We start from the raw sequence: 57,195 nt of genomic DNA, 5'->3' as shown, positions 1-57,195 counted from the left end.
TGAACGGGCGCGAGGTGGCCCGGACCGCGTCGACGATGATGGACGGCCCGGCGATGTAGCCGCCGACGGTGCCGAAGCCCTTGGCCAGCGTCCCCATCACGACGGTGAACTCGCCGGCCAGCCCGAGGCTCGCCGCGATGCCGGCGCCCTGCGGACCGTACATGCCCACGGCGTGCACCTCGTCGAGGAAGGTGACCGCGCCGTACCGTTTGGCGATGTCGGCGATCTCCGCGATCGGCGCGACGTCGCCCGACATCGAGTAGACGGACTCCAGGACGATCATCTTCGGCCGGTTCGGGTCGGCCGCGGCGATCAGCTCCTCGAGGTGCCCGACGTCGTTGTGCCGGAAGACGCGCTTCTCGGCGCCGCTGTGCCGCAGCCCGTCGATGATGGAGGCGTGGTTGAGCTCGTCGGAGAAGACCAGGCAGCCCTCGACGAGCCCGGCCATGACGGTCAGCGCGCCGTCGTTGGCGGTGTAGCCGGAGGTGAACAGCAGCGCCTCCTCCTTGCCGTGCAGCTCGGCCAGCTCCCGCTCCAGCAGCACGTGGTGATGGTTCGTCCCGCCGATGTTGCGCGAGCCACCGGAGCCGGCGCCGAACCGCTCGACCGCGTCCCGCATCGCCTTGAGCACGGCCGGGTGCTGGCCCATGCCCAGGTAGTCGTTGCTGCACCACACCTTGATCTCGGCGTCGCGCCCGCCCTTGTTGCTCAGCGCCGCCGGGAAGTGCCCGGCGCGCCGGCCGATCTCCAGGAAGTCGCGGGCGGCCGGCCGGGAGCTGTTCAGATGGTGGGAAAGCAGATCCAGATACCGGTTCAATTCCTGCTCACTTCCCGTCGGTCGGGTGCGTCCACAGCCACATGTTCGGCTCACCATAAGCACGCGCCACCCACTGCCCGGTCATCGTCGATCCCGGCCGTCGATGACCGCCGGATGACCGGTGAATGGGTGCCGCGATGCCATGCTCTGGTGACGTGGCCGCCATATCGGGAGCGGAGTTTGTCGATGGCCGAACACAGCAACTACGTCCGCCGGATGCTCGAGGTCATGGCCGCGAATCCGGAGCGGCCGGTGATGTGGTGGCGAGGTGAGCCGGTCACCGCCGAGGGGGTCACGGACGCGGTTACGACGGCGGCGCGAAGCCTCTTCCGGCTCGGGGACCAGGCCCGGATCGTCGGCGTGCTGACCGTCACCAACAGCCCCGACACGTTGATCCTGCGTTACGCGGTGAATCTGGCCGGCGCCACGGTCGTGCACCTGCAGACCACGAACGCCGTCGACCCGGGCAACCGGATGGCCGTGGACGACGTGCTCGACCTGCTCGTCAAGGCCGGCGTGAGCGTGCTCGCCGTCGACGAGGACAACGCCGAGGTGGGCCGGCAGCTGCGCGACCGGCTGGCCGGGCCGCTGCGACTGGTCGCGCTGCGCCCTCTCGGCGACGACGTGCTCGACCTGAGTACCGGCGGATCCGCGCAACTGCCGGTGGACGTCGACCCGGACGCGGTCGCGGCGGTCACCCACACCAGCGGTACCACCGGCCGGCCGAAGGGGATCGCGGTCACGTTCCGTTCGCGCAGCGAGATCGTCGACGCGGCGGCGGCGGCCGGCGCGACGGACACCGTGTATCTCTCCGCGCTGCCGATCAGTCACTCCAGCGGCGGACTGCTCGACGGCACCCTCGCGTCCGGCGGCGCCGTCGTGCTGCACGAGACGTTCGATCCGGGCGAGGTGCTGCGCACGATCGCGCTGCGCCGGGTCAACCACCTCTTCGTCTCCCCGCCGCAGCTGTACCGCCTGCTGGACCACGAGGACCTGGCCGGCACCGACCGGTCGAGCCTCGGCATGCTCGTCTACGCGGGCTGCGCGGCGGCGCCGGCGCGGCTGGCCGAGGCGGTGACGAAGCTCGGCCCCGTGCTGTACCAGATCTACGGCACCGCCGAGGCCGGCATGATCAGCATGCTGGCGGCGGTGGACCACGTGGACCCCGAGCTGCGCACCACGGTCGGGCGCCCGGTCGGCGAGGTCCGCATCCGCGACGAGCACGACGGCCACGACCTGCCGGTCGGCGAGATCGGCGAGATCTGCGCGCGGACGTCCTTCACGATGCAGGGATACTGGCGGGACCCCGAGCTCACCGCCAGGGTGGTGCGCGACGGCTGGGTGCACACCGGCGATCTCGGCCGGCTCGACGAGCGCGGTTACCTGCGCATCCACGGCCGGATGGGGGAGATGATCAAGACCAAGGGCATCAAGGTCTACCCCGCGACCGTCGAGCACGCGCTGCTGGGGCACCCGCAGGTCGCCCAGGCGGCCGTGTTCGGCGTGTCGGACGCCGATCGGGTCGAGCACATCCACGCCGCGGTCGTGCTGCGCCGCGACGCCACCGCCACCGCCGGCGACCTGCGCGCACACGTCACGGCGGAGCTGTCCGTCGAGCACGCGCCGGTCGTGGTCGACCTGCTCGCCGCGCTGCCGCTCAGCGCCAACGGCAAACCGGACAAACTGCGACTGGTGGCCGCCGCGACAGCGGGCGTGTAGCCGTGCCGGCATCGATGTCCGTGGCGGCGATCCTCGCCGACGCCGCCGCGCGCCGCCCCGAGCACCCGGCGATCCGGCTCGGCGACGAGACCGTCCACTATGGTCAGTTGTGGCACCACGCCCGGCAGTACGCGGCGGTGTTGCGCGCCCACGGGGTCGGCCCCGGCGACCGGGTCGCGCTGCTGCTGCCCAACACGCCGCAGTTCCCGATGGCGTACTTCGGGGCGCTTGCGCTGGGCGCGGTGGTGGTGCCGGTGCACACGCTGCTACGCACCGACGAGATCGCCCACATGCTCGCCGACTCCGGGGCGGCGGTGCTCGTCTGCGCCGGCTCCCTGCTGCCCGAGGCCGCCCCCGCCGCGCAGCGCACCGGCACGCGGGTGCTGACCGTGTTCTCCGGGGAGCCGGCATGTTCAGGGGGGCCGGCGCGGCTCGACGTGCTCGCCGCGGCCGCGACGCCGATCCCCTCCTACGTGCCGCGCGAGCCCGGCGACCTCGCCGTCGTCCTCTACACCTCGGGAACCACGGGCCGGCCCAAGGGCGCGATGCTGACCCAGCTGAACATCCTCATGAACGTGCAGACCACGATGCTGTCCCCGTTCGACTTCCGTGACGACGACGTGCTGCTCGGCTGCCTGCCGCTGTCGCACACCTTCGGCCAGATCTGCGGGATGAGCACCTGCTTCCGGGCCGCCGCGACGATGGTGCTGATGCCCCGGTTCGACGGCCCGGCCGCGCTGGAGCTCATGCTCGCCGAGGGCTGCACGGTGTTCATGGGAGTCCCCACGATGTACCACGCGCTGCTCGCCGCGGCGGCCAAGGACCCGCGCCGCCCGCCGCTCGACCGGGCCTTCTCCGGCGGATCCGCGCTGCCGGTGCGCACCCTGGAGGCGTTCCAGGCCACCTACGGCTGCCAGATCTACGAGGGGTACGGGCTGACCGAGACCTCGCCTGTCGTGGCCTACAACCAGAAGGCGTGGCCCTGCCGCCCGGGCACGGTCGGCCGGCCCATCTGGGGCGTCGACGTCGAGATCGCCCGGGCCGACCTGGAGGGCCGCGTCGAACTGCTGCCCGCGGGCGAGGTCGGCGAGGTCGTCATCCGCGGCCACAACGTGATGGCCGGCTACCTCAACCGGCCCGACGCCACCGCCGAGGTCCTCGTCGACGGCTGGTTCCGCTCGGGTGATCTCGGTGTCAAGGACGCCGACGGCTATCTCTGCATTGTGGACCGCAAGAAGGACGTGGTGCTGCGTGGCGGGTACAACGTCTATCCGCGCGAGGTCGAGGAGATCCTGATCGGGCACCCGGCCGTGGCCCAGGTCGCCGTCATCGGCGTCCCGCACGATGTGCACGGCGAGGAGGTCTGCGCGGTCGTGATCCCGAGCTCGCCGGCCGCCGACGCGGACCTGGCGGGTGAGATCGTGGCGTGGGCCAAGGCGCGGATGGCCGCGTACAAGTACCCGCGGATCGTCAGGTTCGTCGAGGCGTTCCCGCTCGGCGCGAGCGGCAAGGTCCTCAAGCGCGAGCTGGCCGCCCGGTACGCGCGGCCGCTGCCCTCTCGACGCTGAGCCGCATCGGCGCAAAAGAGTTCGGTATCCGTCTCGGTGCCCGGCGGTGTATGGCCAGGCGACGATGGAGGCATGGACAAGCCGGGAGTATGGCTGCAGGTGCTCGGCCCGCTGCACCTGTTCGACGATGGACGCCCAGTGCGGCTCGGCGGCGTGAAACCGCGGGCCGCGCTCGGTTACCTGCTGCTGCGGGCCAACCAGGTCGTGGCGACCAGCGACCTGTTGCACGCCCTGTGGCCGCACGACGCCCCGCCGAGCGCGCGCAAGGTCCTGCAGAACGCGATCTCTGGACTGCGCGGCCTGTTGCGTGCCGGTGACGACGGGATCGCGCTGGTGACGCATCCATCGGGGTACTCGCTGCGGGTGCCGCCGGACCGGCTCGACCTGTCCCGCTTCGAGCGCCTGGCCGAGCAGGGCCGTGCCGAACTGGCCGCCGGCGCGTGGGAGCCCGCCGCCCGGTCGCTGCGCGCGGCGCTGGCGCTGTGGCAGGGCCCGGCCCTGGCCGATCTGGCCGAGTCGGGCGTGGCCTGGCCGGAGCTGGCCGGTCTGCGCCGCGCCCGGGCCGCCGCGCTGGAGGACCTCTTCGAGGCCGAGCTCGCGTGTGGGCGCCACCACGAGGTGAGCGTCGAGCTGGAGGCGATCGTGGAGCACGAGCCCGACCGTGAGCGGCTGTGTGCCCAGCTGATGCTGGCCCTGTATCGCTGCGGCCGTCAGGTCGACGCCCTCGCCCTGTACCGGCGGGTCCGTAACCGCCTGCTCGACGGCTACGGGCTGGAGCCCGGGCCGCGGCTGCAGGCCCTGGAGCGGGCCATCCTCAACCACGACACAGCACTGGACCTCGCCGCGGCGGCACCGCCAGTGCCGGCCGTGCCATCCGGGTCGTCGCGGGGCGCCGGCCGGCGGCCCCGGTTCTACGCCGCGTGCGGCAACACGGGCGCCTGGACGTAGCCGGTAGCGCCCGGTCAGCGCGGCTCGTGCTGAAGGTCTAGGAGCTGCTCGTAGAAGCCACCGAACCCACGCTCCCGGTCCACGAGATGCAACTCGAGGATCCAGTGGCAGGCGCGGCCGGTGGAGTCGGTCCGGCGCAGCGGCTGGTCGCTGCCCGCGGTGATGTAGTAGGTCACCTTGTCGCCGTCGATGCGCTCGTGCGGGAACTCGCCGAGCAGGTGCCCGGTGTGCGTGATGCCGAGCTCCCAGCCGGCGTCGGCGATGAGGCCCAGCATGTGCGTGAACAGCTCGTCGCCGGTGATGTCCGGCCGGTCCAGGAAATACGTCTGCCCGGCGGCGAAGATCGTTGCCAGGTCGGCGTTGAGGCGGTGCTTGACAGGGTCGTCGCCGAGGACGAACGTGCGGCCGAAGTCGGCCTCCCAGCCGTCGAAGATCGGCCCGAAGTCGGCGAACACGATGTCGTCGGCGTCGATGACCCGGTCCGGCGGGTTCCCCCGATACGGCTGCAGCGTGTTCGGGCCGGACCTGACGATACGTTTGTGCCAGTAGTTGCGCACCCCGAACATGTCGTGCGCCAGGTCGCGGATCGCGTCGCTGACCTCCCGGTCACGGCGGCCCGCCGCGATCAGCCCGCGCCGCTCGACCTCGGCGAACAGCTCCATCGCGTTGACCTCGGCGGCCAGCAGCCGCGCCGCCCGCTGCGACTCCGATCCGGTGACGACCTCAACCCCGCTCATCCCACGACCGTACCGCTCGAAGCCCGGTGCACCGGCTACGGTTGTCAGTGATGCGGATCTCTTGGAGGTAAACGGTGGGAGAGATCGTCTGGATAGGCCGCTATCCGGTCAAGTCGATGCTCGGCGAAGATCTGCGCGCCGCCGTCCTCGACGAGACGGGTATTGACGGTGACCGGCGCTACGCGCTGATCGACGAGCAGACCGGCCTCGTCGCCAGCGCGAAGAACCCGCGCAAATGGCGCACGTTGCTGACCATGACCGCCCGGCACGACGCCGACGGGCAGGTCACGATCACCCTCGCCGACGGCACGGTCGTCCGCCACGACGACCCGTCGGCCGGCAGGCTGCTGTCCCGGGCCGTCGGACGTCCGGTGCGGCTGGGACCCGTCCCGAGGGTGCGACCCTCGAACGGTTGACACCCCCCACGGAACCCTCGCCGGGGGCAATGACCCGTGGCTCGCTGTCGGCCGGCACGCCGGGCGACACCTTCGTGGACTTCGCCGCGGTGCACGTGCTGACCACCGCGACGCTCGACGCGCTGGCCCGCGAACATCCCCGGCACGCGATCGACGCCAGGCGCTTCCGGCCGAACATCGTGGTGCGCATGGACGACGACGTGCCGTTCGCCGAGAACACCTGGCCCGGCCGGACCTTGACCCTCGGCGCCCGGGCGGCCGTCCACGTCGTGGCACCCACCCCGCGATGCGCGGTGCCGACCCTCGCCCAGGGCAACGGCCTGCCCGACGACCCGGACGTGCTGCGCACCGCCGCCCGGGTCAACCGCGTCCCCGTCCTGGACCTGGGCACGCTCACCTGCGTCGGTGCCTACGGCGCGGTCCGCGAAGGCGGGCACCTGCGCGTCGGCGACCTCGTGACGGTGACGGCTTGACCGCTCCTTTGATCTGATGACCTCACGCATCGTGTCGCGTCGATCCTAGAGGCCGAGATGCGCTCCCGGTTGCGTGCCGGCCGGATCCGCCTGCCCGGCAGGATCCCGGGCATGCCTCTGCTCTTCTCGTACGGCACACTGCGGGACCCCGCGGTGCAGCGGGCCAATTTCGGCCGGGAACTCGACGGCCGCGACGACGCGCTGCCCGGCTACGCGACGCGACTGCTGGAGATCACCGACCCGGACGTCCTCGCCCTCAGCGGCGAGACCCACCACCCGATCGTCGTGGCGACCGGCGACGACACCGACAGCGTCCCCGGCGTGGTGTTCGACGTGACCGACGACGACCTCGCCGCCGCCGACGAGTATGAGGTCGACGACTACCACCGCATCCTGGTGTCGCTGGCGTCCGGTGTGCGGGCGTGGGTATATGTGAGCGCCACCGCATGAGCGCCGGTGATCTCGCTGCCGGTGGTCACGGGCGGAGGGCGCGGCGATGTTGAAGATGAACGCCGATGTGCCCGATGCCGAGCACGGCCGTTGCGGCGATCAGCGGCAGGAGACGTCCGTAGATGCCTAGGAGCAGGAACGCGGCGATCGGCAGGACGGCGAGCGGGACGGGCACGCCGAACAGACTCCGGTAGAATTCATGCGATGTTCGCCGGCTGCGGAAGTAGCGGACCCAGGACAGTTCGTATGTGACCATGGCCGCCGCAGCCGCGACCAGCCACCACGACCACGGCGACCAGTGGCGCGGATTCGTGTCCGCGAAGATGAGCGAGGTCGTCGTGGTGAGCGCCTGTCCGGCTCGCTCGGCGATCCGCAACACGCGGTTCTCGCCGCTGGCGTCGTATCCCGCAGGCTTGGCGGTCCGGCTCCACACAAGGTTCGGCACGAACAGGGCCAGGAGGAACACGGCGCCAACGAGCGAGAACCCGAACTGTCCCATCGACATCACCGCCCCTCAGGGAAGGCGTAGGTAGGCGCGCTCGACGGGCAGCAGCGGCAGTGCCGCGAGGGCGACGCCAGTCCCGCCATAGACCAGGTGCAGCCAGGACCATCCAGGCAGATAGATCAGCTGCAGTGCGATCCACGCCACCTGACCGAGCCCCAACGCGATCGTGGCGGACCACGACCAGTGATGTCCGGTCCATCGAAGCGCCCGGGCCAGCCACGGCCAGTCCGGTCGGGCGACCAAGCCATAGGCGGTGACGAGCGAGCCCACGCCGAAGCCTGTCCCGAGGACCAGGCCGGGCAACAGCCAACTGTCGATCAATGGCAAGCGGTCCAGCCAGTCGGCGGGAAAGGAATCAGCGATCCACCCGCCCAGCGCCAGGTCGATGCCACTCGGCACCGCGCTGAGCCCGAGGAACACCAACAAGGCGACGGTGACCAACACAGATCTTGGTCTGTGCCCAGTCGCGCCCACAACCACCGGCCTGCTGTTCACCCACCCAGGGTCCGTGCTGGCAGGCCACGCTGCCAGGGCATTCATGCCCCCAACCGCCAGGACCATCAGACCGGACGACAACACAGACTCCAAGGCAGACCCGGCGCAGCGCGGTGGTCTCGATGAACACCGCGCTCGGTGACGCGCCGGAGCGGCTCATCGCGCAGCAGCGCGCGGCCGACACACTGGTGGACGGGGCACTGTGCCGGAGCTGAACCGGCGCCAGGTGGCCCTGCGGCGCCGGTGGCAGCAGCGCGCCGTCACCGCGGGTTCTGGCCGTAGGCTGGGGTCGCGTGGATGCCCGTGCCGTACTCGTACCGCAGGCGAGCGTCTGCCATGAACCGCGCCGCGTGCGGTAGCACGGGGTGGGAGCCGACCTTGCCGACTGCCATGCGGCGGATGACCCGATTGAGCCGGCTGGAGGCGCTTGTGACCGCCGCCCAATTCCAGGCAGACGGATGACCGAGTCGCCGCAAGGTCGCGGCCCACGCCAGGGCCCGCTTCTGCGTGTTGTGGTTGGTGTGGCTCCAGCGCAGTTCCTCGCACCCGACCGTTGCGCCGTGCTGGAGCTGAACGAGACCCCAGCCTTCGCAGGAGTACCGGAAGGTGGCGCCGCCAAGCGCGCCCGGAAGGAGATTGATGCGCTCCGCGATCGGCCCCGGTCCCGACCCGATGACGAACAACGCGAGGTCTCGTCCCTGCGGATCGTCGGGCATCTCAGCGACGGCGTGGAACTCGCGTAGCGTACGGTCCGGCTCCGAGCACGATTCGTAGACCCGGAACAAGCCAAGATCGAACACGGCCTCAAGGACCGCGGGCCAATCGTCGTCGGCAGCGTAGAAGTCGAGGTTCGGCACGATCTCACTATCCCGTTCGGCGCGGAGCGCAGCGCAGCCGCGCGCGGTGTGCTGATCACCCACCCGGAATGGCCGGCGAGGCGGTGATCGAGACCAGCGGCATTGCCAAGTCGCCGCGTCCGCGTTACGTGGTGCTCAGCCCTGGGTGGACAGCTGCGCGATGACTTCGATGGCCGGGGACTTCGGCGCGGTCTTGACGCCGACGACGTTGATGTCGAACGGCTCTGGCGCGTTGGGTGGGAACGCCGTGACCTCGGTCGGATTGGTGCCGGCCGCCACGATCGGTCCCTGGGCACCCGATCAGACGACAATCATGAGAAAGGGCTGACCAGCGGCGCGATATACGCCGGCGCCCTCGGCCGCGACTCACCGTGATCGCGACCTGCGATGTCGCCGCACCTGGCACAGTCGAACGACTCAAGCCACGACGGCCCATGCCCGCTCTACTGGAGCGATGGAACTGGAGTTGCAGGACCGAGTTGCCGTGGTCACCGGGGCGAGCCGAGGCATCGGGCTGGCAGTCGCCCAAACACTGCTGCGCGCCGGCGCGCGCGTGTACGCGGGAGCCCGCCGTAGCGCGCCCGAACTCGCCGCCGACGGCCTGACCATGGTGCAGGTCGATCTCGCCCGCCCGGAGGGTCCGGCGGAGCTGATCGCCGCCGCCGGCGACCGCATTGACGTGCTGGTCAACAACGTCGGCGGCGCACCGGCCCGTACCAACGGGTTTCTGTCGGTGACCGACGACGACTGGCTGGAGACGCTGAACCTCAACCTTCTCACCGCGGTCCGCGCCACCCGGGCCGCTCTGCCCGCGATGCTTGCTGCCGGTCGAGGATCGATCGTCAACGTGTGCTCGGTCAACGCGGTGCTCTCCGACCCGGCGGTCATCGACTACAGCGCCGCCAAGGCCGCTCTGGCCAGCTTCTCCAAGGCACTGTCCAAAGAGGTCGGTGTACGCGGGATTCGAGTGAACACGGTGAGTCCCGGACCGGTTGCGACCGCTCTGTGGCTGGGCGAGGGCGGGGTGGCGCAGACGGTCGCCGGCGCGACCGGCGACCCCGCCGCGGTGGCGCGGAAGGCGGCACGCGAGATGCTCACGGGACGATTCAGCCGGCCGGACGAGGTCGCCGAGCTGGTCGTCCTGCTCGCGAGCGATCGCAGCGCCAATGTGACCGGCAGTGACTTCCGTATCGACGGCGGCCTCGTGCCCGTCTGGTGAGTGTGACTGGCCGCGGGTGGACCGGCGGAACCGGTCCACCCGTGACCCTGGCCTCGGTCAATACAGGTGCGGGCCAAACGGACCCGACGTCTGGTCGCCCGCGACAGCCGCCGCGTCGAGCTCACGCCGCAGCTCGCTCGTGCGCAGGAGATTCCCGCCGGGAGTCAACGTATCGACAAGATGTGGCAGTAACGCCGAGAGCTGCCAGGTGACATCCACCGCGCTGCTCTGCGCGTACCCGGCCAGGTCGTTGATGACCTCGTCGCCGAACGCGGCGCGCACCTGGTCGACGGTGATCGGACTGTTCTCGACGCTGTCGGACAACCAGCTACGACGCTGGTCGGCATCGCTGGCCTCCAGCAGGCGCGACAGCATCGCCCGCAGCCGGGCAGGACCGGGTTCGCCGCCGAAGGACGCATGTCCGGTGTGAGCCAACCCGAAGACGACGACCCGGACCTCCGGGTCCACTTCCATTGCCGGGAATGCTAGGAGCGCTGCACAGGCACCGTCTTGCGTCATGCGACTGACAGACATACGGCGCGGCTGGCGTCAGTCCGAGATTTCGTCCGGCGGTGCTGACCGATTCCGACGACATCCTGCTGCCGACTCTCGGTGGAGCCCTGAGAGGCAGCCGCGGGTCGTATCATTGAGCGCCATGCGGAGCCGGTGGGGGGCCGTGGTCGTCGTCGGGGTGGCGCTGGCCGCCCTGGCAGGAGTCGCCAGCTGCGACGGCAGGACGGCGGTCGCGCCGGACCCGCCGGGGCCGCTGCCGTCGGGCGTGGCACCCGAGGCCGTGACGCGGTGGGCGTGGTTCCCGGCGGACCGCACGCCGCGGCCGGTCGTGCTGCTGGACGAGGTGCCGCTGTCGTCCGGGTTCTCCGACGGCCCGGCCCAGGAGGCCTTCCGGCACGGCCGGTACCTGCTCATGACGCAGGAGCCGTTGCCGCAGGCGCCGGCGAAGACCGTCACCGTCACACTGCCCGGGCAGCCGGCCGTGCTCCTGCCAGTCCTCGGCGCGCAGGAGGCGTTCGTCGCGCTCGGCAACGTCAAGCCGGGCAACGCGGCGTCCGGCGCGGCCGAGCCCACGGGCGTCGTGCGGATCACCGCGGTGACGTTCGGCTCGGCGATGTTCCGGACGGACCGGGGCGACGCGAGCCTGCCCGCCTGGGTGTTCACGGTCGAGGGGAGCGGCGGCCCGGTGCTGTGGCCCGCCCTCGCGGCCGACGGCTACGTGCAGGCATCCACCAAGGTTCAAGCGCCGCCGCTCGGTCCGGCCACCGCCCGCGGCAGCACCGTCACGATCCAGCTCGAGGCACCCGAACCGGCCTGCCCGGGACAGCCGGAGCACCGCTACGAGCCGGTCGTCGTGGAGTCGCCGCGGGTGGTTGCGATCGGGCTGCGGGCCGTGGTGAGCGGCACGGCACCCGGCCCGGCGAACGGCAGCTGCGGGCACGTGGCGCTGCTGCGCACCGCCGAGTACGAGATGCGCCTCGCCGCCCCGCTCGGCGCGCGGCTGCTGGTCGGCGCCGACGGCACCCCGATCCAGGTCAACCAGGTCTATTGATGCCTTGAAGATCCTGGCCTGTGTCGTTGCCAGGTAGATGGGGTGAGGGTGTCCAAGATCGGCGGCTCACGATGATTTCTCGAAGGCCGTAGGGCGGGCCGTCTTCCGAATGCTCACCGACGGCTTCGTACAGAGGTCGAGGCTCAGCCATTGCCGGTGTGCCAGACCTGGTGGAGTTGGGCGAAGCGGCCCGGCGTCGCGAGGAGTTGCTCTGAGGCGCCGTCTTCGATGATGTGCCCGTCGGACATGACCAGTATCCGGCCGGCGATGCGGATCGTGGACAGACGATGGGCGATGATCACAGCGGTGCGTCCAGCCAGCACGGTGCGCATGGCGTCGTGGATCAGGCGTTCGGTGGGGATATCGAGCGAGGATGTCGCCTCGTCGAGGATCACCACCGACGGGTTGGCGATCAAGACCCGGGCCAGCGCGATCAGTTGCCGTTGCCCGGCCGACAGGCGACCGCTGCCGCCGGTGAGGCGGGTGTCGTAGCCGTCTGGCAGATCGGTGATGAACCTGTGGGCGCCGACGGCGGTCGCCGCCGCTTCGATGTCGGATCGGCTGACGCCGGGATGGCCGAGGGCGATGTTGTCAGCGACAGTCGCGGTGAACAGGAATGCTTCCTGGGGCATCAGCACCACGGTGCTGTGGAGTTCGTTGGTGGGAAGGTCGCGCAGGTTGACTCCGTCCAGGACGATACGGCCGCCGATGGGGTCGTAGAGGCGGGCCAAGAGCTTGACCAGCGTGGACTTGCCGGAACCGGTAGCGCCAATGACAGCAACGGTCTGGCCGGCGGGGATCGCCAGGTTCAGGCAGGGCAGCACTGTCGTGCCGGTGTGGTAGGCAAAGCTGACCTGTTCGAACAGCACCGTGCGGCCCTGTCGCCCGGCGGGCTGTGCTGGCAGCCGGGTCGGGTGGGTTGGCTCGTTGACGGTGGGTTGCCGGGTCAGGATGGTGGCGATCGCCCGTAGGGACGCCGATGCTGACTGGTAGGCGTCCAAGACCCCGCCAAGTTTGAGAGGTTCGTCGTAGAGGCGACGCAGGCTGAGCACGACCGCGGCGAAGATGCCCAGTTCGACGCCGCCGGTGGCGACCCGGTAGGCGCCCCAGAGCACCAGGGCGGCGACAGCGATGTTGGCGACAAGCCGGGAGGCGGTGACGTAGCGGGCCATCTCCAGGCCGGCGGTGCCGTTGAGGTGCTTGTGGTGGCCGTTGAGCTCGGCGAAGGCCGTGTCGTTGGCTCGTTCGTGTCGCAGCGCTTGGACGGCGCGGATACCGGCGAAGGTTTCGGCGGTCTTGGTGGTGACCGTGGCGAGGGCCTCTGATCGGCGGGTGTAGACGGACGCCGAGCGATGCCGGAAGGAACGCATTGTCGCATACAGCGGCACGATGACGGCCAGGGCCGCTGCGCCCAGTGGCCAGTCCAGGTACAGCAATGTGGCGGTGATGGTGACGGTGGACAAGCCGGCGGTCACGATCTGCTCGATGCTGCCGTCGAGTAGTTCGCGGAGGGCCTCCACGTCGCTGGTGGCGCGAGCGGTGAGCCGCCCGGAGGTGTACTTCTCGTGGAAGGCGAGATCCAGTCTCTGCGCGTGGACGAAGATGCGGTCCCGAAGGTCGGCCAGCACGTCTTGACCGACGCGGGCGGAGGCGGTGACGAACCGGTACTGGGCGGCGCCGGATACCGCCGCGCACAGCAGGTACCCGGCGGCGATAGAGACCAACGGGCCAGCGTGGTGCGCGCGTAGGGCCGGCACTGCCCGGTCGAAGGCGTAGGCCACCAGCAACGGCCCGGCCTGCTGCGCGGCCTGCCGGATCAGCAGGACGGCCACGGCCACCCCGATGCGTCGGGCGTGTGGCCTCAGCAAGGACCCCAGCAGTGCCCGCGCGGCGCCACGGGGCGCTGCGGGCATCTCGTGGTCGCGTGAGCCGTCAGGGTCTGCGGCGGAGCGGGCTCTGCCAACAGGTGTCGTATCGGAGGCCGCCGCGGTCATTGGATCGCCACCGGCGTCATGAGGGCCACGTATTCGCGGCTGGCTCTCAGCAGTTCGTGATGGGTTCCGGTAGCGACGATTCGGCCACCGGACAGCAGGGCGACCCTGTCGGCGAGCATCGCGGTCGAGGGCCGGTGCGCCACAATCAGGGCCGTCGTGGTGGCCAGCACACGGCGAAGCGCGGCCTCGACCAGCGCCTCAGTATCGATGTCGAGAGCCGAGAGCGGATCGTCGAGTACCAGCAGCCGGGGCCGGGCGGCGACCGCCCGGGCCAAGGCCAGCCGCTGACGCTGCCCGCCCGACAAGGTCATGCCCTGCTCGCCAAGCCGGGTACCGGCGCCGTGGGGCAACGCGCGCACGAACTCGTCGGCTTGGGCGATGCGTAACGCCCGCTCCAGCTCCGCGCGGTCGGTCGAGCCGGTACCCATCAGCACGTTGTCGGCGATACTGGCTGAAAACAGGGTGGGCTCTTGGAACGCGACGGCGACCAGGCCGCGCAGCCGGTCGCGGGGGATTGTGGCGATGTCGACCCCGTCGAGACTGATCCGGCCCGAGGTCAGCTCGTACAGGCGCGGCACCAGCGCCGCCACGGTGCTCTTGCCGCTGCCCGTGGCGCCCACCAGGGCCACGCTCTCGCCCGGCTCGATCCGCAGGCTGAGCCCGTCGAGGACATCCGGCGACCCGGCGGGGCTGCCGGGATAGCGGAACCGGATCTCGTCGAACACGAGCCCGGCCGGTGCCCAGCCGAGTGGGGCCGGAGGTTCGTCCCTTGGCCGGTCAATGGCGGCGGGCGTATCCATGACCTCCAGGTAGCGCTCAGCCGCGCTGGCGGCCGCGTTGCTGAGCGCCAACAGCTCACCGGTGGAGTCCACCGACGGCTTCAGCGCCAGGGCGATGGCCACGAACGCCAGCAGCGTCCCGGCCGACACCGTCCCATCGGCCACCTGCGCCACACCCAGAACCAGCACCGAAGCCACGGCGATGTCCGGCAGTACCGACAGCAGTACCGACACCACCGCCAGCAGACGCGCCTTGCCCAACTCGGTGTCGCGGAGCCGGTAGGCCAGCTGCCGGAACCGGCGGGCCTGCTCACGGTGGTGCCCCAGGCCCTTGATGACGCGGATGCCCAGTATCGACTCCTGGACGATGGTGGCCACCTCACCGACCTGATCCTGCGCCTGCCGGGCCGCCGCGGCGTAGCGGGCCTCCAGCAGCGCGCACAGCGGCAGCAGCACCGGCACTGGCGCCATCAGCATCAGCCCCAGCAACCACTGCTGAGCCAGCAGGATCACACACCCCACCACCAACGTCACCGCGTTGACCACCAGGAACGGCAACGCCACCGCCAAGAACCCGTGCAGCAGTTGCAGATCCGTCGTGGACCGGGACAGCAGCTGGCCCGACGACCACCGCTCGTGTGCGGCGACCGGCATCCGCTGCACATGCCGGTAGAACGCCTGACGCATCCCCGCCTCGATCTCGGCAAGCGGACGCGCCACCAGCCAACGCCGCACCCCGAAAATCCCGGCCTCGGCCGCGCCCAGTACCAGCAGCAGCCCACCGCCCAGCCACACCCCGGCCGGGTCACGGTGAGCCACCGGCCCGTCCGCAACCCACTTCAACACCAGCGGCATCAACAGCGCCAGAACCGACGCGACGGCGGCGAGGACCGTCGCCGCGGCCAGGCGTCTGCGTATCGGCCGTACCCACGGCCACAGCCGGGCTAGGGACCGCACCGCGGAGCGGGCGGATGGATGCTCAGGCGATCGGACAGTCAAGGACGGCATCAGCAGTACACGGTAGAAGCCGACACGAGTCGGCACATCTCGATATCGGCCCGTTGCCGCCAGGAAGCGGACGTTCTCCAGCCGTGGCATCGGCGCCCGACCACGCCTCGAACGCCCAGCCGGAGCGGGTGACAACCCGCTCCGTCCACTCGAATATCGTCGCGACCTGATGCGGCACCTGGCTACCCGTATCGCTCGGGCAGTACCTCGCGATCTCGCTGGCGCTCCGTCGTGGCCCGTCCTTCCGAGGTTGCCGGCCCAGGCCGGGGCACCGGCTGTCTGATCGAGGACTCCGCAAGAGTGAACGCCGGGGGCTTGACGCCGAGGCCGTCCACCCCTGACTCTGTGGAGTCAGGAGAGCGCTTTCTGCTCAGGTTCGCGCGGATCGCCGCGCGAGACACCACCCCGAGCAGGGAGAGTCATGCATTCTGTCCTCCGGCCGGTCCGCCGCCGGCCCCGCCGTCTCGCTGCCCTCGTCACCACCGTCGCGCTCGCCGCCGGCACGCTCGTCGCCGGTTGGGCGGGCCCCGCCCGCGCCGCCGGGGTCCCGCTGTCGCAGGGCCGGCCCGTCGTCGCCTCGTCGGCCGAGAACGCCGGCACGCCCGCGTCCGCCGCCGTCGACGGCGACTCCGGCACCCGCTGGTCCAGCGCGTTCAGCGACCCGCAGTGGCTGCGCGTCGACCTCGGCGCGCCGGCCGCGCTCAGCCAGGTCGTCCTCGCCTGGGAGAACTCCTACGCCACCGCCTTCGAGATTCAGGTCTCCGACGACGCGACCACCTGGACGTCGGTGTACTCCACCACCACCGGCACCGGCGGCACCCAGACGCTCACCGTCGCCGGCACCGGGCGGTACGTGCGCCTGTACGCCACCGCGCGGCACACGCAGTACGGGTACTCCCTGTGGGAGCTCAAGGTCTACGGCTCGTTCGTGCGCACCGCCTGTGCCGCCGCCGACGCCGCGCGGGGGCGCCCCGCGACCGCGTCGTCGGCCGAGAACGCGACGACCCCGGCCGCGGCCGCCTTCGACGGCAACCCGGCCACCCGCTGGTCGAGCGCGTTCAGCGATCCGCAGTGGATCCAGGTCGACCTCGGCGCCCCGAAGCGGCTGTGCCGGATCGTGCTGAACTGGCAGAACTCTTACGCCTCCGCCTTCAAGATCCAGGTCAGTGCCAGCGGAACCGGCGGCTGGACCGATGTCTACAGCACCACCGCGGGCGCGGGCGGGCTGCAGACCCTCACCGTCGCCGGGACCGGGCGCTACGTGCGCGTCTACGGCACCGCGCGGCACACGCAGTACGGCTACTCGCTGTTCGACTTCGAGGTGCACGCCGCCGCCGACGCGCCGATCCTCGGCACGTGGGAGGCGGAGACCCTCGACGGCTCCGGCAACAACCCGGGCGCGGCCGAGCGCGGCCGGGCTGGCACCGTGTACCGCCGGGTCGCCGCGCCCCGCTACGCCGACGGGCGCGGCCAGATGGTCGCCGGCCCCAACCCGCGCGTGGTGTCCAACCGCGTCTTCAACGACATCAACGTCAACGTGTTCTCCGAGCGCGGGGTCACCCAGTGGGGCAATGTGTGGGGCCAGTTCATCGACCACACCATCGGCCTGCGCGAAGACGGCGGCGCCGCGGCCGACATCCCGTTCAACGCCACCGACCCGCTCGAGTCGTTCCGCGACGACCTCGGCGTCGTGCCGTTCACCCGGACCCCGGCCGCGCCCGGCACCGGTGCGAGCAACGCGCGCCAGCAGGTGAACACCGTCAGCTCGTACATCGACGCGTGGGCCGTCTACGGCGGCACCGACGCGCGGCTGGACTGGCTGCGCGACGGCTCGCAGGACGGCGACCCGGCGAACAACAGCGCCACCCTGCTGCTGCCCGGCGGCTACCTGCCGCGAGCCGACAGCCGGGGCAACGCCGCCGCCGCGCCCGCCATGCAGCTCGACGGGCGGCTGCTCGCCACGCCCGCGCACGCGGTCGTGGCCGGGGACGTGCGGGCCAACGAGAACATCGCGCTGACCGCCGTCCAGACGCTCTTCGCCCGTGAGCACAACCGGATCGTGTCGCTGCTGCCCGCGTCGCTGTCGCAGCAGGACCGCTTCCAGATCGCCCGGGCGGTCGTGATCGCGGAGCAGCAGTACATCACTTACAACGAGTTCCTGCCCGCCATGGGCGTGGTGCTGCCGGCGTACCGCGGGTACGACGCCGGCGTCGACGCGTCAGTGTCCAACGAGTTCGCGACCGTCGGCTACCGGGCGCACAGCCAGATCCACGGCGAGATCGAGGTCGAGGCCGACGCTGTGCGCTACAGCGCCGCGACCCTCGACGCGCTGCGGGCCCAGGGCGCCGAGGTGAGCGTGGCGGACGGCGAGGCCGACGTCGCCATCCCGCTGAACGTGGCCTTCTTCAACCCGGATCTGGTACCGCTGCTGCAGCTCGGCCCGCTGCTGGAGGCGATCGGCAGCGAGTCGGAGTACCGCAACGACGAGCTCATCGACAACCAGCTGCGCAGCGTGCTGTTCCAGGTGCCGGTCGGCGGCAACCCCGGCTGCCTCGACGGCCCCACGCTGCCGCAGTGCTTCCACGGCGTGCTCGACCTCGGCGCCGTGGACCTGCAGCGCGGCCGCGACCACGGCATGCCCTCCTACAACCAGCTGCGCGCCGCGTACGGGCTGCCGCCGCGCACCTCGTTCACCGCCGTCACGGGCGAGGCCACCGACGCGTTCCCGGCCGACCCGCAGCTGACGCCCGGCCACGAGATGGACGACCCGAACAGCCTCGACATCGTGGCCCTGTACGACATCGCCGGCAACCCGACCACCCTGGCCGCCGACAACGCCACCCGGGTCGTGCGCCGCACCACCCTCGCCGCCCGGCTCAAGGCCCTCTACGGCAGCGTCGACAACCTCGACGCGTTCACCGGGATGCTCGCCGAGGCCCACACGCCCGGGTCCGAGCTCGGCGAGCTGCAGCGGGTGATCTGGACGGAGCAGTTCGCCGCGCTGCGCGACGGCGACCGCTTCTTCTACGCGGGCGACCCGCTGCTGGCGTACGTCCGCGACCACTACGGCATCGACTATCGCCGGACCCTGGGCCAGCTCATCGCGCTCGACACCGACATCCCTGCGGCCGAGCTGCCGGCGGCCGTGTTCCGGCTGCCCGGCGCGCCGGAGATCGCTTTGGCAACGATTGGCAAGTGACTATTGATCGACGGAGCGTGATGGTAGCGTCCGTCAGCAGAGAGCGCTCTCCGCTCCATCACACCCGTCGAGCTCTTACCGCCAGGGGCTTTCCACGGCCATTTCCCTCCGAACGCCGCGTCGTCGGCGTCGATCCGCCGCGCCCGCCCACTACCCAATGGAGTCGGCATGCACGAACCCCGAATCACCACCGCCCGGCGCGCCGCCCGCGCCGGCGCGGTTCTGCTGGTCCTGTCCGCGCTCGCCCTGGCCGCCACCCCGGCCCTGGCCGCCGACGTGCCCGCCGCGCCCGAGGAGCTCGAGCTGCACGCCGGCGCGGACTCCTCGATCACCATCGAATGGCCCGCGGTGCCGGGCGCCACGAGCTACCGCGTCTACCGCGGCACCGCCTCCGGCGCCGAGGGCACCACCCCGATCGCCACCACCACCGACACGGAGTACACCGACTCCGGCCTCAGCCCCACGCCGATCTACTTCTACCAGGTCACCGCGGTCAACGCGGCCGGCGAGTCGGCCCGCTCCGGCGAGGACGCGTCGAAGACCCCGCCGCCCGTCGGCACCGGCGGCAACGTGCCCGGCGTGGTGTCGGGCAACTCGCTCGTCTTCTACTGCAAGGACGCCCTGCTCGGCGGCTTCGATTGGTTCCAGACCCTGACCGGCTGGTTCCCGCAGGTGCTCGGCTCCTCCGGCGCCGCCTCGCCGGGCGGGCGGGTCGTCGACATGGCCTACTCCGCCGAGGGCACCATGACGTTCAACAACGTCGTGGTGCCGGCCGCCGGCCTCTACACGCTGGACTGGCGCTACGCCTTCCAGGGCGGGCTGTTCCCGGGCGTCAACAACCGGCAGATGGGCCTGCGGGTCAACGGCGCGGTCGTCACGACGACGCAGAGCTTCCCGATCACCGGGAGCTTCGAGGTGTACCAGCACTCGGCCCTGCAGGTCCAGCTGCGCGCCGGGGTCAACTCGGTGCAGCAGTTCGCCGTGACCGACCACGGACTGTCCAGAGTGGACGAACTGATCGTCACGCCGGCGAGCGCCTCGTCGCCGAGCGGCCCGGCGAACCTGCGCGCCACCCCGGGCAACGCCTCGGCCACGCTGACGTGGACCGCCAGCGCCTCCGGCGCGCCGACGTCGTACCGCGTCTACCGCGGCACGAAGTCCGACGGCGAGGCGACCACCCCGGTCGGCACCGTCGCCGGGGGCGTCACCACGTTCACCGACACCGGCCTGCAGAACGGCAAGCAGTACTTCTACTTCGTCGACGCGGTCAACGCCGCCGGCGGCTCCCCGAACTCCAACGAGGTCACGGCCACCCCGGCGGCCGGCACCGGCGGCGGGGGCGGAGGCGGGGGCGGCGGCTCGCTCTCCCAGGGCCACCCGGCCACCGCCTCGTCGGTGGAGAACGCGGGCCTGTCCGCGGCCAACGCCGTCGACGGCAGCGCCACTACCCGCTGGTCCAGCGCCTTCGCCGACCCGCAGTGGCTGCAGGTCGACCTCGGCGCCGCGCACCAGGTCAACCGGGTGGTGCTGAACTGGGAGGCGGCCTACGCCAGGGCCTTCCAGATCCAGACGTCGGCCGACGGCGTCGCCTGGACCACCGTCTACAGCACCACCACCGGCGCCGGCGGCACGCAGGACCTGACCGTCACAGGCTCGGGGCGCTACGTGCGCGTGTACGGCACGCAGCGCGCGACGCAGTACGGCTACTCGCTGTACGAGTTCCAGGTGTACGGCACCTGACCGTTACTCCGGGGGCGCTCTCAGGCGGGGGCGCCCCCGGCCCGGCCGCGCCGTGGCACGACAGCGCGGCCGCTGACCAGCAGGCCCGCCAGGTCGGAAGGCGACCTTGCCGATCGGAGCCGATTCGGCCCGAGTCGTGCGCCGGGCGTCTTCATGAATCGGGCTAAAATACTTTAAATGCATGTCGGTTCGCTGTCCTGGCTGGTGCGACCGACACCCCCGCCTCGCGGCTTGGGGATCGCGGTCGCCGTCTTGCTGATCGTGGTGGAGACCCTCCTGGTCTATCTACTCCGGCAGTTCATGACACCGTTCTACCCGGGCATGATCTACATCGTCGGGGTGCTGGTGACCTCGATGGTGTGGGGAATGTGGCTCGGGCTCGCCACCGCGGTGGCGAGCACCGTGGCGTTCGTCTTCTTCTACGTTCCGCCCGTCGGCGGGTTCGTCGTCTCCGATATACGCCAAGTCGTCGGGCTGGCGGTCCTGCTCATCGTCGCGGTGGCCACGAGCGCGGTGGCGGATCTGTCCCGGCTGCGCGCCGTCCAAGCCGGGGAATCTGATCTCACCGCAGAGACGGCCCGGCTGCTGCTGCACGCAGACGAGCTGCCCGCGGCGCTGCCCGCGGTCGCGCGGTGCATCGCGCGATCGCTCGAACTGCCGGACGCGGCGATCCACCTCGCCGCCGTCCCTGGTGATGCCCGGCACTTGGCGTTTCCGCTGCGCGCCGGCGCTGCCCAGCTGGGGACCCTGGTGGTGCCGGTCGGCGTGCCCGAGCGGACGGTCCTGCGGCTGCGGCAGCGGGTCGTGCCGTCATTGGCGTCGCTGCTGCACGCCGGCTGCGAACGGGCGGCCGTGCTGGACTCGTTGGAGGCAAGCCGGGAGCATCTGCGCCAGTTGGCCGCCGAGCAAGCCGCGTTGGGGCGGGTGGCGAACCTCGTGGCGCACGGCGGTAGTCCATCCCAGGTCTTGGACGCGATCACGACGGAGCTGTCCGGGCTGCTCGGCGAATACGCCACGTGGCTGTGTCGCTACGAACAGGACGGCACGGCCATCGTCGTCTCGACCAACCCGCCCTTCCAACGGCCGGACCAGATGCGCTGGTCGTTGGAGGGCGAGGACGTCCTGGCGATGGTGTGGGACACCGGCCGCCCTGCCCGGATGGACAGCTTCGAAGCCGCCGTCGGCCGCGCCGCCGAGCTCGCCCGTGAGCAGGGCATCCGCTCCGCGGTCGGGGTGCCGATCGTCGTCGAGGGGCGGCTGTGGGGCATGGCGGGTATCGCGTCCGCCGAGTCCGAGCCGCTGCCGCCCGACACCGAGGCCCGCGTCGCGGGCTTCGTGGACCTTGCCGCCACCGCCGTCGCCAACGCCGACAGCCGGGCCGAGCTCGCCGCGTCCCGGGCCCGGCTGGTCGCCGCCGCGGATCAGGTCCGCCAGCGTATCGAGCGCAACCTGCACGACAGCGCGCTGCAGCATTTCCTCGCCGTCGCGATGCACCTCGGCACTGTGCAGGCGAGCCTGCCGCCGGAACTGGAACAGACCAAGGCGGAACTGTCGGATGTTCTGTGCGACCTGAACAGTGCCGTGAACGACCTGCGGGAGATCTCGCGGGGCATCCATCCGACGTTGCTGGCAGCGGGCGGTCTGCCACCCGTGCTCAAGGCACTCGCCCGCAGATCGCCCGTACCGGTCGACCTCGATCTGCGCAGCTGCCCGCGCATGCCTCCCGTGGTTGAGACGGCCGCGTACCACGTCGTGTCCGAAGCACTGACCAACGCGGCCAGACACGCCCACGCCTCGGAGGTGCGGGTGCGGGCGGCGACCCGGGACGGCATTCTGCACCTGTCGATCCGTGACGACGGCGTCGGGGGCGCCGACCCGCACCGCGGGACCGGACTCACCGGCCTCCGCGACCGGGTCGAGGCACTCGGCGGCCACCTCACCATCACCAGCCCCGCCAGCGGCGGCACCCTGCTGCTGGCCACCATCCCGACCGCATCCTCGTAAACCGGCTGATCACAACTTCGCTGCGGTGGCCGCGACCTCCAGCTGGTACACGATCCTGAACCCCTCCGGAGCAACGGCGGGGGAGGGGCCGGTCTTCGGCTTGACTTCGAGCGCGCTCTCAATTCTACGGTCGAGGTCATGACTCCCACGACGGCGCTCGACACCCAGAGTGACGAACTCGGCCGGCGCCGGCGGCTGCTCGTGCTCGCGATCTGCTGCGCCGCTGTGATGGTCGTGATGCTGGACATCTCCATCGCGGGAACGATCGTGGGCTCGTCCCTGGCCGACGGAGGAGCGGCATACACGACCGCGGAGCAGGGCGTGTGGTGGATGATCCTGGCCCTGGGCGCCGGCATCATGGTCCTGGGTTTCGTCTGCAACGGGCGCTGGGCCAGGAGCACCGCCGAGCGGGCGGCGACCCTCTTCGACGAGGTGGACCGCGGCGCGGACACCCGTCCCGCCGCGGCCCGCAGCTGACAGTCCGATGCCGAGCGCCTGGCACGACGGCATGCCGCCCGGTGATGCCGGTCACCGTCGAGGTCAAGTTCGTACTGTCATACATGCGGCTGACAGTCGAATGGTGCGTTGGGAACCTTCGGGATACGAGGTAAAGATCCAGACCCGCACGTGAGGTGTCGTGAACATCGCCGCTGCATCCGATGCCCGGGTGGACCTGACGCTCGGTGTGCTCGGCCCGACCGTCGTGCTGCACGACGGCCGGGCTGTCACCGTCGGCGGCCCGGCACCGCGTACGTTGCTGTGCCGCCTGGTCATCGCCAATGGCCGGTTCGTGTCGATCGACGCGTTGGTCGACTGCCTGTGGCCGCACGACCCGCCGCCGAGTGCACGGATCACCGCGCAGGGCTACCTGTCGGTCCTACGCCGGGCACTCGAGCCCGGCCGTCTGCCACGGCAACCCGGACGGGTGCTGATTCGAGACGGCGCCGGGTACGCGTTGCGGTTGGGGTTGATCACGCTCGACGCCGAACGGTTCGGCGCGGCGGTGACCCAGGGACGGGACCTGCTGGCCGGCGGCGACGCCAGGTCCGCGCTGGTCCGGTTCGATGAAGCGCTGGCCCTCTGGCGGGGACCGGCGTACGCGGACTGCGCGGACCACGAGTTCGTGGTCGCGGAGTCGCAACGGCTCCAGGAGCTACGGACCGGTGCCGTGGAACACCGCCTGGCCGCACTCATCGAGCTGGGCGCGCACGAAACGGCCGCCGCTGGGCTGCGGGCGTTCCTTGTCGAACACCCGCTGCGGGAGCGGGGCTGGGCGTTGCTGGCGCAGGCGTTGTACCGGGCAGGCCGCCAGGGGGACGCGCTGGCGGCGCTGCGAGACGCGCGCCACCGCCTGATGGACGAGCTCGGCGTCGAGCCCGGACCGGAGCTGGCCGAGTTGCACCACGACATCCTGGACCAGGCGCTCACGCCAGTGCCGTCACCGTTCATGGACCGTGCCGGTACCAGGAGTTCGAGTAACCTGCCGCATTCGATCTCGACACTGGTGGGGCGGGTCGGCGAACGGCAGGTAGTGTCCGACCTGTTGAGCCGGCACCGCCTGGTGACCCTTACCGGCGCGGGCGGCATGGGCAAGACGAGGCTCGCACTGGCGGTGGCCGGTGCGCGCAGGGACGCCGACGGCCCGTGGTTCGTCGAACTGGCCGGCCTGCACGAGCCCGCTGTGCTTGCCGGTCGGCTCTGCGCGGCTCTGCAGATCACCGGCACGGGTGGCATCGACACGTTGATCGCGGCGCTGCGCTCCCGTGCGATGCTGATCGTTCTGGACAACTGTGAACATGTGGCCGGTGCCGTCGGTGCGCTCGTCTCCGCGCTGCTCAGTGCCTGCCCGAATGTCCGCGTCCTGACCACCAGCCGGCAATCATTGCGCGTCGACGGGGAGCATCTGTTCGAGGTCCCGCCGTTGTCGAGCGGCGTCGAGGGCGAGGCGGTCACGCTGTTCATCGAGCGGGCCGCCGCCGTGCTGAGCGGATGGTCACCGGGCGCGGACGAGCGGCGTCTGATCGCCCACCTCTGCGCGGCCCTCGACGGTATGCCACTAGCCATCGAGTTCGCCGCCGCGCAGTGCCGTGTCCTGTCACCGCGACAGATCTTGGAGCATCTCGACGACCGGTTTGCGCTGCTGTCCGGGGAGCGCACCAGCTCGCGGCACACAACGCTGCTGGGTCTGATGGACTCGTGGTACGAACTGCTCAACGATGCGGAACGGGAGGCGCTGCAGGCGTTGGCGGTGTTCGAAGGTGGGTTCGCGTTGTCCGCGGCCAAAGCGGTGACCGGGCGAAGTGACACCCTGATCGACCTGACCAGCCTGGTGGAGAAGTCGCTGGTGACGGTGGTGAACGGCGACGACCGGCGTTACGTGATGCTGGAGACCATCCGCCAGTACGCATTGCGCCGCACACCCGTCGACCGTCGTGACGCGCTGGGCGGCCGGCACACCGCCTGGATCCGTGAGCTGGCGGACATCGCCGGCGACGAGCTACGCGGGCCCGACAGCGCCACGTGGATGCGGTTGCTGCACATCGAGAGCGACAACGTGCGTGCGGCGATGCGCAGGGCGAGCGCGGCCGGGGACACCGCGGCCGTGCTGCGGATCGCCGGTGGACTGTACTGGTTCTGGTACCGGCAGGGCCGTGTCGATGACGGTCTGCACTATCTGGAGCCGGCGCTACGGCAGGCTGATCCGCGGATTCACGAGCACGCGCTGGTCGCCCGCGCCGCCATGGGGCTCGCGCTTCTGCGATATGTCGGCGGAGCGCGTGGCCAGGTCGCGGAGGCGTTGGCGTTGGCCGGGCGGCACGGTGCCGCCACCGATGACCTGGGGGTGCGGGCGCAGGTCCTCGCGACGATCGCGTACTTCGAGGCTGCCGACGGCGCCGCGCAGGCGGCGGTGCGACACGCGGCCGAGGCGCTGGCACTCGCCCGGTCGGTGGGTCACCATGCCACGGCGGCGGAGGCGCTGATGTGTCTCGGCGAGGCACAGCGCCGGTCCGGCCTGGCGGTGCAGGCGGAAGCGACGCTCGCCGCCGCCCTGCGCGAGGCCGACCGGTGCGGTCACGGCTGGGCGACGGTGTCCGTGTTGTGGTTGATGAGCAAGATCGAGCTGTCGCTGGACCGGCCCGGCAAGGCCACGGTGCTGGTCCGGCGGATGCTCGAGGAGGCCCACCGCCGCGCCGACACGACCGGGTGGCTGGTGAGTGTGGCGATGTACGCGCATCTCATGGCCCGCGCGGGCCGGGCCGAGGACGCGGTGGAACTGCTCGGTACGGTGCGGTCGCTGGGTGATCGCGTGGGATACCAGGCCGAGGCGATGGACGCCGAACTGGCGGGCTACCTCGCGGAGATACCGTCGGGCAGCCCGCCGGACCGGTTCGCGGCGGCTGAGGCGCGCGGACGCGACCGTTCGGTGGAGCAGACGATGGCCTGGCTCCGGTCAGACCCACCGTTCGGGGATCAACGGTTCTCGTCCAGGGTCACGGTGCCGGACGTCCGTGCGGAGCGGACGCCTCCTCGGGCAGTTGGACGCCGGTGAGGTCACCGCAGTATGCGAGCAGGGCGTCCAGCACCGCCGGGTCCAGAACGGCCTCGGACGGCCGCCAGTCGCGTTCGCTGAAATAGTGCCCGCTGATCAGGACGTCGGGATCGGTGCCGGCGGCGAGGCGCACCTGGGCCCGCGCGGCGTCGTCGGGGCTCGTCGGCGCCGCGTCGCCGCCCATCTTGGTCCGCACCCACCCAGGGTCGACCGCGTTGCTCAGCGTCCCGGGCCAGCGACGGGCGACGGCGACGGCGAGCATCAAGTCCAGCAACTTGGAGGTGGAGTACACCTCGGAGCCATTCCACGGTCGACGGTCGTACTGCAGGTCGGCGAAGTCGATGACACCGTCCGCGGCCATTGCCGATGACACGAACACGAGGCGCTCCGGCTGGGCGAGCAGCGCCGTCAGCAGGTACGGCGCGAGAACGTTGACCTGGAAGGTCGACTCCAGCCCGTCGCCGGTCAGCTCCCGCTGCGAGCTGTCCAGCCGGGCGATCCCGGCGTTGTGCACGATGGTGTCGAAGCGTCCGAAGGCGACCAGCGACCTGGCGAGCGTCGTGGTCTCTTCGAGCGAGCGCAGATCACCCACCGCGATCCCAGCCGCTGCCGGGAGCGCCGCCTTGGCGACCGCCGCCCGTGCCTCATCGCGGGCGTGCAGGACCACGCGATGCCCCCCGGTGACGAGCTGGGCCGCAGTTCGCAGGCCGATGCCGTCAACCGAGCCTGTGACAAGAATGTTGCGCATGAAGTCCCTTTCGTCGTATGCCGCTCCACAATGGCCGCAACGGTTGGGAATCGGCTGGAACCTCATTGGGAATCGTCTCGGCCACCTCAGTCACCGCATCTCCAGGCTCGTCGCCAGTCCCGCGTCTGATCGTTGATCGAACGCGTCGCGGTGGGGCTGTCCCCCTTCAAGGACGGGGGGATGGCTGGATGTTCGCGTGTCCGCTTCGCCGACAGGCTTGACGTATGTCGATTTCCACTTCCCGCCGTGGCATTGTCAAACTCGCGGCGGCGGCACTCACCGGCATGGCGGCCGTCGGCGTCGCTGGTGCCGCACCTGCCGCCGGTGCGCCCGCCGGAGAGCGGCGGGGCATCTCCCGGATTCGAATCCGGACCGCTGCCGGTACCTTCGACGCCGTCGCCGCCGGGCCGGCGTACGGCAGGCCGGTGCTGCTGCTCCACGGGTTCCCCGAGTTCGGCATCGAGTGGGAGCATCAGTTGCGCGGACTCGCCGCGGCCGGCTACCGAGCGGTCGCGCCCGACCAGCGCGGCTACTCCCCGGGTGTCCGTCCGGTCGGTGACGACAAGTACCGGCTCGATCACCCGGTCGCGGATGTCCGTGCGATGGCCGACGCCTTGGGATGGCGAAGGTTCGACCTGGTCGGACACGACTGGGGCGCGGCGGTCGGTTGGATCGTGGCCGCGCGGTACGCCCACCGGGTACGCAGCTTCACCGCGGTCTCCGTGCCGCATCTCGGCGCATTCGCCGAGGCGTTGCGTGAGGACCCGGTGCAGCAGGAGGCGTCGAAGTACATGGACACCTTCCGTCAGCCGAGCCCGATCCCGGAGAACAAGATCCTCGCGTCGGGCCCGCCGGTACTACCCGGCGTTTCAGCGCAGAAGTGTGCCGAGTACTTCCGGCGCCTCTGCGAGCCGGGCGCCCTCACGGCGGCCCTGAACTGGTACCGGGCCAACGACTTCCAGGGCTACTCGCAACCGGTGCGGGTGCCGACCCTGTTCGTCGCAAGCATGCGCGACCCGTTCGTCGCCCCGTCCGGCGTCCAAGCGACACGCCGGTGGGTCACGGGACCGTATCGGCTGGTGAACCTCGACGGAGTGGGCCACAACATCCCGGAACAGGCCGCCGGGACGATGACCACCCTGCTCCTGACCCATCTGACCGGCGGCGGTTCCTCCCGTTGACGCGCCGACGCGGCCGCCTACAGGTACCGCCGCAAGCGGCGACCGGTCCGGCTCGGACGCCGGGCGCCGGGTAGTGGTTCGTCTTCGGTCTCCGCCCTCGCGACCCTGGCCCGCAGACGCGCCCGAAACTCGTCGCGCTGCCGTTCAGTATCTGTTAAGACTCCGTACGATAAGGTCCGGGTGATCGATGGACTTCGCGGCATCACGGAAGGGTCAGTGGCATGGCGGAACAGATCATTGTCGCCTTTGAGGGCGAGGGTTCCGGCGTCGACGACCTGTCCTGGGGCCAGCTGGACCTGTGGATGGCGATGAGGCGCCAGAACTCCTGGATGCCCATCGGCGGTGCGTTCGCGTTGCCTGCCGGCACGAGCCTCGCCGACGTCGTGGAGAACCTCCGCTACCTGATGAACCGCTATCAGCCGATGCGGACCCGGCTGCGCTTCGATGCCGAGGGCCGACCGTCCCAAGTGGTTTCCAGCTCGGGTGAGATCGCGCTGGACGTCGTCGCCGTGGACGACGACGACCCCGCGGAGATCGCTGAGGCGATGCGGCGGCGCTACGAGGAGACTGACTACGACTTCGAGACGCAGTGGCCGCTGCGCATGGGCGCGGTGACGCAGGCGGGGCTGCCGACGCACCTGGTCATGATCATGTGTCACCTGGTCGCCGACGGTTCGGGCGCCGCGCTGATGATCGCCGAGCTCGACGCCCGGGTAACCGCGCCGGCCAAGGGGATGCAGCCGCTGGAGCAGGCCCGATGGCAGCGTTCGCCAGCCGGTGTCCGGCAGAACGAGGCAGCGCTGCGCTATTGGGAACGGCTGCTGCGGACCATCCCGGCGCGCCGGTTCGCAGGCTCGGACGACCCGCGGCAGCCACGCCATTGGCGGGGCGAGTTCAGATCCCTGGCTCTGCAGCTGGCGACGCAGGCGATCGCAGACCGGGCCGGTGTGGACGCCTCGGCGGTGCTGATGGCCGTCTACGCGGTGGCGCTGCACCGGATGACCGGGATCAATCCGGTGGTGTTCCGGCCTACGGTGAACAACCGATTCCGCCCCGGGCTCGCCGACGTGGTGTGCACCGTTGCCGAAAGCGGTCTGTGCGCGCTGGACGTCGCGGGGGTGCCCTTCCCGGAGGCACTGACGCGAACCCGGCAGGCGGCGATGACGGCGTACAAGCACGCCTACTTCCATCCGGTACACCTGGACGACCTGATCGCGAGAGTGGCCCAGGAGCGGGGCCCGGACTTCGACATCGGCTGCTTCTACAACGACCGTCGCATCAACACGCGAGCAGCCTCGACCGGCCCGGCGCCGACGCCGACGCCGGAACAGATTCGCGAGGCGCTGTGCGGCAGCCACACGACGTTTCGCTGGATGGTCCAGCAGGATGATCCCTTCGAGAGGCTGTTCGTCCACATCGACGACGTACAGGACATCATGCAGATCACCTTGTTCATGGACACCCATTTCGTCTCGCCCGCCGATGCGGAGGCGTTCCTGTACGGGATGGAGGAGGTCGCCGTCGAGGCCGCGCTCGACCTGGTACCTCAGCCGAGCTGAAGCCACCCATAGCGGACGCTGCCCTCGTTTCGGTTTCACCGACAACGGGAGAGGACCTGAACGACAGGCACCTCGCCGCGTGGCCTGCCCAGTGAGTCAGCCCAGGTGGTTGATCTGCTCTTCGCCCATCAGCCGGCGAAGCGTGTTCTTCAGGTTGGCCTGTTGCATGAACAGGTCGTGCTCGGGACGGACGCCGTCAGCGTGCTGAGGGCTTTTGAAGTAGAACGACAGCCAGTCTTGCACGCCCTTGAGCCCCGCCCGCTTGGCCAGGTCCATGAAGAGCACCAGGTCGAGTGCCAGGGGCGCCGCCAAGATCGAGTCACGGCACAGGAAGTTGACCTTGATCTGCATCTGGTAGCCCAGCCAACCGAAGATGTCGATGTTGTCCCAGCCCTCCTTGTTGTCACCACGGGGCGGGTAGTAGTTGATGCGCACCTTGTGGCTGAAGTTGCCGTACAGCTCGGGATTCAGGTCCGGCTCCAGGATGTGCTCGAGCACGCCGAGCTTGGTCACTTCCTTGCTGCGGAAGCTGTCGGGATCCTCCAGCACCTCGCCGTCGCGGTTACCGAGGATGTTGGTCGAGTACCAGCCATCGAGCCCCAGCATGCGCGCCTTCAACATCGGGGCCAACACGGTCTTCAGAAGGGTCTGCCCCGATTTGAAGTCCTTGCCGCAGATGGGCACGCCGGCCGCGTGAGCGAGCTCGACCATCGCCGGCACGTCGGTGGCGAGATTGGGCGCTCCGTTGATGAAGGGCGCACCTTCCTGAAGAGCCGCGTACGCGTAGATCATCGATGGCGGGACGCTCTCGTCGTTCGCTTCCATCGCGGCTTCGAGCGCGCGGGCGCGATGAAGATCTCGGTGGATGCGCACCAGATGACTACGATCCGGTCGCAGGAGTTCGCCGCCTTGAAGTCGCGGATGTCTTTGCGGACGGCCTCGGCGAGTTCTCGCTTGTTTGACTTGGTCTTGACATTGTTGCCGTCGATCCGCCGCACGTAGTTCTGGTCGAAGACGGCCGGCATCGGCTCGATCTCCTTCAGCCTGGCCGCGATCGGCTCGACATGGGTGTACCGATCAAGCACACCGCTTTTCAGCGCGGCTTCGTAGGCCGAGTCCGAGATCGGATCCCAGGCACCGAAGACAGCCTGGTCGATGGTGGCCAGAGGCACGAAGTCGCGGATGAATGGCGCCCGGTCCTCGGTCTGTCCACTGAGGGAAACGGTGCCCATCTGCGTGAGCGAACCGACGGGCTCAGCGAGGCCGCGCCTGATCAGCTCGACCCCGGCGATCACGGTCGACGCCACGGCGCCGAGCCCCACTGTCAACACGCCCAACCTGCCGGCGGCAGGCTCGATGTGGCGCTTGGCTGTCTGCATGAGTCTCCAACCTCCAGCGTGATGCCGCGCTGACACGCCGACGTCAGCAGAGCTTTCATGACACCGCGCGGCCCCTCGGCCGGTGCGCGCGCAGTGCTCCACCGTCTTTTGGTGTGTGCGCGATGGGCCGCGCCAGTGCGCTCCACCCACCGCGCCGACCGGCCCGACCGCTCGGAGCGATCTAGCGGCCCGATGTATCGGGGCGATACATCGAAACATTATTGCTGCGGCGTCTGTTACGCAAGTCGTGGACGGTTATTTGCCGGGCGTACGGCATCGCATCATCTGGATCGTCGTCGCATACCACGGCCCGATTACTGATCGGAGCACGTTGATTGATCGAGTGATTGACAGGATGACGGTCGCCGGCCCAGATCCTTCACGATCTTGATGGCTCGGCCGTCTATGGACATTTACCGCTGTGGTGATCTGGGTTTCGAGTTCCGGGCACGGCGGTGGCCCGGCCGGTGGGGTATGGCCCAGTTATCCCTGACGGGCCGGTGGGTCGGCCGCCGTGCCGATGCACGCGGTTGGTCGCGCCGGCGAGTTGGCCGGCGTGGAGGCTATGAAGCCAATGCACGGTTCTTGCGCTCTTTCGGCGGTGACCCACGCACAGCGGCGGCGGGGAGGGTGTCACCGCACCGCAAGTTCCGCTCAGACCTTGAGTCCGGCCGGGCGCTTGGCCCTGGGCCGGGTCGCAGACCCAGTCCGCCGCTGGGCGGGCGTTGCGCACCGAGAACGCGATCCCCGTGGAGCAAAACACGCGCCTGATCCGCGCCGTGGACCCAGCCCCGGCGAGCGGGCACCACGAGTCATTCGGGTCCCGTACCGCTGGATTGGAACCCCGCCAAGCGGCAGTGGAGCGACACCTCGTGGTAATCGCGGGCTGAGTTCAGACCGCCCGGTAGACGGCTTTGACGCCCTCGCTGTTCGATTGGCTCGCTGCGGTGACTTCCCGGTTTTCGAGGGAGTCGATGAGGCGGGTCAGGAGTTCTTCCAGGAGGTCGCGTTCGCTGGTGGCTGTCGGCAGGGTTGCCATGCTGGCGTCGATCTGCTGGCTGACGCGCTGGTGGAGCCTGCGACCGCGGGGGGTCAGGTGGGCGTGGATGCGGCGCCGGTCGATCTCGTCGCCCCGCCGGTACACCAGGTTGTCCTCGACGAGGTGGTCGAGGAGTTTGGTGAGCGTGGCGGGTGGGAGGAACGCGTGCTCGGCGATCTCGGTCATGTGGTGGCCGGCGCCGTCGGAGAGCAGGGTGATGACGCGCCAGGCGTCGAGTGAGCAGCCCTCGGCGGTGAGGATCGCGGTGAGGCGCCGGCCCAGCAGCCGCTCGGCCCGCGTCAGTAGATGGATCAAGTCCTGGGGCTGACGCGTGCGCCGGGTGGTCATGGCCCTCCTTGGGCTGGTGAGCAGTGTCATGCTACAGAACGGCCGCATCCTCGGGAACGCTCTGGAGATCATGCGGCGGACGGGGAAGCATGTCGCTATGCCTCGGTCTGACCGGCTGGTGTCCGGTCCGGTGTCACCTGGACTGCCGGATCCGTTGCGGCGCGGCTTTTCCGAGTTCCTCGGCGTGAGTGGCGAGACACTGGGTGTGGCGCTGGTCGTGCCGATGCAGGGGCCGGCCGGGATCTTCGGGCCGAGCTGTGAGCTGTGCGCCGAGCTGGCCGTCGAGAAGGTCAACCGGGCTGGGGGTGTGCTGGGGCGCGAGCTTCGTCTGGTGCCGGTTGACGGTGGTGGCGCGCCGCAGCGGGTGGCCGCCGAGGTGGAGGCGCTGGTGTCGGCGGGGGCGGTGCATGGGGTCACCGGGTGGCACATCTCCTCGGTACGCCAGGCGGTGGCGCCGCGCATCGCGGACCGGGTGCCGTACGTGTACACGGCGTTGTACGAGGGCGGTGAGCGCACCGACGGGGTGTTCCTGACCAGCGAGACTCCCGACGTCCAGTTGTATCCGGCGATGCGGACGTTGGCGCGGGAGCGCGGGCTTCGGCGCTGGTTCATCGTCGGTAACGACTACGTCTGGCCGCGGCGCAGCGCCGAGGCGGCTCGGCGCTACGCCGCGCGGTGCGCGGCGCGCATCTGTGGCGAGTCGTACGTGCCGCTGGGCACGAGCGACTTCGCCGAGGTACTGCGACGCATTGAACATGCTGACGCCGACGCGGTACTGATGCTGCTGGTCGGCAACGACGCGGTGCGGTTCAACCGGGCGTTCGCGCGGTACGGCTTGGACCAGACGTGCGTGCGGCTGAGCACGCTGATGGACGAGAACATGCTGCTGGGCAGTGGCGCGGCGGCGACACACGGGTTGTACAGCACCGCGGGGTTCTTCGCGTCGCTGGTGACTGCGGAGAATCTGGATTTCCATGGGCAGTATGCGCGGCGGTTCGGGGTCGACGCCCCGCCGCTGGGCAGCTTGGGCGAGTCCTGCTACGAGGGGGTCCTGTTGCTGGCGGCCCTGATAGAGCGCGCCCGGTCACTCGACGTGCGCGACATTGGGGCCGGCGCCGAGGCGGTGTGTTACGAGGGGCCGCGCGGGTTGCTGCGGATGCGTCGCCGGCACATGCGCCAGCGCATCTACCTCGCCGAGGCGCGGGGGCTCGAGTTCGACGTGGTCGCCCAGTTGTAGATGTGGGCCACCGGACTCTTGACAGCATGAGCGATCGACCTCCAAGATTCTTCCTGCGTGAAGCATCTCCGGGAGTTCCGCATGTCGCAGGCATTGCGGATGCTGGATGGCCCCTGCATGGGCGGTTACGACGTGGCGGCGGGCGCCCGTTAGCGTGTCTATTATGCCGACCTATTGGTCGGCTATTTTTTTGCCCTCCTCAAGCCGCGTGAAGCAGTGTGCAGAAACGGTGAATTAAGGGCCGTGAAACGTCGTCGAAATCATTCTCGTTGACGCTGACCATGCCCATCCGGCGGGGTGCGGCACCTGTGAGCGAACGACGGAGCCGACCCTCCGACCCCTTCGCCGCCGCCGCCGGAACGACCGACGAGCACCGCGCTGACCAGCCACAACCGCATACCAGCACCCCGGACGTGTAGCGCCGCCTGGTCACGAGCCACGGCCGCCGAATGTCCACCTACGGCTATGTCCTCTGCTTTGCCGAAACGCGGCTGCGCAACGTTGCGGGCACCATCACCGAATTCTGATATTCGTGCTCCTGTGGGAGCAAGGAGGTTACATGTCCAGGTTTCGCGGACGCCGCGTAGCGGCGTGTGCGGCGATTCTTGCCGCCGCGGTGACGCTCGCCGCATGTGGTAGCAAGACCGGCGAGAGCACGTCGAGCGGCGGCGCGACCGCTGACACCTCGGGCGACACCGTCAAGGTGGGCCTGCTCAACTCGCTGTCCGGCACCATGGCCATCAGTGAGGTCACCGTACGTGACTCCCTCCGGCTGGCCGTGGAGGAGATCAACGCCGCCGGTGGCGTACTGGGCAAGAAGATCCAGCCGATCAGCGAGGACGGCGCCTCGGACTGGCCCACCTTCGCCGAGAAGGCCGAGAAGCTCATCAAGCAGGACAAGGTCGCCGCCGTATTCGGCTGCTGGACCTCGGCCAGCCGCAAGGCGGTCAAGCCGGTCTTCGAGAAGAACAAGGCGCTGCTGTTCTATCCGGTGCAGTACGAGGGGCTCGAGCAGTCGCCGTACATCTTCTACACCGGCGCCACCACCAACCAGCAGATCGTGCCCGGCCTGGACTACCTGAAGTCGCAGGGCAAGACCTCGATCTACCTGGTCGGCAGCGACTACGTGTTTCCGCGCACGGCCAACAAGATCATCAAGGCGTACGCCGCGGCGAACGGGATGACCGTGCTCGGCGAGGATTACGCGCCGCTGGGCGCCACCGAGTTCGGCACGATCGTCAACAAGGTCAAGGCGTCCAAGGCGTCGGCGGTGTTCAACACCCTCAACGGCGACAGTAACGTGGCCTTCTTCAAGGAGTACAAGTCGGCCGGCCTGATCGCCGCGTCGATGCCGGTCGTGTCGGTGTCGATCGCCGAGGAAGAGGTCAAGAGCATCGGCACCCAGTACCTTGACGGCCAGCTCACCGCGTGGAACTACTACCAGACCACGGCGGGCGCGGCGAACGACAAGTTCGTCAAGGCGTACAAGGCGAAGTACGGGGCGGACAAGCCGACGTCCGACCCGATGGAGGCCGCGTACGTGTCGGTCTACCTGTGGAAGGCCATGGTCGAGAAGGCCGGCTCCTTCGACGTGGAGAAGGTCAAGGCCGCCTCCGACGGGATCGCCTTCGACGCCCCGGAAGGCAAGGTCACCATCGACGGCGCCACCCAGCACATTCACAAGACGGCCCGGATCGGCAAGGTCGGGTCCGACGGGCTGATCACCGAGGTGTGGAACTCCGGGCAGCCGATCAAGCCGGACCCGTACCTCAAGGGCTACCCATGGGCGAGCGGCCTGTCCTGAGGCCGTCACCGGCCGGGCGTCGACCAACGCAGCCGCGCCCGGCCCCGCAAGCCCGCTCATCGCGGCACGGTGGCGCAGGACAGCCCGTCCTGCGCCGCCTACCCGGGGCAGCACACCCCTCGTCCGCTCCCGAATGGACCTTTCCCATGGTCATCGTCAGTCAGCTGTTCACCGGCGTCAGCATCGGCGCGGTACTGCTGCTCATCGCGCTCGGCCTGGCCCTCACGTTCGGCCAGATGAACGTCATCAACATGGCCCACGGTGAGTTCATCATGGCCGGCGCATACACCGTGTACGTGCTCCAGCAGATCATCACCGGCGCCGGCATCTCGCTGCTCGTGGCGCTACCCCTCGCCTTCCTCATCGCGGGGGCGATGGGTGTCGTGCTGGAGGTCCTGCTGATCCGCCGGCTCTACGCGCGCCCGCTGGACACGTTGCTGGTCACCTGGGGCGTCTCGCTGATCCTGCAGCAGGCCGCCCGGGACATCTTCGGCGCCCCGAACGTGCAGACCCGCGCCCCGGACCTGCTCACCGGCAACGTCAAGATCGCCGGCGACCTGGTGCTGGCGAACAACCGGCTGTTCATCCTCGCACTGGCGTTGGTCGCCGTGGCGGTGCTGACGCTGGTGCTGCGCTTCACCCCGCTGGGCCGGCGGATCCGCGCGGTGGTGCAGAACCGCGGCCTCGCCGCGGTCTCCGGCATCCCGACCGGCCGGGTCGACCGGCTCACCTTCTTCATCGGCTCCGGCCTCGCCGGCGTCGCCGGGGTGGCGCTCACCCTGCTCGGCCCGATCGGTCCGACCATGGGCACCAACATCATCATCGACGCGTTCCTCGTCGTGGTGGTCGGCGGCATCGCACAGCTCAAGGGCAGCGTGATCGTCGCCTTCGTGCTCGGCGTGCTGCAGTCGATGGTGGAGTATTCGACCACGGTGAGTGTGGCGAAGGTCGGGGTCTTCATCGCCATCGTGGCGTTCCTGCAATGGCGGCCCCAGGGGCTGTTCACCCAACGCACCCGGAGCCTGACATGACCGGCCTGAAGACTCGCCTGTTCGCACCGGGTACACCCGCGCGGGCGGGCGCCGGGTTCGCCGTCGGCGCGGTGCTGCTGTTCGCCGTCGCACCCGTCGCATTGTCCGACTTCCGGCTCAGCCTGCTGGCCAAGTACCTGTGCCTGGCGATGGTCGCGATCGGCATCGGCCTGGCCTGGGGGCGCGGCGGGCTGCTCACCCTCGGCCAGGGCGTGTTCTTCGGGCTGGGTGGCTACGCGATGGCGATGCATCTCAAGCTCGCCGACGCGGGTCCGGGAAACATGCCGGACTTCATGCAGCTGTACGGGCAGTTGGACGAGCTGCCGTGGTGGTGGCGCCCGTTCGCCAGCCCGTACCTGGCCATCCCCGCCACCATGCTGTTGCCGATGGCGGTGGCGTTCCTGCTCGGCTCGCTGGTCTTCCGCCGCCGGGTGCGCGGCGCCTACTTCGCGATCCTGTCCCAGGCCCTGGCGGCCGCGACGGCGATCTTCCTCATCGGGCAGCAGGGCACCACCGGCGGTACCAACGGGCTCACCGACTTCCAGGGCTTCTTCGGTTACGCCCTGGACGACCCGGTCAACCAGCGGATGGTGTACTTCATCATCGCCGGCGTCGTGCTGCTGCTGCTGGCGCTGGCTCGGCAGCTGATTCGCAGCCGTTACGGCGAACTGCTGGTCGCGGTGCGCGACGCCGAGGAGCGCGTCCGCTTCCTCGGCTACGACCCAGCCAACGTCAAACTCGTCGCCTATGTCACGGCCGCGGGTATGGCGGGCCTGGCCGGGGCGCTGTTCGTGCCCGCGGTCGGCATCATCAACCCGGCGCTCATCGGCATCGTGCCGTCGATCGAGTTCGTCATCGGCGTCGCGGTCGGTGGCCGGGCGACGCTGCTCGGCCCGGTGCTCGGCGCGGTCGCCGTGACGTGGGCCAAGACCGCCCTGTCCGAGCAGTTCCCGGCCGCCTGGACGTATCTGCAGGGGCTGCTGTTCGTGCTGGTCGTCGCGTTCCTGCCGGGTGGGCTGGCGTCGCTGGTCAGGATGGTGCGCGGCCGGCGCCGTGCCCCCGCGGACCCGCCCGGCCAGCGGGCGACGACTGCCGCGGCCGCCACCGGGGAGGTCACAGCATGAGCGGCGACGCCCTCGCTGGACTGCGCATCCGTGACCTGCGGGTGGTCTTCGACGGCTTCGCCGCCGTCGACGGTGTCAGCCTCGACGTACGCCCCGGTGACATCCGCTTCCTCATCGGACCGAACGGCGCCGGCAAGACCACGTTGATCGACGCCGTCACCGGCCTGGTCAAGGCAACCGGGTCGGTGCGTTTCGGCGAGCGGGAACTGCTCGGCCGGCCGGTGCACCGCATCGCCCGGCTCGGTGTCGGGCGAACCTTCCAGACCGCGACGGTGTTCGAGGAGCTGACGGTGCTGCAGAACCTGGACATCGCCGCCGGTGCCGGCCGCGGCCCGCTCACCATGCTGCGCCGCCGCCGCGGCGTACCGCCCGAGGTCGCCGAGGTGCTGGAGACGATCGGGCTCGCCGCGCGGCGCGACCGCCTCGCCGGCACCCTCGCACACGGGCAGAAACAGTGGCTGGAGATCGGCATGCTGCTGGTTCAGGACGTCCAGTTGCTGCTGCTCGACGAGCCGGTCGCCGGCATGAGCCAGGACGAGCGGGACGCCACCGGCGAACTGCTGGGCGTGGTCGCCCGGGACCGCACGGTCGTGGTGATCGAGCACGACATGGACTTCCTGCGCCGCTATGCCCGCACGGTCACGGTCATGCACGTCGGCAGGGTGCTCTCCGAGGGCACCGTGGCCCAGGTGCAGGCCGACCCGAAGGTGCAGGAGGTCTACCTGGGACACACCGCCGTGGCCGATGACAAGAGCCCCGCGACGGCAGGGCAGGAGGCGTGATGCTGCGGTTCGACGACGTCCACGTCGGCTACGGCCGCAGCGTCGTGCTGCACGGGGTGTCCGCCGAGGTGCCGGTCGATGGGGTGGCCGCGGTGCTGGGCCACAACGGCGCCGGTAAGAGCACCCTGCTACGAGCCGCCATCGGGCTGCTCAAGCCCCGGCGCGGGACGGTACGCCTGGACGGGGAGGACATCACGGGTCTGGCCCCGCACCAGCGAGTCGCCCGCGGCATGGCGTACGTGCCGCAGGGACAGCAGTGCTTCCCGCACCTGACCACCGCCGAGAACCTCCGGCTGGTCGCGGACGGCCGCCCCGGCGGCAAGGACGCGATCGCCGAGGCGCTGGACCTGTTCCCCGCACTGGTGGGTCTGCTCGGGCGGCGGGCCGGCCTGCTCTCCGGCGGGCAGCGCCAGCAACTGGCCATCGCCCGAGCGCTGATCACCAAGCCGAGAGTGCTGCTGCTGGACGAACCGACCGAAGGCATCCAACCCACCGTCGTGGCGGAGATCGAACAGACGATCCTGGCCGTGGCCGGCCGCGGCGGCATGTCGGTCCTGCTCGTCGAGCAACACGTTGGTTTCGCGCTCACCGCGGCGCAGCGGTACTACGTGCTGGAGGCCGGTCGTGTCACCTCATCCGGTCAGGGCGGCGACGACGCCCGGACCGCGGTCCGGCAGGCCCTTTCCGTATGACCCGGAGGACGTTGTGTTCTTGACCCCGCACGAGCAGGAGCGCCTGCTCATCCACGTCGCCGCCGACGTGGCCCGCCGCCGGCGCGAGCGCGGCCTGCGGCTCAACCACCCCGAGGCGATCGCCGTCATCACCACGTTCCTGCTGGAAGGTGCCCGCGACGGCCGCACCGTGGTCGAGCTCATGGAGACCGGACGGCACGTGTTGACCCGTGACGACGTGCTCGACGGTGTCCCCGAGATGCTGAAGGAGGTGCAGGTGGAGGCGACGTTCCCGGACGGCACGAAGCTGGTGACGGTGCACCAGCCGATCGGATGATTCCCGGTGAGCTCCTCCCGGCCGACGGGCCGGTTGAGATCAACGCCGGGCGGCCGGTGACCACGCTGATGGTGACCAACACCGCCGATCGCCCCGTGCAGGTCGGCTCGCACTACCACTTCGCCGAGGCCAACCCGGCCCTGGACTTCGACCGTGTCGCGGCGTGGGGGCAGCGGCTCGCCGTCCCGGCGGGGACCGCGGTGCGCTTCGAACCCGGCGTGACCCGGCAGGTCGACCTGGTGCCGCTGGCGGGGGCGCGGATCGTGCCGGGCCTGCGTGGCGAATGCGGTGGTGCCCTGTGAGCGCGCCCGGCCAGCGCGGCGCGCCCCACGGGCGTAACGGCAAACATGGCGCGGTGACGCGCGAACGGAAGGCGACACTGTGACCTTGTTGGACCGGCGGCGATACGCCGCCCTCTACGGGCCGACCACCGGCGACCGCGTCCGGCTCGCCGACACCAACCTGCTCATCCAGGTCGAGGCCGACCACTGCGCCGGCGGCGACGAGGCCGTCTTCGGCGGCGGCAAGGTGATCCGCGAGTCGATGGGCCAGTCTCGGGCCACTCGCGCCGAAGGCACCCCCGACACCGTCATCACCGGCGCGGTGATCCTGGACCATTGGGGCATCGTCAAAGCCGACGTCGGCATCCGCGACGGCCGCATCGTGGCGATCGGCAAGGCCGGCAACCCCGACACCATGCACGGCGTCCACCCCGATCTGGTGATCGGCCCGTCCACCGAGATCGTCTCCGGCAACGGCAAGATCCTCACCGCCGGTGCGGTCGACACCCACGTGCACTTCATCTGCCCGCAGATCGTCACCGAAGCCCTCGCCGGCGGTGTCACCACCCTCGTCGGCGGCGGGGTCGGCCCAGCCGAGAGCAGCAAGGCCACCACCGTCACCTCCAACGCCTGGCACCTGGCCCGCATGCACGAGGCACTCGACGTGTGGCCGGTCAACGTCCTCCTGCTGGGCAAGGGCAACACCGTCTCCGAGGCGGCGATGTGGGAGCAGCTGCGCGCCGGAGCGGGCGGGTTCAAGCTGCACGAGGACTGGGGCACCACCCCGGCGGCCATCGACGCGTGCCTGCGCGTCGCCGACGCCTCCGGCGTGCAGGTGTCCATCCACACCGACACGCTCAACGAGGCCGGGTTCGTCCATGACACCCTGAAGGCGATCAACGGGCGGGCCATCCATGCCTACCACACCGAGGGCGCCGGTGGCGGCCACGCGCCGGACATCATCACGATCGCCGGCCATCCCAACGTGCTGCCATCCTCGACCAACCCGACCCGGCCGTACACCCGCAACACCCTCGCCGAGCACCTGGACATGCTCATGGTGTGCCACCACCTGTCCCCGTCCATCCCGGAGGATCTGGCCTTCGCCGAAAGCCGTATCCGGCCCTCGACGATGGCCGCCGAGGACCTGCTGCACGACCTTGGCGCCATCTCGATCATCGGCTCGGACGCGCAGGCGATGGGCCGCGTCGGCGAGGTGGTGATGCGCACGTGGCAGACCGCCCACGTGATGAAGGCCCGGGTCGGTGCGTTGCCGGGCGACGGCGCGGCCGACAACCACCGCGCCCGCCGTTACGTGGCCAAATACACCATCTGCGCGGCGATGGCCAACGGGCTGGAGACCGAGATCGGCTCGGTGGAGACCGGCAAGCTCGCCGACCTGGTGCTGTGGGATCCGGCGTTCTTCGGTGTACGCCCGCACCTGGTCGTCAAGGGCGGCATGATCGCGTGGGCGCAGATGGGCGACGCCAACGCATCCATCCCCACCCCGCAGCCGGTCCTGCCGCGGCCGATGTTCGGCGCCTACGGCGTCGTGCCGGCGGCGACCAGCGTCGCGTTCGTGGCCCCGGCGGCGCTGGAGGCAGGGCTGGAACTGGACGTCAAACGCCGGCTCGTCCCGGTCGCCGACGTGCGCTCCCGCGGCAAGGCCGACCTTCCGCACAACAACGCCATGCCACGCATCGAGGTCGAGCCCGACACGTTCACCGTCCGCGTCGACGGAGCGGTGGTGGACCCGGATCCGGTCACCGAACTGCCCATGGCCCAGCGCTACTTCCTGTTCTAGCCGCATGGACACCACGACGCTGCTCCTGCTCGCCGACGGCCGGTTCCCCTCCGGCGGCCACGCCCACTCCAACGGCCTGGAGGCGGCGGTGGCCGCAGGACGGGTCACCGGCATCGGCGAGCTGGAAGCATTCCTGCGCGGCCGGCTGAGCACCGCCGGCCCGGTGACGGCGGCCTTCGCCGCGGCCACCCGGCTCGCGGCGGCCGCGGCGGCACCGCTCGGTGACGCCCTGGCGCGGCTCGACGCGGAACTGGACGCCCGTACCGCCTCGCCCGCGCTGCGGCTGGCCTCACGCCGGCAGGGACGGGCGCTGCTGCGCGCCGGCCGGGCCACCTGGCCCTCGCCGCTGTTCGCCCACGCGCCCCGCCACCCCGACGGCTGCCACCACCCGATCGCGCTCGGGCTCACCGCAGCCGCCGCGAACCTCACCACGCAGCAGACCGCGCTGATCGCCACGCACGGGATCGTCACCGGCCCGGCCAGCGCCGCCGTACGACTTCTCGGCCTGGACCCGTACCAGGCGCAGGCCCTGCTGGCCCGCCTGGCCCGCGCCTGCGACCAGATAGCGACCGTCGCGGCAGCCGACGCGGGCGGACCACCCGCCGACCTGCCGGCCAACACCGCGCCGCTGGCCGACATTCACGCCGAAACTCACGCCACCTGGGAGGTGCGTCTCTTTGCGTCCTGACATCCACCACGACGAGACCGTTCCGCACAGCCACCCGCACCCCGACGTCGACCCGCATGCCCCTCTCACGTCCGCCGGACGGGCGCTGCGCATCGGCATCGGCGGTCCCGTCGGTTCCGGCAAGACCGCCCTGGTCGCCGCGCTGTGCCGCAGCCTCGGCAGCGAACTGCGCCTCGGCGTGGTCACCAACGACATCTACACCACCGAAGATGCCGACTTCCTCAAACGCAACGCGGTCCTGCCACCCGAACGCATCCGCGCCGTGGAGACCGGCTGCTGCCCCCACACCGCGATCCGCGACGACATCTCAGCCAACCTCGACGCCATCGAGGAACTGGAAACCGTGCTCGGGCCACTGGACCTGCTGCTGGTGGAAAGCGGCGGCGACAACCTCACCGCCACCTTCAGCAAAGGGCTCATCGACTACCAGATCTTCGTCGTCGACGTGGCCGGCGGCGACAAGGTCCCGCGCAAAGGCGGGCCCGGGGTCACCGCCGCCGACCTGCTGGTCATCAACAAGACCGACCTGGCGCCCATGGTCGGCGCCGACCTGTCCATCATGGACCGCGACGCCCGAGCCCGCCGCGGCCAGCTGCCCACGATCTTCCTGTCGATCGCGACCGACCAGCACGCCACCACAGTCGCCGACTGGGTACGCCACCTCGTCGCCCACCGCCAGAGCACGCACCACGCACACACCGAGACCCACTGATGCGGGCGCACGCCAGGGTCGTCGCCGAGGCTGACGGCCGCGGCGGCACCCGGCTCGCCCAATTACGCGGCGAGAGCCCCCTGCTGCTGCGCCGAACCGACGTCTACGCCGGCGCGGCCACCGTGCACCTGGTCGGCGGAGCCGCCGGCCCGCTCGGCGGGGACGACCTGCGACTGGACATCGAAGTCAGGCCACACGCGACGCTGTGCCTTCGCAGCGTCGCCGCGTCGCTCGCCCTACCCTCGCCTGCCGGTGCCCGCTCGCATGTCACCGTCCGCGCGTCCGTCGCTGCCGGCGGGACGCTGCACTGGCTACCCGAACAGACCATCGCCGCCGCCGGCTGCCGGCACACCACCGCCGCGACCGTCGACGTCGCCGAAGGCGCGGCGTTGCTGTGGCGCGACGAGCTCCTCTGCGGCCGGCACGACGAACAACCCGGCGAGGTCACCATCATCACGTCGGTGACCTACGCCGGACGGCCACTGCTGCGCCAGAGGCTCGACATCGGTCCCGGCGCCGACGGCTGGGCCGGACCGGCCGTCCTCGGCGCCGCCAAAGCGACCGGATCGCTGCTGCACGTTCACCCAGGCGCGGCACCGGGTGCGCCGTTCGTGCTCGGCCCCACCGCCGTACGCATGCCGCTGGCTGGACTGGCATCGCTGATCACCGCCACTGCGCACGACGCACACGCCCTGCGCCAGTACCTCACCGAGCCAGACCTCGCCACCGCGCCGCGATGACGCGACGCCGAGCGGTGACACGATCCGGCGCGCGGCCCACGGCGGTCCGAGATCGAGCATCATGAGAGGCATGGCTGCGGTCGAGCACGACCTCTAGACGGATTCGCCGCGGGCGGCGGACGTCGGGGCGTCGTTGGTCGTGGTCGGGATGTTCTGGGCCTTGCCCACGCTCAGCGCCGGAGGCTGGCAGCGCGAGCTGATCGGTGCGTGCCTGGCGCTCGTCACCGGCGTCGTGATGCTCGCCCGGCGGCGGCTCCCGTTCGGCGCCACGGTGACCGCCGGGGCGGCCACGCTGATCGGCACCACGCTCGGGGTCTGTCAGGATCCGATGTTGGCCACGGCGTGGTGCCTCTACGCGCTGGCCATTGAGCGGGCAACGCTGGCCGGGGTGGAAGGCCACGCGCGGCTGGCATCCGCCGACGTGCAGGGCCTGGTGCGGTCGTTGCGCACCGACGACAGGCGGGAGGCGTTGCCGCTCAGTGATGCGGAGCATGCGTTTGCGGCGCTGCGGCGCGGGCACCCGACACTTCGACATCATAGGCTCGACCGGTGAGGTTGGGGGCGGGGAGCAGGGCCGAACGGTCCGCGGCCACACACCCGTGGCTGCCGGCGATGTGGAAGATCGTGATTGTGGGGCTGGCCGCCGCCTGTGTGGTGGTCGGCTCGCTCGTGGCGGCGATCCCGCAGGCGGAGTTTCAGCATCGGGTACGGCCCTTCGATCTGTCGGCCGGTGCGGTAGTCGTCGCGGCGGTCATGCTGACCGGCCTGCTGCGCTGGCGCAGTCCGGTCCGGGCGCTCGCGGCCGCGGTCGTGATGGTCAACGGCTACCTCCTCGCCGGTTATCCGTACGGCCCGGTCCAGCTCTGTGCCGTCGTCGCCATCTACGATGTCGCGCGCCGCAGTCCGTTGCGCGTCTCTGTGCCGACCTGCGGCGCCGCCGCACTGGTCACGGCGGTGATCGGCTACGTCCGGCTGACTCATGACATCGACCTGCCGTGGCTGCTCGCGCTCGCCTGGATGGGCTGGCTCGTGGCGCCGTGGTCGGTCGGGACCCTGGTGCAGAATATGGCGGCCAACCGCGAGCGCCAGCGCCGCCACCTTATCGCCCGGGGCGCGATCGAGGAGCGGATGAAGCTGGCCGCGGAGGTGCACGACGTGGCAGGGCACGGGTTCGCGCTGGTGTCCATGCAGGCCGGGGTGGCCCTGTTGACCTTCGACGAGAAGCCGGAGCAGGCCCGTCGCTCGCTCGAGGCGATCCAGACGACCAGCGCGAAGTCACTGGCCGCGCTGCGCGGCATGCTCGACACGTTCCACGACGACACCTCACCAGAGCACGGGGCCGAATCGCCCCGCCCCGCTGCGCTGGCGCCGGCCGACGACCGGGTCGGGTTGGCCGGAGTTTTCGAACTGGTCGACCAGGTCCGAAGCAGCGGGCTTCCGGTGATCCTGCAGATCCGCGACATCGAGCGCACCCCGAGCGTGCGGACCGGTGGCGTGGCCTACCGGGTGGTGCAGGAGTCGTTGACCAACGTGCTGCGGCACGCCGGTCGTACGGTGGCCCGGGTGTCGATCCGTCAGTCGCAGGAGTTCCTCGTCGTGCGGGTGGACGATCAGGGACGCGGAAGCCCCGCCGAACCGGAGGCAGGCCGCGGCCTGGCCGGCATGCGGCACCGGGTGGAAGCGGTGGGCGGGCGCTTCACGGCGGGCTCGCGCGACGGCAGCGGGTTCTGGGTGGAGGCCTGTATACCTATGTGGGAGAGATCCTCATGATCCGGGTAGCGATCGCGGACGACCACGAGCTCGTCCGGATGGGCCTGCGCGCGCTGGTCGAGCGGGAAAGCGACATGGAGATCGCCGGCGAGGCCAGCAGCGGTTACGACACGTTGCACCTGCTGCGCCGCGTGCACCCCGACATCCTGTTGCTGGATATCCGGATGCCCGGCATGGATGGCCTGGAGACACTGCGGCAGATCCACGCGGATCCCGCGATCGCGGACACCCGGGTGATCATGGTGACCACGTTTGAGATCGACAAGTACATCTTCTCGGCGCTGCAAGCCGGCGCCGGCGGCTTCATCCTCAAGGACGCCGCCCCTGCGGAACTGGCCCGGGCGGTCAGGGTGGTGAAGGCGGGGGAGGCGCTGCTGTCCCCGTCGGTCACTCGCCGAGTGGTTTCGCTCTTCGCCCAGCAGCCGGCGTCGCGCCCGGCCACCGACCCAAGCCTGGACGGGCTGACCGACCGCGAACGGGAGACGGTGGCCTGGGTGGCCACTGGTGCGTCCAACGAGGAAATCGCCGTCGAACTGTTCGTCAGCCCCGCCACGGTGCGTACCCACGTGAGCCGGGCCATGGCAAAGCTGGGCGCGCGATCCCGGGCGCAACTGGTGGTCATCGCCGTCAGGTCGGGCCTGACCGTGCAACGATGATGAGAACCCGGGCCCCACGCCCCTGCGATGCGGACGGTCACCGACCTGTGCGGCGACGACGAGGCCAAGTGGAACGAGCCGGCACCGTCACCGCCGTGGAAAGCAGGGCTAATGCGTCGGCGGTCCGGCGGCGGAGCAGCCGGCTGTCACCGGACGGACATCCAGACCGCGACCAGCGTCGCAACCACGTAGAGCCCGGTCGCGCCGACGATCACGAGGTGCCGGCGGCGCTCGTTCCAGCCCAGCAGCCGGCCCACCTCGGCGACGAGCGGCAGCACAAGAATGGCGTGGAGGGCGACGCCGTGCACCGGCTTCCACGAGCCGGCCGTGTCGTAGGCCCGCTGCTCCTCGCCGGAGCGGTACAGCACGGTGCCCTTGGCGATCATGGCGGCCCCGGTGGCCAGGCTGAGGAGCAGGAACGCGAAGCCGGCGCGCAGCGCCAACCGGATGTCGTGTCCGCCGCGGATGCGGCCCCGGAAGGCGATGACCGCGAGCGTGGTGAGCACGATGACCAGCACCGCGCCGCCGACCGCAAGGCTCATCGCGATTGTGCGGTTTACCGGCGTCGACGTGTTGAAGTGCGACGGCACCCGGCGCCAGGCCTGCACACTGATGCCGGTGACCTCTAGGACGCAGTCGGCGGTGAAGAGGCCGAGCAGTATCGCCCGGGTCCGCTCCCGCATCTGCAGCAGCCCCGCGATCCAGGCCACCGTGATCAGGGTCAGGCCGAAGGACAGCCCGAAGGTGGTGGGCTTGCGCCAGGACACCGGCCCGTCCCAGTTCCCACCGTCGATGAGGAAGACCCCGAAGTGGAAGATGCCGGAGGCCATCAACACCGCGCCCACCGTGTAGGCGACCGTCACGATCGGGCGCCGGGGCCGCGCGAGTAGTGCGGTCACCGGGTTCTTGCCGACCGTCGCCGTATCCATCCATTACTCCGTGGTCGTCGAAAACTCTCTATCCCGCATTGTGATCCCGCGCGACGGGCGGAGAGAACCGTCCAGGGGCGTATCTCAACTACGTCAAGCCGCGGATGGTCCGGCATGCGTTGCGCGCCGGGCCATCCGCAACTGGCACGAGTTTCTCGTGGCCTAGTCAGTCGACGGCCGGGGTGCGCGCGCGGGAGTACGCACGCGTCAGCGCCAACACGGCTGTGATCAACGCGCCAACCAGGCCGACCCACTGGAGGGCTACCCCGATCCAGACGTCGAACTGCCCGGGGTTGCCGATCCGGGACCAGACCGACCCCTCGATCAGGCCGCCCAAGGTCACGAACAGGGCGGCCAGCAGACCGACGACAAGCGGCCAGCGGGACCGCCCGAGTGCGAGCACGATGATGCCTGCCACACCGAGGATGATGGGGCCGGGTGGGATCTTCGGGAAGCCGGGCACGCCGACGAGGAACTGGGTCAGGACGCCGCTACCGGCGACGATCAGGGCCAGGCCGAGCGTCAGGCGGCTCGGGCTCAGCGCGTTGTTGGTGGTCATGTCAGCCGGACTCCTTCATTGGGGACACGCCGTCATGTCTGGGTGACATGCCTTTGGATTGCCGCCGGTGGCTTGAGGCCACTGTTCGGTCAGGTGTCCACTGTGCCGGTGGTAGCGCACCCCAGTCGTCCATCGGCTGCGGGCGTACACCTACGCAGAATTGCGTAGGTGTACGGGCCGGATCAGAACGGCAAGTGGCGGGGGTCCGAGGCCATCGGAAAACCCCCGCCGTCGCGGCGAACTTCGCACCACTCTGTGCCGGTCGCAATGACATCGCCGCTGCGGCCGCGTCGTATTCTGGTCCAGATTCAGGCGGGGGCGAGTGCGGTGAAGCCGTCGCGCCAGGTCGCGTATTTCGGGTGCCAGTCGAGTTTTGTGCGGGCCAGCGTGTTGTCGGCGCCGCGCTCCCAGCCGGCCCGGCCCTCGGTGACCGCGGGGCGGGGCGCGTCGAGCGCCTCGGCGAAGACCGGAGCCCACACGTGCGCCGGGGCGGGCTCGTCGTCGGTGATGTTGTACGTGCCGGTGGGCCAGCGCACCGCCTGGGCCGCGGCGACCGCAGCGTCCTCGACGTGGACGAACGACGTGACGCCGTCGTTGGCGGTGAAGGCGGCGTCGCGGAACTGCCGGCCGACGCGGTCGTCCCGGCGGTACCAGGTCCCGGGGCCGTAGAAGGTGCCGTAGCGCAGCACGACGTGCTCGCCGATCTCGGCGGCCTGGGTCTCGAGCGCGTGCACGCCGCCGACGGTCGTGGCCCGGGGGCCGTCCGCCGCCAGGTCCAGCGGCGTGTCCTCGGTGGCCGGGGTGTCACCGGGGGCGTAGGCCCAGGCGATGGACTGGACCACCAGGCGTCGGACGCCGGCCGCCTTCGCCGCGTCGACGAGGTTGCGGGTGCCCTCCCGGCGGATCCGCGCGTTGTCGGCGGGGTTGCCGCCGGCGAGGTCGGTCAGCTGGTGCACCACGACATCCGGCGCGGCGGTGGTCACGGCGGTGGTCAGCGCGGCGCGGTCGTAGACGTCCACCTGGACACCGGAGGCACCCAGGCCGGCCAGGGCCCGGACGCCGGCCTCGCCGCGGCTGGTGCCGATCACTTCGTGGCCGTCGGCGAGCAGCCGCGGCACGAGCAGGCGCCCGACCGCCCCGTGGGCTCCGGCGACGAAGATGCGCATGTCAGGGCTCTCCCTACTGTGGAGGTGCGGGTTCGGCGACGCGTCGGTCGGTGAGCCACAGCAGTGTGGTCACCGCGGCGAGCGCGCCACCGGCGATGCAGACGCCGGCCCAGCCGGCGCGGGGGACGAGGGAGACAGCGAGGCCGCCGCCGAACGCTCCGCCCAGGAAGTACGCCGTCATGTAGGCGGTGGTCACCCGGGCCCGGATGGCCGGCTCGTACACGTAGATGCGGGTCTGGTTGAGCACGTGGACGCCCTGCACGCCGATGTCGAGCAGGACGATCCCGATCACCAGCACGATCAGCTCGGTGCGGCCGGCGAAGGCCAGCGCCCAGGCCGTGGCGAGGCACAGGGCCAGCACGCCGGTGGCCGGGTGGGCCAGGCCGCGGTCCAGCAGCCGGCCCGCGACCTGGGCGCACAGCACGCCGGCCGCGCCGACGAGGCCGAACAGCCCGATGGTGGCGCTGGAATACCGGTAGGGGTCGCCGGACAGCAGGAACGGCAGCGACGTCCACAGCAGCTGGAACGCGGCGAACCCGGCGAAGCCGAACGCCATCCGCCGGCGCAGGAACGGCTCCCGCCGCACGATGGCGACGACCGAGGTCAGCAGGCGCGGGTAGGTGCTGCCGCCGCGCGCGGACAGCGCCGGCAGCTTCACCCGCAGCGCCACCGCGAGGGCGGCGATGAGCACGGCGCCGAGAATGTAGACGGCCCGCCACCCGGCCAGCTCGCCGACGGCGCCGGCAACGGTGCGGGCCAGCAGCACGCCGAGGAACAGCCCGGTCATCAGCGTGCCCACGACACGGCCCCGTTCGTGATCCCGGGCGAGGCTCGCGGCGAGCTGGATGAGCACGTTGATCGCCGTGCTGGACAGGCCCACGACGGCGAGCGACAGCAGCAGGGCCAGCGGGCCCGGGGCGGCCGCCGTCGCGGCCAGGGCGACCGAGCCGACCGTCAGCATGCCGACCACGAGCGCGCGGTTGGCCAGCAGGTCGCCCAGCGGCACAAGCAGGATCAGGCCGGCGGCGTACCCGAGCTGCGTCACGGTCACGCTGAGCCCGACCGTGTCCGCGGAGCCGCCGAGGTCGGCGCTCAGGTCGGGCAGGAGGGGCTGGACGTAGTAGAGGTCGGCCACGATCGCGCCCACGGCGAACGCCATGAGCAGGACCATGGACCGGCTGATTCCGGACTCGGGTGCGGGCGCGGCGGGCGCCGCGGCTCCCGCGGGGCTCGGCTGGGCCATGCCATCACGCTAAACCGCGCCCGGCGCACCGCCGTGGTCCATTGGGCCGCCCGTCGAGTGAGCCATTGCGGGAGTGAGCCATCGCGCGCGGGGCGGCAGCGGACTTCGACGGCCTACCATCTCTCCGGTGGACGCAGCACAACGCAGCGGCTTGGACCTGCTGGTCGAGATGAGCGGGCCGGGCACGCGGCGGGTGGCGGTCGAGAACGCGCTGCGGGAGGCGATCCGCTCGGGCCGGCTCGGCCCGCGGACCAGGCTGCCGTCGTCGCGGGACCTGGCCGAGCAGCTCGGGCTGGCCCGCGGCACGGTGACCCAGGCCTACGCCCAGCTCGTCGCCGAGGGCTGGGTGGTTGGGGCGGTGGGCCGGGGCACGTGGGTCGCCGACGGTGCGGCCGCGCCCCTGGCCGCGCCGGTGCCGGCCGAGCCCGTGCCGCCGGCACCGGTGCACGACCTGCGCCCCGGCCGGCCCGACGTGGCCGCCTTCCCGCGGGAGGCATGGGCGCGGGAACTGCTGCGGGTGGCCCGCGACGCGCCGGCCGCGGCGTTCGGGTACGGCGACCCGCGGGGCCGCCCGGAGCTGCGCGCGACGCTCGCCGCCTACCTGGGCCGGGTCCGAGGTGTGCGCGTGGACCCCGACCACCTGGTGATCTGCTCGGGGTACACCCAGGCTTTGCATCTGCTGGCCGACGTGCTGGCCGACGCCGGCGGGCGCACCGCCGCCATGGAGGACCCGGCGATGGCCGACCACGTGGCCATCGTCGCCCGCCGGCTGCGCGTCATCGACGCCCCGGTGGACGACGGCGGCATCGTGCCGCCCGACCCGGCGCCGGACGTGGTCGTGTGCACGCCCGCGCACCAGTTTCCCAGCGGCGTGACCATGACCCCGGCGCGCCGGGCGGAGCTGCTCAGGATGGCACGTACCGCCGGCACCTGGATCGTCGAGGACGACTACGACGGCGATTTCCGCTACGCCCGCCATCCGATCGGCGCGCTGCAGGGCCGGCTCCCGGACAAGGTGATCTACGTCGGGTCCACCAGCAAGTCGCTCGGGCCGGCCGTCCGGCTGGGCTGGATCGCCTGTCCACCGCGGCTGCTCGGGCCGCTGACCGCGGCCAAGGAGCTCGCCGACCGCCAGACCGGCTCGATCGAGCAGCTGGCCTTCGCCGGCCTGCTCGGCACCGGCGCGTACGACCGCCACCTGCGTGCGGCGCGGCTGGCCTACCGCCGGCGGCGGGACGCGCTGACCGAGGCGGTGGCCCGGCGGCTGCCCGGCGCCCGCATCGCCGGCCCGGCCGCCGGCCTGCACACGATCCTGGAGGTGCCGGGTGGCGCGGAGCCGGACCTGCAGCGGCGGCTGCGCGCGGCGTCGGTGCAGGTGCACACCCTCGGCCACTATCTGCGGCGCGCGTCGGCCGGTGACCGGCCGGCCAGCCTGGTGATCGGCTTCGCCACCCCGCCGGCGCACGCCTACGGGGCCGCGCTCGCCGCGCTCCTGGACACCCTCGCCGGCCGGTGACCGCTCAGATCTGGTCGAGCCCCAGCCGCGCCACCCGGATGCCGGCGTGGAACCGGGACCGGGCGTCGACCCGGGCCATGAGCCCGGCCACGTACCGGCGGTAGGTGCGCACCGACAGGTTCAGCTCGCGGGCCGCGACCTCGTCGGTGCGGCCGGACCCGAGCATGTCCAGCACGCGGCGGGTCATCGGGTCCTCGGTCCAGGACATGTCGACCTCGCTCACCTCCGCCAGGGGTACCGCGCTGTCCCAGATGGCGGCGTGCAGCGTCTGCATGGCCTGGATCGCGACGGGTTCGTACACGCTGGTCAGCTGGGTGCCGCCGGCAACGGCGACCAGCGCGACCTTGCCGTCCACGATCGCCATCGTGGGCAGGGCGGCGCCGTAGAGGCGCACGGTGGCGCCGCGGGCGGCGAGCCGCAGCACCCACTGCGCGGACTCCTCGCCGACGATCGCCTCCCGGGTGAACAGCACGGTGGTGCGGGCGTTGACCGGCGACAGTTCGGTCTGCAGCTGCTGCAGGGCCGCGAGGCCGTCCGGCACCGGCACGGCGCCGAAGCTGGCCTGCACGAGCAGCGAGCGCCGGTGGGACTGGCGGACGAGTCGCGTCACCAGCTGTTCGACGTTCTGAAGGGCGGGCGGGTCGTCGGGATCGCGCAGTCCCAGGGCGATCTCGATGACCTTTTCCGCGTGGTAATGCAGCGACTTGATCTCCGGCAGCGTCGGCACGGCAGGCCCTGACCTTTCGAGTGCAGCAATGTCGTTCAGAGTCAGATTCCTCAACGCCAATGCAAAATGCGGACGGCGCAATCGGGCGTGCTTCCCGGACAGTTTGTTGGGCCGGACGCGATGCGTCAAGACATCCGAGCTGAATGGTGTTGCACGCGCAATTACTAATCCGCGAGAGTGAATGTAATGTCGTCGCTGACGGCTGTACTTATGGCGCGATCTTTCCGACCCTGACGAGTGAGGTGTCGAACGTCACACTCACCGGAATTGGCCGGATTTGCACGACCGCTGCATCGTCGTGGTGCGCCGGATCCGTTTCTCGCGGGCGGTGCGGGTCGCGTCAGAACACGTCGAAGTCGACGGTGAGCTCGTCGCCCTCGGCGGTGGCCTGGCACGTCAGGACGTGGCCCGCCGCCAGCTCGTCCTCGCCGAGCGTCCACGTCGGGGGCGTGCGCACGGACCCGGAGACGACGCGGCCCCGGCAGGTGCCGCACACGCCGGTCCGGCACGAGTACGGCAGCTCCGGACGGGCCCTGAGGGCCGCGTCGAGCACCGGCCGGCCGCGCTCGGCGAGGACCTCGGTGGCGTGGCCGTTGAGCAGGACCGTCAGGGCGTAGGCGGCGCCGCCGGCCGAGTCGTCCCCAGTCGGGATGCCCCCGGCCGGGCCGGGCTCGGCGGCCGGTGCGGGCCGCGCCGCGTGGAACAGCTCGGTCCGCACCCGGCCCGCGGGGACGCCGAGGGCGGCCAGCGTGTCTCGGCCGTTCGTCACCAGCGGGTACGGGCCGCAGACGAACCATTCGTCGACCGTGCTCACGTCGATCGCCGTGCGCAGGAGCAGGCGCAGCGTCGCGTCGTCGAACCGGGCCGGCGCGCTGAGCGCGGGGTCGCGGGAGTACGCGTGGGTGACCGCCAGCCGCGTCGCGTGGCGGTCCTTGAGGTCGGCCAGCTCCGCCAGGAACATCGCCGACGCGGCTGTGCGGTTGCCGTACAACAGGATGAACTCGCTCTGCGGCTCGGTCTGCAGGACGGTGGTGGCCAGCGACAGCACCGGCGTGATCCCCGAGCCGGCGGCCAGCGCGACGTAGCGGCGCCGGCGTCGCGGGTCCGGGGCCGTGACGAAGGCGCCGAGGGGTGGTAGCGCCTCGACGGTGTCACCGGCCCCGGCGGCGGCCAGGTGCGCGCCGAACACGCCGCCGGGCAGCAGCCGCACGCCGATGCGCAGGGTGCCGTCGCGCAGCAGTTCGCCGGGCGTGGAGCACAGCGAGTACGAGCGGCGGACGTCCACGCCGGCCCGGTCGGTGCGCAGGGTCAGGTGCTGGCCGGGGGCGAAGGCGAACACGGGGCGCAGCGGCGGCGGCACCAGCAGCGTGAGCGCCAGCGAGGTGCGGTCGTCGGAGGCGGGCTCGACCCCGCCGACGGTCAGGTCGTGGAACCGGGTGCGAGCGCTGATCAGCGCAGGCGGGGAGGCTGGCGTCAACAGTGCTCCTTCAGGTGTTCGAACGGTTCGCCGCAGCCGGTGCAGCGCCACAGCGCCATACAGGCGGCGGCGCCGAAGCGGGACAGCTCGGTCGTCGCGGCGGCGCCGCAGCGCGGGCACGGCGGCGCTTCCCGGCGGGTCGGCAGCGGCAGGAGCCTCGGCCCCGGCCCCGGCGGAGCGATCCCGGCGGCCAGGAGCTTCTCCCGCGCCTGCGCACCGAGCCACGCGGTGGTCCAGGCCGGGGAGAGCGAGCGCACCACCTCCACCGGGCCGAACCCCGCGGCCTGTACCGCGGCGACGATCCCGGCGGCGATGACATCCATCGCCGGGCAGCCCAGGTACGTCGGCGTCACCGTCACCGTCACGCGGGAGCCGTCGACCTCGACCTGGCGCAGGATGCCGAGCTCGGCGATGGTCAGCACCGGCAGCTCTGGGTCCGCCACGGTGGCCGCGGCGGCCCAGGCGGTGCCCTGCGCCGAGGATGCGGCGTTCACCAGCTCGCCCCCGGGTGGGCGCGGTGCAGGACCTGCATCTCGCCGACGAGATATCCGAACGCCTCGGTGTGCGCGCCCGCCCGCCCGCCGGCCGGCCGCCAGCCGTCGGGCGGGCGGGGCAGCCGCGCCTCGGCGAGTACCTCGTCCACCGCCTGTGACCACGGCTCCCGCAGGGTCGACGGGGCGATGCCGAGCCCATCGGCGGCGGCCGCGGAACTCACCTCGTCGTCGGCGAACAGCTCGGACGTGTACGGCCAGATCTCCTCGACGGCCGAGAGCATCCGGGCCGCTGACTCCGTGGTGCCGTCGCCGAGCCGGACGACCCACCCGGCCGCGTAGTCGACGTGGTAGACGGTCTCCTTCGCCGCCTTCTGCGCGACGCCGGCCAGCACCGCGTCGGCCGAGGCGCTCAGCCGCTCGTACAGCAGCCGCTGGTACAGCGAGAAGCACAGCAGCTTGGCGACCGACACCGCGAAGTCGCCGTTGTCCAGTTCGACCAGCAGGACGTTGTGGAACTCGTGCTCGTCGCGCCGCATCGCGAGGGCGTCCTCGTCGCGGCCGGCGCCCTCCAGCTCCCCGGCCCGGCCCAGCAGGAGGCGCGCCTGACCCAGCAGGTCGAGCGCGATGTTGGCCAGCGCCACGTCGTCCTCGATCGAGGGCGCCCGCGTGCACCACTGCATCATCCGCTGCGCCGCGATCAGCGCGTCGTCGCCGAGCCGGAGCAGGTACGCCGCGCCCTTCACAGGTGCTCCGCCCCCTCGGGCAGTTCGAAGAACGCGGGGTGGCGGTACACCTTGTCCGCGGCGGGGTCGAAGAACGGGTCCCGCTCGTCGGGGCTGGAGGCGGTGACGGCGGCCGAGGGCACCACCCAGATCGAGACGCCCTCGCCGCGGCGGGTGTACAGGTCACGGGCGTGGCGTACCGCCATCCGCGGATCGGCCGCGTGCAGGCTCCCGACGTGCTGGTGCGGCAGCCCCCGGCGGGCGCGCAGGAACACCTCCCACAGCGGCCACTGCGAGACCTCACTCATCGCGTCACCACCGGATGCTTCGCCGCGTGGGCGGCCGCCGCCGCACGCACCCAGCGGCCCTCGTCGTGCGCCCGGCGCCGGTTGGCCATCCGCTGCCGGTTGCACGGGCCGTCGCCGGAGATCACCCGGCGCAGCTCGTCGAAGTCGGGCGCGGTGAAGTCGTAGTGGCCGCGTCCGGCGTTCCATCGCAGCGCCGGGTCCGGGATCCGCACGCCCAGCACCCGGGCCTGCGGCACGCAGATGTCGACGAAGCGCTGGCGCAGCTCGTCGTTGGTGTACCGCTTGATCCGCCACCGCATCGACTGCTCCGAGTGCGTGGACTGTGCGTGCGGCGGCCCGAACATCGCCAAGGCCGGGCCCCACCAGCGCTCCACCGCGGCCTGGGCCATGCGTTGCTGCGTGGCGCTGCCGCGGCACAGCGCGTAGAGCGCGTCGAAGCCCTGCCGGTGGTGGAAGGACTCCTCCTTGCACACCCGCACCATCGCCCGGGCGTAGGGACCGTAGGAGGAGCGGCACAGCGGCACCTGATTGATGATCGCGGCGCCGTCGGTCAGCCACGCCAGTGCGCCCGCGTCGGCCCAGGTCGGCGTCGGATAGTTGATGAAGGACAGGTACCGCTGGCGCCCCTCGTGCAGCGCCGTGAGCAGCGCCTCGCGGTCCACGCCCAGGGTCTCCGCGGCCGAGTAGAGGTAGAGCCCGTGCCCGGCCTCGTCCTGGACCTTGGCCAGCAGGTACGCCTTGCGGGCGAGGTTTGGGGCGCGGGTGAGCCAGTTCGCCTCCGGCTGCATACCGACCACCTCGGAGTGCGCGTGCTGCGCGAGCTGCCGCACCAGGCTCTCCCGGTAGGCGGCGGGCATCCAGTCCCGCGGCTCGATCTTCTCGTCCCGGGCGATGATCGCCTCGAAGTCCGCGAGCAGCTCATCCTCGCGCTGCCCGGCCCCGGTGCCGAGGGGATCGCGCCGGGGCGTCGCCCGCAGCGCCCGCTCGGCGTCGGCCACCTCGGCCAGCAGCGCCGCGGTCCCGGGTGGTTCGGGGGCCGCCGTCTCGTTGTGCAGCAAGGCTCTTCTCCCTCGGCAGCGGATCGCTCGGCCGAACCGTACGCCGGTGCGTACCCGCGTGGGCGGGGGTGGCGACAGCAACCTGTCCCGGTCTCGGCGAGACCGACAAGAACCTGTCGCCGCCGGCCGGCAAGCGCGGCCGGGGCGGCCATGCTCGACCGGTCCGACATACCGAACGCGAGGACTGCGATGCGCGATTTCCCGACGTTCTGCATCGGTGAGATGTTCGACCGGGCCGCCGCCCGCCACCCCGATGCGCAGGTCATCCTGGACCTGCCGCTGGGCATCGCCCCGGCCGACGGGGTGCGGCTCACCGTGGCGCGGCTCGCGCAGCACGTGCGCCGGCTGTCGGCGCAGCTGCGCCACAGCGGCGTCGTGCGCGGCGATCGGGTCGCGATCTACAAGACCGACAATTTCGACATCGCGCTGCTGGCCGCCGCCGTGCAGCGCATCGGCGCCGTACCGGCGCTGCTCTCGCCGTTGCTCGAGAGCGAGGTTGTCGAGCGGCTGCTCGGCACGCTCGGCATGCCCTGGCTGCTCACCGACCGCCGCTCCTTCGACGCCGGGCGGTTCGCGGCCCTGGCCGGGCGGGTACTGCTGTGCGCCGGCGAGGAGGCCCCGGGCACCCGGTCGCTCGCCCGGCAGCCGGCCGGCCCGGACGTGCCGCCCGACCCGCCCGGTCGGCACGAACCCGCCTTCATCAGTCACACCTCCGGCACGACCGGGCTGCCGAAGCTCGTGGTGCAGACCCCGGATGCGCTCGGCCAGCGGCTGCGCCAGCAGCGGCCGCTGGCCCGGCTCACCTGGCGGCACGAGACCGTGGCGCTGTCCATGAGCTTCGTGCACGCCCGCTTCTACAGCGCCCTGTACCTGGCCCTGTCCTACGGCAACCCGCTCGTCGTCGTGGTCGATTCGGACCCGGCCAAGGTCGGCCCGATCTTCGCCCGCACCCGCCCCGGGGCGGTGGAGACGCAGCCCAACACCTTCATCGACTGGGAGGTGCTGGCCGACGCGCCCGGCCGTCCGCTGGCCGGTGTGCGGTACTACAGCGCCACCTTCGACG

At 70.9% G+C, this 57,195-nt stretch carries 53 protein-coding genes and 1 pseudogene (2 of these 54 only partly in view); 32 read left to right on the top strand and 22 right to left on the bottom strand.

What is annotated here, in order from left to right; translation table 11 throughout:
* On the bottom strand, positions 1-817 hold the 5' portion of the coding sequence (gene hemA, locus AB0367_RS24650) for a 5-aminolevulinate synthase (protein ID WP_366228760.1). It extends 425 nt beyond the left edge of the window; the window shows 817 of its 1,242 coding nt (coding positions 1-817); it begins with the start codon at positions 815-817; its stop codon lies beyond the left edge, outside the window.
* 186 nt (positions 818-1,003) lie between these two features.
* Here hemA and AB0367_RS24645 point away from each other — a divergent pair, with 186 nt between their 5' ends.
* From AB0367_RS24645 to AB0367_RS24635, 3 genes are all read left to right on the top strand, one after another.
* The gene (locus AB0367_RS24645) at positions 1,004-2,536 is read left to right on the top strand and encodes an AMP-binding protein (protein WP_366228759.1); all 1,533 of its coding nucleotides are present in this window, start codon (positions 1,004-1,006) and stop codon (positions 2,534-2,536) included.
* Positions 2,537-2,538: 2 nt separating this feature from the next.
* Entirely contained in the window at positions 2,539-4,104 is a 1,566-nt protein-coding gene (locus AB0367_RS24640; protein ID WP_366228758.1) for a long-chain fatty acid--CoA ligase, read from the top strand.
* A 72-nt stretch (positions 4,105-4,176) separates the two neighbouring features.
* Positions 4,177-5,052 (top strand): AfsR/SARP family transcriptional regulator, encoded by an 876-nt coding sequence (locus AB0367_RS24635; RefSeq protein ID WP_366228757.1) that lies wholly within the window; start codon positions 4,177-4,179, stop codon positions 5,050-5,052.
* A 14-nt stretch (positions 5,053-5,066) separates the two neighbouring features.
* On the opposite strand, the gene AB0367_RS24630 is transcribed toward AB0367_RS24635, so the two are convergent.
* Positions 5,067-5,789, bottom strand: a complete 723-nt coding sequence (locus AB0367_RS24630; protein WP_366228756.1) for a M24 family metallopeptidase — start codon at positions 5,787-5,789, stop codon at positions 5,067-5,069.
* Positions 5,790-5,863: 74 nt separating this feature from the next.
* Here AB0367_RS24630 and AB0367_RS24625 point away from each other — a divergent pair, with 74 nt between their 5' ends.
* The 3 genes from AB0367_RS24625 (at position 5,864) to AB0367_RS24615 (ending at position 7,128) form a co-directional block, all read left to right on the top strand.
* Positions 5,864-6,205, top strand: coding sequence for an MOSC N-terminal beta barrel domain-containing protein (locus AB0367_RS24625; RefSeq protein ID WP_366228755.1), 342 nt, complete (start codon positions 5,864-5,866; stop codon positions 6,203-6,205).
* 29 nt (positions 6,206-6,234) lie between these two features.
* A complete protein-coding gene (locus tag AB0367_RS24620; RefSeq protein ID WP_366228754.1) occupies positions 6,235-6,678 on the top strand; it encodes an MOSC domain-containing protein in 444 nt (147 codons plus the stop codon).
* Between the two features lie 111 nt (positions 6,679-6,789).
* Positions 6,790-7,128, top strand: coding sequence for a gamma-glutamylcyclotransferase family protein (locus AB0367_RS24615; RefSeq protein WP_366228753.1), 339 nt, complete (start codon positions 6,790-6,792; stop codon positions 7,126-7,128).
* Positions 7,129-7,153: 25 nt separating this feature from the next.
* On the opposite strand, the gene AB0367_RS24610 is transcribed toward AB0367_RS24615, so the two are convergent.
* From AB0367_RS24610 to AB0367_RS24595, 4 genes are all read right to left on the bottom strand, one after another.
* Positions 7,154-7,627 (bottom strand): hypothetical protein, encoded by a 474-nt coding sequence (locus AB0367_RS24610; RefSeq protein WP_366228752.1) that lies wholly within the window; start codon positions 7,625-7,627, stop codon positions 7,154-7,156.
* A gap of 15 nt (positions 7,628-7,642) precedes the next feature.
* Positions 7,643-8,128 (bottom strand): hypothetical protein, encoded by a 486-nt coding sequence (locus AB0367_RS24605; protein WP_366228751.1) that lies wholly within the window; start codon positions 8,126-8,128, stop codon positions 7,643-7,645.
* 260 nt (positions 8,129-8,388) lie between these two features.
* A complete protein-coding gene (locus AB0367_RS24600; protein WP_366228750.1) occupies positions 8,389-8,985 on the bottom strand; it encodes a hypothetical protein in 597 nt (198 codons plus the stop codon).
* Positions 8,986-9,120: 135 nt separating this feature from the next.
* On the bottom strand, positions 9,121-9,264 hold the full coding sequence (locus AB0367_RS24595) for a hypothetical protein (protein ID WP_366228749.1): 144 nt from the start codon (positions 9,262-9,264) through the stop codon (positions 9,121-9,123).
* Positions 9,265-9,439: 175 nt separating this feature from the next.
* Between AB0367_RS24595 and AB0367_RS24590 the strand changes: the two genes are divergently transcribed.
* Positions 9,440-10,204: an oxidoreductase gene (locus AB0367_RS24590; protein WP_366228748.1), complete on the top strand. Its 765-nt coding sequence runs from the start codon at positions 9,440-9,442 to the stop codon at positions 10,202-10,204.
* Positions 10,205-10,261: 57 nt separating this feature from the next.
* On the opposite strand, the gene AB0367_RS24585 is transcribed toward AB0367_RS24590, so the two are convergent.
* A complete protein-coding gene (locus AB0367_RS24585) occupies positions 10,262-10,672 on the bottom strand; it encodes a YidB family protein (protein WP_366228747.1) in 411 nt (136 codons plus the stop codon).
* Positions 10,673-10,859: 187 nt separating this feature from the next.
* Here AB0367_RS24585 and AB0367_RS24580 point away from each other — a divergent pair, with 187 nt between their 5' ends.
* Complete coding sequence (locus tag AB0367_RS24580; RefSeq protein WP_366228746.1) at positions 10,860-11,768, top strand: hypothetical protein; 909 nt, start codon at positions 10,860-10,862, stop codon at positions 11,766-11,768.
* 143 nt (positions 11,769-11,911) lie between these two features.
* Here AB0367_RS24580 and AB0367_RS24575 read toward each other — a convergent pair whose 3' ends face one another.
* The gene (locus AB0367_RS24575) at positions 11,912-13,681 is read right to left on the bottom strand and encodes an ABC transporter ATP-binding protein (RefSeq protein WP_366228745.1); all 1,770 of its coding nucleotides are present in this window, start codon (positions 13,679-13,681) and stop codon (positions 11,912-11,914) included.
* Between the two features lie 77 nt (positions 13,682-13,758).
* Complete coding sequence (locus tag AB0367_RS24570; RefSeq protein ID WP_366228776.1) at positions 13,759-15,498, bottom strand: ABC transporter ATP-binding protein; 1,740 nt, start codon at positions 15,496-15,498, stop codon at positions 13,759-13,761.
* A 472-nt stretch (positions 15,499-15,970) separates the two neighbouring features.
* Here AB0367_RS24570 and AB0367_RS24565 point away from each other — a divergent pair, with 472 nt between their 5' ends.
* The 5 genes from AB0367_RS24565 (at position 15,971) to AB0367_RS24545 (ending at position 26,042) form a co-directional block, all read left to right on the top strand.
* On the top strand, positions 15,971-18,748 hold the full coding sequence (locus tag AB0367_RS24565) for a peroxidase family protein (RefSeq protein ID WP_366228744.1): 2,778 nt from the start codon (positions 15,971-15,973) through the stop codon (positions 18,746-18,748).
* Between the two features lie 168 nt (positions 18,749-18,916).
* Positions 18,917-20,488: a discoidin domain-containing protein gene (locus AB0367_RS24560; protein WP_366228743.1), complete on the top strand. Its 1,572-nt coding sequence runs from the start codon at positions 18,917-18,919 to the stop codon at positions 20,486-20,488.
* Between the two features lie 177 nt (positions 20,489-20,665).
* Positions 20,666-22,492: a DUF4118 domain-containing protein gene (locus tag AB0367_RS24555; protein WP_366228742.1), complete on the top strand. Its 1,827-nt coding sequence runs from the start codon at positions 20,666-20,668 to the stop codon at positions 22,490-22,492.
* A gap of 138 nt (positions 22,493-22,630) precedes the next feature.
* The gene (locus AB0367_RS24550; protein ID WP_366228741.1) at positions 22,631-22,969 is read left to right on the top strand and encodes a hypothetical protein; all 339 of its coding nucleotides are present in this window, start codon (positions 22,631-22,633) and stop codon (positions 22,967-22,969) included.
* Positions 22,970-23,129: 160 nt separating this feature from the next.
* A complete protein-coding gene (locus AB0367_RS24545; protein ID WP_366228740.1) occupies positions 23,130-26,042 on the top strand; it encodes a BTAD domain-containing putative transcriptional regulator in 2,913 nt (970 codons plus the stop codon).
* On the opposite strand, the gene AB0367_RS24540 is transcribed toward AB0367_RS24545, so the two are convergent.
* Positions 25,984-26,790 carry an SDR family NAD(P)-dependent oxidoreductase gene (locus AB0367_RS24540; RefSeq protein ID WP_366228739.1) on the bottom strand — a complete coding sequence of 269 codons (807 nt, stop codon included), beginning with the start codon at positions 26,788-26,790 and terminating at the stop codon, positions 25,984-25,986. The genes AB0367_RS24545 and AB0367_RS24540 overlap by 59 nt on opposite strands.
* A gap of 224 nt (positions 26,791-27,014) precedes the next feature.
* On the opposite strand from AB0367_RS24540, the gene AB0367_RS24535 reads away from it, so the two are divergent.
* Both AB0367_RS24535 and AB0367_RS24530 read left to right on the top strand, forming a co-directional pair.
* The gene (locus tag AB0367_RS24535) at positions 27,015-27,971 is read left to right on the top strand and encodes an alpha/beta hydrolase (protein ID WP_366228738.1); all 957 of its coding nucleotides are present in this window, start codon (positions 27,015-27,017) and stop codon (positions 27,969-27,971) included.
* Between the two features lie 221 nt (positions 27,972-28,192).
* A complete protein-coding gene (locus AB0367_RS24530; RefSeq protein ID WP_366228737.1) occupies positions 28,193-29,530 on the top strand; it encodes a condensation domain-containing protein in 1,338 nt (445 codons plus the stop codon).
* Positions 29,531-29,626: 96 nt separating this feature from the next.
* Here AB0367_RS24530 and AB0367_RS24525 read toward each other — a convergent pair.
* Together AB0367_RS24525 and AB0367_RS24520 are read right to left on the bottom strand one after the other, a co-directional pair.
* A pseudogene (locus AB0367_RS24525) lies at positions 29,627-30,909 on the bottom strand (inositol-3-phosphate synthase).
* 892 nt (positions 30,910-31,801) lie between these two features.
* Entirely contained in the window at positions 31,802-32,296 is a 495-nt protein-coding gene (locus AB0367_RS24520) for a MarR family transcriptional regulator (protein ID WP_366228736.1), read from the bottom strand.
* Positions 32,297-32,480: 184 nt separating this feature from the next.
* Here AB0367_RS24520 and AB0367_RS24515 point away from each other — a divergent pair, with 184 nt between their 5' ends.
* The 15 genes from AB0367_RS24515 to AB0367_RS24445 all read left to right on the top strand — a co-directional run bounded on the left by AB0367_RS24515 (position 32,481) and on the right by AB0367_RS24445 (position 45,933).
* The gene (locus AB0367_RS24515) at positions 32,481-33,533 is read left to right on the top strand and encodes a substrate-binding domain-containing protein (protein WP_366228735.1); all 1,053 of its coding nucleotides are present in this window, start codon (positions 32,481-32,483) and stop codon (positions 33,531-33,533) included.
* 559 nt (positions 33,534-34,092) lie between these two features.
* Positions 34,093-35,337 (top strand): urea ABC transporter substrate-binding protein, encoded by a 1,245-nt coding sequence (gene urtA, locus AB0367_RS24510; RefSeq protein ID WP_366228734.1) that lies wholly within the window; start codon positions 34,093-34,095, stop codon positions 35,335-35,337.
* Between the two features lie 146 nt (positions 35,338-35,483).
* Positions 35,484-36,368 carry an urea ABC transporter permease subunit UrtB gene (gene urtB, locus AB0367_RS24505; protein ID WP_366228733.1) on the top strand — a complete coding sequence of 295 codons (885 nt, stop codon included), beginning with the start codon at positions 35,484-35,486 and terminating at the stop codon, positions 36,366-36,368.
* Entirely contained in the window at positions 36,365-37,492 is a 1,128-nt protein-coding gene (gene urtC, locus AB0367_RS24500; RefSeq protein WP_366228732.1) for an urea ABC transporter permease subunit UrtC, read from the top strand. The genes urtB and urtC overlap by 4 nt, the downstream gene beginning before the upstream one ends.
* Entirely contained in the window at positions 37,489-38,274 is a 786-nt protein-coding gene (gene urtD, locus AB0367_RS24495; protein ID WP_366228731.1) for an urea ABC transporter ATP-binding protein UrtD, read from the top strand. The genes urtC and urtD overlap by 4 nt, the downstream gene beginning before the upstream one ends.
* Complete coding sequence (urtE, locus tag AB0367_RS24490; protein ID WP_366228730.1) at positions 38,274-38,966, top strand: urea ABC transporter ATP-binding subunit UrtE; 693 nt, start codon at positions 38,274-38,276, stop codon at positions 38,964-38,966. The genes urtD and urtE overlap by 1 nt, the downstream gene beginning before the upstream one ends.
* A 13-nt stretch (positions 38,967-38,979) precedes the next feature.
* Positions 38,980-39,282 (top strand): urease subunit gamma, encoded by a 303-nt coding sequence (locus AB0367_RS24485; RefSeq protein ID WP_366228729.1) that lies wholly within the window; start codon positions 38,980-38,982, stop codon positions 39,280-39,282.
* A complete protein-coding gene (locus AB0367_RS24480) occupies positions 39,279-39,584 on the top strand; it encodes an urease subunit beta (RefSeq protein ID WP_366228728.1) in 306 nt (101 codons plus the stop codon). The genes AB0367_RS24485 and AB0367_RS24480 overlap by 4 nt, the downstream gene beginning before the upstream one ends.
* Positions 39,585-39,663: 79 nt before the next feature.
* The gene (locus AB0367_RS24475; protein WP_366228727.1) at positions 39,664-41,367 is read left to right on the top strand and encodes an urease subunit alpha; all 1,704 of its coding nucleotides are present in this window, start codon (positions 39,664-39,666) and stop codon (positions 41,365-41,367) included.
* A 4-nt stretch (positions 41,368-41,371) separates the two neighbouring features.
* Positions 41,372-42,055 (top strand): urease accessory UreF family protein, encoded by a 684-nt coding sequence (locus AB0367_RS24470; protein ID WP_366228726.1) that lies wholly within the window; start codon positions 41,372-41,374, stop codon positions 42,053-42,055.
* Positions 42,045-42,767, top strand: coding sequence for an urease accessory protein UreG (gene ureG, locus AB0367_RS24465; RefSeq protein ID WP_366228725.1), 723 nt, complete (start codon positions 42,045-42,047; stop codon positions 42,765-42,767). Before AB0367_RS24470 ends, ureG begins: the two co-directional genes overlap by 11 nt.
* Positions 42,767-43,507, top strand: coding sequence for an urease accessory protein UreD (locus AB0367_RS24460; RefSeq protein ID WP_366228724.1), 741 nt, complete (start codon positions 42,767-42,769; stop codon positions 43,505-43,507). The genes ureG and AB0367_RS24460 overlap by 1 nt, the downstream gene beginning before the upstream one ends.
* 160 nt (positions 43,508-43,667) lie before the next feature.
* Positions 43,668-44,060: a hypothetical protein gene (locus AB0367_RS24455; RefSeq protein WP_366228723.1), complete on the top strand. Its 393-nt coding sequence runs from the start codon at positions 43,668-43,670 to the stop codon at positions 44,058-44,060.
* A complete protein-coding gene (locus tag AB0367_RS24450) occupies positions 44,057-45,277 on the top strand; it encodes a histidine kinase (protein WP_366228722.1) in 1,221 nt (406 codons plus the stop codon). The genes AB0367_RS24455 and AB0367_RS24450 overlap by 4 nt, the downstream gene beginning before the upstream one ends.
* The gene (locus tag AB0367_RS24445; protein ID WP_366228721.1) at positions 45,274-45,933 is read left to right on the top strand and encodes a response regulator transcription factor; all 660 of its coding nucleotides are present in this window, start codon (positions 45,274-45,276) and stop codon (positions 45,931-45,933) included. The genes AB0367_RS24450 and AB0367_RS24445 overlap by 4 nt, the downstream gene beginning before the upstream one ends.
* A gap of 146 nt (positions 45,934-46,079) precedes the next feature.
* Here AB0367_RS24445 and AB0367_RS24440 read toward each other — a convergent pair whose 3' ends face one another.
* From AB0367_RS24440 to AB0367_RS24425, 4 genes are all read right to left on the bottom strand, one after another.
* Positions 46,080-46,862 carry a hypothetical protein gene (locus AB0367_RS24440; protein WP_366228720.1) on the bottom strand — a complete coding sequence of 261 codons (783 nt, stop codon included), beginning with the start codon at positions 46,860-46,862 and terminating at the stop codon, positions 46,080-46,082.
* A 166-nt stretch (positions 46,863-47,028) separates the two neighbouring features.
* On the bottom strand, positions 47,029-47,421 hold the full coding sequence (locus tag AB0367_RS24435) for a hypothetical protein (protein ID WP_366228719.1): 393 nt from the start codon (positions 47,419-47,421) through the stop codon (positions 47,029-47,031).
* A 308-nt stretch (positions 47,422-47,729) separates the two neighbouring features.
* Positions 47,730-48,587, bottom strand: a complete 858-nt coding sequence (locus AB0367_RS24430; RefSeq protein ID WP_366228718.1) for an NAD(P)-dependent oxidoreductase — start codon at positions 48,585-48,587, stop codon at positions 47,730-47,732.
* Positions 48,588-48,600: 13 nt separating this feature from the next.
* Positions 48,601-49,830: an MFS transporter gene (locus tag AB0367_RS24425; RefSeq protein ID WP_366228717.1), complete on the bottom strand. Its 1,230-nt coding sequence runs from the start codon at positions 49,828-49,830 to the stop codon at positions 48,601-48,603.
* A 127-nt stretch (positions 49,831-49,957) separates the two neighbouring features.
* Here AB0367_RS24425 and AB0367_RS24420 point away from each other — a divergent pair, with 127 nt between their 5' ends.
* Positions 49,958-51,346 carry a PLP-dependent aminotransferase family protein gene (locus AB0367_RS24420; RefSeq protein ID WP_366228716.1) on the top strand — a complete coding sequence of 463 codons (1,389 nt, stop codon included), beginning with the start codon at positions 49,958-49,960 and terminating at the stop codon, positions 51,344-51,346.
* 4 nt (positions 51,347-51,350) lie between these two features.
* Here AB0367_RS24420 and AB0367_RS24415 read toward each other — a convergent pair whose 3' ends face one another.
* The 6 genes from AB0367_RS24415 to paaA form a co-directional block, all read right to left on the bottom strand.
* Positions 51,351-52,073, bottom strand: a complete 723-nt coding sequence (locus tag AB0367_RS24415; protein ID WP_366228715.1) for a hypothetical protein — start codon at positions 52,071-52,073, stop codon at positions 51,351-51,353.
* 340 nt (positions 52,074-52,413) lie between these two features.
* Entirely contained in the window at positions 52,414-53,550 is a 1,137-nt protein-coding gene (locus AB0367_RS24410; protein WP_366228714.1) for a 2Fe-2S iron-sulfur cluster-binding protein, read from the bottom strand.
* The gene (gene paaD, locus AB0367_RS24405) at positions 53,547-54,044 is read right to left on the bottom strand and encodes a 1,2-phenylacetyl-CoA epoxidase subunit PaaD (protein ID WP_366228713.1); all 498 of its coding nucleotides are present in this window, start codon (positions 54,042-54,044) and stop codon (positions 53,547-53,549) included. The genes AB0367_RS24410 and paaD overlap by 4 nt, the downstream gene beginning before the upstream one ends.
* Positions 54,041-54,727, bottom strand: coding sequence for a 1,2-phenylacetyl-CoA epoxidase subunit PaaC (paaC, locus tag AB0367_RS24400; RefSeq protein WP_366228775.1), 687 nt, complete (start codon positions 54,725-54,727; stop codon positions 54,041-54,043). Before paaC ends, paaD begins: the two co-directional genes overlap by 4 nt.
* A gap of 56 nt (positions 54,728-54,783) precedes the next feature.
* Positions 54,784-55,074 carry a 1,2-phenylacetyl-CoA epoxidase subunit PaaB gene (paaB, locus tag AB0367_RS24395; RefSeq protein WP_366228712.1) on the bottom strand — a complete coding sequence of 97 codons (291 nt, stop codon included), beginning with the start codon at positions 55,072-55,074 and terminating at the stop codon, positions 54,784-54,786.
* A complete protein-coding gene (gene paaA / locus AB0367_RS24390; RefSeq protein WP_366228711.1) occupies positions 55,071-56,132 on the bottom strand; it encodes a 1,2-phenylacetyl-CoA epoxidase subunit PaaA in 1,062 nt (353 codons plus the stop codon). Before paaA ends, paaB begins: the two co-directional genes overlap by 4 nt.
* A 189-nt stretch (positions 56,133-56,321) precedes the next feature.
* Between paaA and AB0367_RS24385 the strand changes: the two genes are divergently transcribed.
* Positions 56,322-57,195: the 5' portion of a class I adenylate-forming enzyme family protein gene (locus AB0367_RS24385; RefSeq protein WP_366228710.1), read on the top strand. Its footprint extends 671 nt past the window's final position; 874 of the gene's 1,545 nt are visible here — the first part of the coding sequence; the start codon lies at positions 56,322-56,324; its stop codon lies off the right edge, out of view.

This window comes from Dactylosporangium sp. NPDC051484 (genome assembly GCF_040689395.1).
In the GTDB taxonomy this organism is placed as follows: Bacteria; Actinomycetota; Actinomycetes; order Mycobacteriales; family Micromonosporaceae; genus Dactylosporangium.
This window is presented reverse-complemented; position numbering and strand designations above follow the sequence as displayed.

Bases quoted from the DNA above. Each gene is read 5' to 3' on its own strand.
- AB0367_RS24565 (WP_366228744.1), top strand. From the start codon at position 15,971: ATGCATTCTGTCCTCCGGCCGGTCCGCCGCCGGCCCCGCCGTCTCGCT.
- AB0367_RS24645 (WP_366228759.1), top strand. From the start codon at position 1,004: ATGGCCGAACACAGCAACTACGTCCGCCGGATGCTCGAGGTCATGGCC.
- AB0367_RS24560 (WP_366228743.1), top strand. From the start codon at position 18,917: ATGCACGAACCCCGAATCACCACCGCCCGGCGCGCCGCCCGCGCCGGC.
- AB0367_RS24480 (WP_366228728.1), top strand. From the start codon at position 39,279: ATGATTCCCGGTGAGCTCCTCCCGGCCGACGGGCCGGTTGAGATCAAC.
- AB0367_RS24435 (WP_366228719.1), bottom strand. From the start codon at position 47,421: ATGACCACCAACAACGCGCTGAGCCCGAGCCGCCTGACGCTCGGCCTG.
- AB0367_RS24530 (WP_366228737.1), top strand. From the start codon at position 28,193: ATGGCGGAACAGATCATTGTCGCCTTTGAGGGCGAGGGTTCCGGCGTC.
- AB0367_RS24445 (WP_366228721.1), top strand. From the start codon at position 45,274: ATGATCCGGGTAGCGATCGCGGACGACCACGAGCTCGTCCGGATGGGC.
- AB0367_RS24610 (WP_366228752.1), bottom strand. From the start codon at position 7,627: ATGGGACAGTTCGGGTTCTCGCTCGTTGGCGCCGTGTTCCTCCTGGCC.
- AB0367_RS24580 (WP_366228746.1), top strand. From the start codon at position 10,860: ATGCGGAGCCGGTGGGGGGCCGTGGTCGTCGTCGGGGTGGCGCTGGCC.
- AB0367_RS24460 (WP_366228724.1), top strand. From the start codon at position 42,767: ATGCGGGCGCACGCCAGGGTCGTCGCCGAGGCTGACGGCCGCGGCGGC.
- AB0367_RS24540 (WP_366228739.1), bottom strand. From the start codon at position 26,790: ATGCGCAACATTCTTGTCACAGGCTCGGTTGACGGCATCGGCCTGCGA.
- urtD (WP_366228731.1), top strand. From the start codon at position 37,489: ATGAGCGGCGACGCCCTCGCTGGACTGCGCATCCGTGACCTGCGGGTG.
- AB0367_RS24470 (WP_366228726.1), top strand. From the start codon at position 41,372: ATGGACACCACGACGCTGCTCCTGCTCGCCGACGGCCGGTTCCCCTCC.
- AB0367_RS24575 (WP_366228745.1), bottom strand. From the start codon at position 13,681: ATGCCCGCAGCGCCCCGTGGCGCCGCGCGGGCACTGCTGGGGTCCTTG.
- AB0367_RS24630 (WP_366228756.1), bottom strand. From the start codon at position 5,789: ATGAGCGGGGTTGAGGTCGTCACCGGATCGGAGTCGCAGCGGGCGGCG.
- AB0367_RS24425 (WP_366228717.1), bottom strand. From the start codon at position 49,830: ATGGCCCAGCCGAGCCCCGCGGGAGCCGCGGCGCCCGCCGCGCCCGCA.
- urtE (WP_366228730.1), top strand. From the start codon at position 38,274: ATGCTGCGGTTCGACGACGTCCACGTCGGCTACGGCCGCAGCGTCGTG.
- AB0367_RS24535 (WP_366228738.1), top strand. From the start codon at position 27,015: ATGTCGATTTCCACTTCCCGCCGTGGCATTGTCAAACTCGCGGCGGCG.
- AB0367_RS24590 (WP_366228748.1), top strand. From the start codon at position 9,440: ATGGAACTGGAGTTGCAGGACCGAGTTGCCGTGGTCACCGGGGCGAGC.
- AB0367_RS24615 (WP_366228753.1), top strand. From the start codon at position 6,790: ATGCCTCTGCTCTTCTCGTACGGCACACTGCGGGACCCCGCGGTGCAG.
- urtA (WP_366228734.1), top strand. From the start codon at position 34,093: ATGTCCAGGTTTCGCGGACGCCGCGTAGCGGCGTGTGCGGCGATTCTT.
- AB0367_RS24635 (WP_366228757.1), top strand. From the start codon at position 4,177: ATGGACAAGCCGGGAGTATGGCTGCAGGTGCTCGGCCCGCTGCACCTG.
- AB0367_RS24550 (WP_366228741.1), top strand. From the start codon at position 22,631: ATGACTCCCACGACGGCGCTCGACACCCAGAGTGACGAACTCGGCCGG.
- paaB (WP_366228712.1), bottom strand. From the start codon at position 55,074: ATGAGTGAGGTCTCGCAGTGGCCGCTGTGGGAGGTGTTCCTGCGCGCC.
- AB0367_RS24620 (WP_366228754.1), top strand. From the start codon at position 6,235: ATGACCCGTGGCTCGCTGTCGGCCGGCACGCCGGGCGACACCTTCGTG.
- urtC (WP_366228732.1), top strand. From the start codon at position 36,365: ATGACCGGCCTGAAGACTCGCCTGTTCGCACCGGGTACACCCGCGCGG.
- urtB (WP_366228733.1), top strand. From the start codon at position 35,484: ATGGTCATCGTCAGTCAGCTGTTCACCGGCGTCAGCATCGGCGCGGTA.
- AB0367_RS24430 (WP_366228718.1), bottom strand. From the start codon at position 48,587: ATGCGCATCTTCGTCGCCGGAGCCCACGGGGCGGTCGGGCGCCTGCTC.
- AB0367_RS24440 (WP_366228720.1), bottom strand. From the start codon at position 46,862: ATGGATACGGCGACGGTCGGCAAGAACCCGGTGACCGCACTACTCGCG.
- AB0367_RS24520 (WP_366228736.1), bottom strand. From the start codon at position 32,296: ATGACCACCCGGCGCACGCGTCAGCCCCAGGACTTGATCCATCTACTG.
- AB0367_RS24555 (WP_366228742.1), top strand. From the start codon at position 20,666: ATGCATGTCGGTTCGCTGTCCTGGCTGGTGCGACCGACACCCCCGCCT.
- paaC (WP_366228775.1), bottom strand. From the start codon at position 54,727: ATGATGCAGTGGTGCACGCGGGCGCCCTCGATCGAGGACGACGTGGCG.